The 57671-nt window shown below is 51.1% G+C and carries 51 protein-coding genes and 2 pseudogenes (2 of these 53 cut by a window edge); 25 read left to right on the top strand and 28 right to left on the bottom strand.

What is annotated here, in order from left to right:
* From ACVB80_RS07275 to ACVB80_RS07285, 3 genes and pseudogenes are all read right to left on the bottom strand, one after another.
* Positions 1-1333: pseudogene (locus ACVB80_RS07275) on the bottom strand (chitinase C-terminal domain-containing protein) (its annotated part extends 1544 nt beyond the left edge of the window); the annotation flags it as partial.
* Positions 1334-1423: 90 nt separating this feature from the next.
* Positions 1424-1897, bottom strand: a pseudogene (locus ACVB80_RS07280) (Ig-like domain-containing protein); the annotation flags it as partial.
* Positions 1898-2171: 274 nt separating this feature from the next.
* Complete coding sequence (locus ACVB80_RS07285; RefSeq protein ID WP_481080616.1) at positions 2172-2864, bottom strand: aspartate/glutamate racemase family protein; 693 nt, start codon at positions 2862-2864, stop codon at positions 2172-2174.
* A gap of 294 nt (positions 2865-3158) precedes the next feature.
* Here ACVB80_RS07285 and ACVB80_RS07290 point away from each other — a divergent pair, with 294 nt between their 5' ends.
* On the top strand, positions 3159-4022 hold the full coding sequence (locus tag ACVB80_RS07290) for a hypothetical protein (RefSeq protein ID WP_481080617.1): 864 nt from the start codon (positions 3159-3161) through the stop codon (positions 4020-4022).
* Positions 4023-4134: 112 nt separating this feature from the next.
* On the opposite strand, the gene ACVB80_RS07295 is transcribed toward ACVB80_RS07290, so the two are convergent.
* Both ACVB80_RS07295 and ACVB80_RS07300 read right to left on the bottom strand, forming a co-directional pair.
* The gene (locus ACVB80_RS07295; protein WP_481080618.1) at positions 4135-4707 is read right to left on the bottom strand and encodes an outer membrane beta-barrel protein; all 573 of its coding nucleotides are present in this window, start codon (positions 4705-4707) and stop codon (positions 4135-4137) included.
* A 363-nt stretch (positions 4708-5070) separates the two neighbouring features.
* Positions 5071-6942, bottom strand: coding sequence for a methyl-accepting chemotaxis protein (locus tag ACVB80_RS07300; protein ID WP_481080619.1), 1872 nt, complete (start codon positions 6940-6942; stop codon positions 5071-5073).
* 531 nt (positions 6943-7473) lie between these two features.
* On the opposite strand from ACVB80_RS07300, the gene ACVB80_RS07305 reads away from it, so the two are divergent.
* The 5 genes from ACVB80_RS07305 to ACVB80_RS07325 all read left to right on the top strand — a co-directional run bounded on the left by ACVB80_RS07305 (position 7474) and on the right by ACVB80_RS07325 (position 13640).
* On the top strand, positions 7474-8769 hold the full coding sequence (locus tag ACVB80_RS07305) for a rhodanese-like domain-containing protein (protein ID WP_481080620.1): 1296 nt from the start codon (positions 7474-7476) through the stop codon (positions 8767-8769).
* Between the two features lie 172 nt (positions 8770-8941).
* On the top strand, positions 8942-10444 hold the full coding sequence (gene zwf / locus ACVB80_RS07310; RefSeq protein WP_481080774.1) for a glucose-6-phosphate dehydrogenase: 1503 nt from the start codon (positions 8942-8944) through the stop codon (positions 10442-10444).
* Entirely contained in the window at positions 10441-11172 is a 732-nt protein-coding gene (gene pgl / locus ACVB80_RS07315; protein ID WP_481080621.1) for a 6-phosphogluconolactonase, read from the top strand. Before zwf ends, pgl begins: the two co-directional genes overlap by 4 nt.
* Positions 11173-11211: 39 nt before the next feature.
* Positions 11212-12660 carry a decarboxylating NADP(+)-dependent phosphogluconate dehydrogenase gene (gene gnd, locus ACVB80_RS07320; RefSeq protein WP_481080622.1) on the top strand — a complete coding sequence of 483 codons (1449 nt, stop codon included), beginning with the start codon at positions 11212-11214 and terminating at the stop codon, positions 12658-12660.
* 230 nt (positions 12661-12890) lie between these two features.
* On the top strand, positions 12891-13640 hold the full coding sequence (locus ACVB80_RS07325) for a DNA/RNA non-specific endonuclease (RefSeq protein WP_481080623.1): 750 nt from the start codon (positions 12891-12893) through the stop codon (positions 13638-13640).
* 72 nt (positions 13641-13712) lie between these two features.
* Here the strand turns inward: ACVB80_RS07325 and ACVB80_RS07330 are convergent, their stop codons facing one another.
* Positions 13713-14009 (bottom strand): Dabb family protein, encoded by a 297-nt coding sequence (locus ACVB80_RS07330; RefSeq protein WP_481080624.1) that lies wholly within the window; start codon positions 14007-14009, stop codon positions 13713-13715.
* 231 nt (positions 14010-14240) lie between these two features.
* On the opposite strand from ACVB80_RS07330, the gene pnuC reads away from it, so the two are divergent.
* The 3 genes from pnuC (at position 14241) to ACVB80_RS07345 (ending at position 16520) form a co-directional block, all read left to right on the top strand.
* Positions 14241-14972, top strand: a complete 732-nt coding sequence (gene pnuC / locus ACVB80_RS07335) for a nicotinamide riboside transporter PnuC (protein WP_481080625.1) — start codon at positions 14241-14243, stop codon at positions 14970-14972.
* 9 nt (positions 14973-14981) lie between these two features.
* Positions 14982-15713: a nucleoside phosphorylase gene (locus tag ACVB80_RS07340; RefSeq protein WP_481080626.1), complete on the top strand. Its 732-nt coding sequence runs from the start codon at positions 14982-14984 to the stop codon at positions 15711-15713.
* Between the two features lie 126 nt (positions 15714-15839).
* Positions 15840-16520, top strand: coding sequence for a Crp/Fnr family transcriptional regulator (locus tag ACVB80_RS07345; protein WP_481080627.1), 681 nt, complete (start codon positions 15840-15842; stop codon positions 16518-16520).
* Between the two features lie 319 nt (positions 16521-16839).
* On the opposite strand, the gene ACVB80_RS07350 is transcribed toward ACVB80_RS07345, so the two are convergent.
* The 5 genes from ACVB80_RS07350 to ACVB80_RS07370 all read right to left on the bottom strand — a co-directional run bounded on the left by ACVB80_RS07350 (position 16840) and on the right by ACVB80_RS07370 (position 22064).
* The gene (locus ACVB80_RS07350) at positions 16840-18396 is read right to left on the bottom strand and encodes a hypothetical protein (RefSeq protein WP_481080628.1); all 1557 of its coding nucleotides are present in this window, start codon (positions 18394-18396) and stop codon (positions 16840-16842) included.
* A 400-nt stretch (positions 18397-18796) separates the two neighbouring features.
* Entirely contained in the window at positions 18797-19075 is a 279-nt protein-coding gene (locus tag ACVB80_RS07355) for a type II toxin-antitoxin system RelE/ParE family toxin (RefSeq protein ID WP_481080629.1), read from the bottom strand.
* Positions 19075-19356 (bottom strand): type II toxin-antitoxin system RelB/DinJ family antitoxin, encoded by a 282-nt coding sequence (locus tag ACVB80_RS07360; protein ID WP_481080630.1) that lies wholly within the window; start codon positions 19354-19356, stop codon positions 19075-19077. Before ACVB80_RS07360 ends, ACVB80_RS07355 begins: the two co-directional genes overlap by 1 nt.
* A gap of 115 nt (positions 19357-19471) precedes the next feature.
* Positions 19472-20512: a GGDEF domain-containing protein gene (locus ACVB80_RS07365; RefSeq protein ID WP_481080631.1), complete on the bottom strand. Its 1041-nt coding sequence runs from the start codon at positions 20510-20512 to the stop codon at positions 19472-19474.
* 157 nt (positions 20513-20669) lie between these two features.
* Complete coding sequence (locus ACVB80_RS07370) at positions 20670-22064, bottom strand: glycoside hydrolase family 1 protein (protein WP_481080632.1); 1395 nt, start codon at positions 22062-22064, stop codon at positions 20670-20672.
* A gap of 183 nt (positions 22065-22247) precedes the next feature.
* Between ACVB80_RS07370 and ACVB80_RS07375 the strand changes: the two genes are divergently transcribed.
* A complete protein-coding gene (locus ACVB80_RS07375) occupies positions 22248-23975 on the top strand; it encodes an SgrR family transcriptional regulator (RefSeq protein ID WP_481080633.1) in 1728 nt (575 codons plus the stop codon).
* Between the two features lie 66 nt (positions 23976-24041).
* Here the strand turns inward: ACVB80_RS07375 and ACVB80_RS07380 are convergent, their stop codons facing one another.
* Complete coding sequence (locus ACVB80_RS07380; protein WP_481080634.1) at positions 24042-24674, bottom strand: class I SAM-dependent methyltransferase; 633 nt, start codon at positions 24672-24674, stop codon at positions 24042-24044.
* 299 nt (positions 24675-24973) lie between these two features.
* On the opposite strand from ACVB80_RS07380, the gene ACVB80_RS07385 reads away from it, so the two are divergent.
* From ACVB80_RS07385 to ACVB80_RS07395, 3 genes are all read left to right on the top strand, one after another.
* Positions 24974-26269: a peptidoglycan DD-metalloendopeptidase family protein gene (locus tag ACVB80_RS07385; protein WP_481080635.1), complete on the top strand. Its 1296-nt coding sequence runs from the start codon at positions 24974-24976 to the stop codon at positions 26267-26269.
* A 148-nt stretch (positions 26270-26417) separates the two neighbouring features.
* Positions 26418-26762, top strand: a complete 345-nt coding sequence (locus tag ACVB80_RS07390) for a rhodanese-like domain-containing protein (protein WP_481080636.1) — start codon at positions 26418-26420, stop codon at positions 26760-26762.
* Between the two features lie 167 nt (positions 26763-26929).
* Positions 26930-29077 (top strand): prolyl oligopeptidase family serine peptidase, encoded by a 2148-nt coding sequence (locus ACVB80_RS07395; protein ID WP_481080637.1) that lies wholly within the window; start codon positions 26930-26932, stop codon positions 29075-29077.
* 167 nt (positions 29078-29244) lie between these two features.
* Here the strand turns inward: ACVB80_RS07395 and ACVB80_RS07400 are convergent, their stop codons facing one another.
* Together ACVB80_RS07400 and ACVB80_RS07405 are read right to left on the bottom strand one after the other, a co-directional pair.
* Complete coding sequence (locus tag ACVB80_RS07400) at positions 29245-29634, bottom strand: VOC family protein (protein ID WP_481080638.1); 390 nt, start codon at positions 29632-29634, stop codon at positions 29245-29247.
* A 333-nt stretch (positions 29635-29967) separates the two neighbouring features.
* Positions 29968-31662: a phospho-sugar mutase gene (locus ACVB80_RS07405; RefSeq protein WP_481080639.1), complete on the bottom strand. Its 1695-nt coding sequence runs from the start codon at positions 31660-31662 to the stop codon at positions 29968-29970.
* A 360-nt stretch (positions 31663-32022) separates the two neighbouring features.
* Here ACVB80_RS07405 and ACVB80_RS07410 point away from each other — a divergent pair, with 360 nt between their 5' ends.
* Positions 32023-32382: a DsrE/DsrF/TusD sulfur relay family protein gene (locus ACVB80_RS07410; protein WP_481080640.1), complete on the top strand. Its 360-nt coding sequence runs from the start codon at positions 32023-32025 to the stop codon at positions 32380-32382.
* A gap of 98 nt (positions 32383-32480) precedes the next feature.
* Here the strand turns inward: ACVB80_RS07410 and ACVB80_RS07415 are convergent, their stop codons facing one another.
* From ACVB80_RS07415 to ACVB80_RS07425, 3 genes are all read right to left on the bottom strand, one after another.
* The gene (locus ACVB80_RS07415; protein WP_481080641.1) at positions 32481-34139 is read right to left on the bottom strand and encodes a putative transporter; all 1659 of its coding nucleotides are present in this window, start codon (positions 34137-34139) and stop codon (positions 32481-32483) included.
* A 392-nt stretch (positions 34140-34531) separates the two neighbouring features.
* A complete protein-coding gene (locus tag ACVB80_RS07420) occupies positions 34532-35026 on the bottom strand; it encodes a hypothetical protein (RefSeq protein WP_481080642.1) in 495 nt (164 codons plus the stop codon).
* Positions 35027-35417: 391 nt separating this feature from the next.
* Positions 35418-37013: a sulfatase-like hydrolase/transferase gene (locus ACVB80_RS07425; protein ID WP_481080643.1), complete on the bottom strand. Its 1596-nt coding sequence runs from the start codon at positions 37011-37013 to the stop codon at positions 35418-35420.
* Between the two features lie 446 nt (positions 37014-37459).
* Between ACVB80_RS07425 and ACVB80_RS07430 the strand changes: the two genes are divergently transcribed.
* The 5 genes from ACVB80_RS07430 to ACVB80_RS07450 all read left to right on the top strand — a co-directional run bounded on the left by ACVB80_RS07430 (position 37460) and on the right by ACVB80_RS07450 (position 42037).
* Positions 37460-37861 (top strand): hypothetical protein, encoded by a 402-nt coding sequence (locus tag ACVB80_RS07430; protein ID WP_481080644.1) that lies wholly within the window; start codon positions 37460-37462, stop codon positions 37859-37861.
* A gap of 54 nt (positions 37862-37915) precedes the next feature.
* Complete coding sequence (locus tag ACVB80_RS07435) at positions 37916-40027, top strand: protein-disulfide reductase DsbD family protein (protein ID WP_481080645.1); 2112 nt, start codon at positions 37916-37918, stop codon at positions 40025-40027.
* Positions 40027-40530 (top strand): protein disulfide oxidoreductase, encoded by a 504-nt coding sequence (locus tag ACVB80_RS07440; protein WP_481080646.1) that lies wholly within the window; start codon positions 40027-40029, stop codon positions 40528-40530. The genes ACVB80_RS07435 and ACVB80_RS07440 overlap by 1 nt, the downstream gene beginning before the upstream one ends.
* A 12-nt stretch (positions 40531-40542) precedes the next feature.
* Positions 40543-41244 (top strand): DsbA family protein, encoded by a 702-nt coding sequence (locus ACVB80_RS07445; RefSeq protein ID WP_481080647.1) that lies wholly within the window; start codon positions 40543-40545, stop codon positions 41242-41244.
* A 145-nt stretch (positions 41245-41389) separates the two neighbouring features.
* The gene (locus tag ACVB80_RS07450) at positions 41390-42037 is read left to right on the top strand and encodes a class I SAM-dependent methyltransferase (protein WP_481080648.1); all 648 of its coding nucleotides are present in this window, start codon (positions 41390-41392) and stop codon (positions 42035-42037) included.
* Between the two features lie 35 nt (positions 42038-42072).
* Here the strand turns inward: ACVB80_RS07450 and ACVB80_RS07455 are convergent, their stop codons facing one another.
* The 3 genes from ACVB80_RS07455 to ACVB80_RS07465 all read right to left on the bottom strand — a co-directional run bounded on the left by ACVB80_RS07455 (position 42073) and on the right by ACVB80_RS07465 (position 43188).
* Positions 42073-42729 carry a Qnr family pentapeptide repeat protein gene (locus ACVB80_RS07455; RefSeq protein ID WP_481080649.1) on the bottom strand — a complete coding sequence of 219 codons (657 nt, stop codon included), beginning with the start codon at positions 42727-42729 and terminating at the stop codon, positions 42073-42075.
* Positions 42730-42838: 109 nt separating this feature from the next.
* Positions 42839-43042 carry a hypothetical protein gene (locus tag ACVB80_RS07460; RefSeq protein WP_481080650.1) on the bottom strand — a complete coding sequence of 68 codons (204 nt, stop codon included), beginning with the start codon at positions 43040-43042 and terminating at the stop codon, positions 42839-42841.
* Entirely contained in the window at positions 43039-43188 is a 150-nt protein-coding gene (locus ACVB80_RS07465; protein WP_481080651.1) for a hypothetical protein, read from the bottom strand. Before ACVB80_RS07465 ends, ACVB80_RS07460 begins: the two co-directional genes overlap by 4 nt.
* A 200-nt stretch (positions 43189-43388) precedes the next feature.
* On the opposite strand from ACVB80_RS07465, the gene ACVB80_RS07470 reads away from it, so the two are divergent.
* A complete protein-coding gene (locus ACVB80_RS07470; RefSeq protein WP_481080652.1) occupies positions 43389-43925 on the top strand; it encodes an outer membrane beta-barrel protein in 537 nt (178 codons plus the stop codon).
* A gap of 92 nt (positions 43926-44017) precedes the next feature.
* Here the strand turns inward: ACVB80_RS07470 and ACVB80_RS07475 are convergent, their stop codons facing one another.
* From ACVB80_RS07475 to ACVB80_RS07495, 5 genes are all read right to left on the bottom strand, one after another.
* On the bottom strand, positions 44018-44605 hold the full coding sequence (locus tag ACVB80_RS07475) for an outer membrane protein (RefSeq protein WP_481080653.1): 588 nt from the start codon (positions 44603-44605) through the stop codon (positions 44018-44020).
* 91 nt (positions 44606-44696) lie between these two features.
* A complete protein-coding gene (locus ACVB80_RS07480; protein ID WP_481080654.1) occupies positions 44697-46979 on the bottom strand; it encodes a glycoside hydrolase in 2283 nt (760 codons plus the stop codon).
* A gap of 47 nt (positions 46980-47026) precedes the next feature.
* Positions 47027-47836 (bottom strand): DUF2861 family protein, encoded by an 810-nt coding sequence (locus ACVB80_RS07485; RefSeq protein ID WP_481080655.1) that lies wholly within the window; start codon positions 47834-47836, stop codon positions 47027-47029.
* On the bottom strand, positions 47833-48480 hold the full coding sequence (locus ACVB80_RS07490) for a response regulator transcription factor (protein WP_481080656.1): 648 nt from the start codon (positions 48478-48480) through the stop codon (positions 47833-47835). Before ACVB80_RS07490 ends, ACVB80_RS07485 begins: the two co-directional genes overlap by 4 nt.
* Positions 48477-49817, bottom strand: a complete 1341-nt coding sequence (locus tag ACVB80_RS07495; RefSeq protein WP_481080657.1) for an ATP-binding protein — start codon at positions 49815-49817, stop codon at positions 48477-48479. The genes ACVB80_RS07490 and ACVB80_RS07495 overlap by 4 nt, the downstream gene beginning before the upstream one ends.
* Before the next feature lie 334 nt (positions 49818-50151).
* Between ACVB80_RS07495 and ACVB80_RS07500 the strand changes: the two genes are divergently transcribed.
* From ACVB80_RS07500 to ACVB80_RS07510, 3 genes are read left to right on the top strand one after another with little or no spacing between them, the layout of a single operon-like run.
* Positions 50152-51129 (top strand): permease, encoded by a 978-nt coding sequence (locus tag ACVB80_RS07500; protein ID WP_481080658.1) that lies wholly within the window; start codon positions 50152-50154, stop codon positions 51127-51129.
* A gap of 14 nt (positions 51130-51143) precedes the next feature.
* Positions 51144-51380 carry a thioredoxin family protein gene (locus ACVB80_RS07505; protein ID WP_481080659.1) on the top strand — a complete coding sequence of 79 codons (237 nt, stop codon included), beginning with the start codon at positions 51144-51146 and terminating at the stop codon, positions 51378-51380.
* Positions 51380-51931, top strand: coding sequence for a sigma-70 family RNA polymerase sigma factor (locus ACVB80_RS07510; protein ID WP_481080660.1), 552 nt, complete (start codon positions 51380-51382; stop codon positions 51929-51931). Before ACVB80_RS07505 ends, ACVB80_RS07510 begins: the two co-directional genes overlap by 1 nt.
* Here the strand turns inward: ACVB80_RS07510 and ACVB80_RS07515 are convergent.
* Positions 51928-53670: a glycoside hydrolase family 36 protein gene (locus ACVB80_RS07515; RefSeq protein ID WP_481080661.1), complete on the bottom strand. Its 1743-nt coding sequence runs from the start codon at positions 53668-53670 to the stop codon at positions 51928-51930. The two genes, ACVB80_RS07510 and ACVB80_RS07515, sit on opposite strands and share 4 nt — an antisense overlap.
* Positions 53671-54158: 488 nt before the next feature.
* On the opposite strand from ACVB80_RS07515, the gene ACVB80_RS07520 reads away from it, so the two are divergent.
* Both ACVB80_RS07520 and ACVB80_RS07525 read left to right on the top strand, forming a co-directional pair.
* The gene (locus ACVB80_RS07520) at positions 54159-54296 is read left to right on the top strand and encodes a hypothetical protein (protein WP_481080662.1); all 138 of its coding nucleotides are present in this window, start codon (positions 54159-54161) and stop codon (positions 54294-54296) included.
* Between the two features lie 616 nt (positions 54297-54912).
* Positions 54913-55152, top strand: a complete 240-nt coding sequence (locus ACVB80_RS07525; protein WP_481080663.1) for a hypothetical protein — start codon at positions 54913-54915, stop codon at positions 55150-55152.
* Positions 55153-55157: 5 nt separating this feature from the next.
* Here ACVB80_RS07525 and ACVB80_RS07530 read toward each other — a convergent pair whose 3' ends face one another.
* Together ACVB80_RS07530 and ACVB80_RS07535 are read right to left on the bottom strand one after the other, a co-directional pair.
* Positions 55158-56732: an ABC transporter substrate-binding protein gene (locus ACVB80_RS07530; RefSeq protein ID WP_481080664.1), complete on the bottom strand. Its 1575-nt coding sequence runs from the start codon at positions 56730-56732 to the stop codon at positions 55158-55160.
* Between the two features lie 573 nt (positions 56733-57305).
* Positions 57306-57671 carry the 3' portion of a DUF445 domain-containing protein gene (locus ACVB80_RS07535; protein WP_481080665.1) on the bottom strand. The gene runs 339 nt beyond the window's last position, so the window shows 366 of its 705 coding nt (coding positions 340-705); its start codon lies beyond the right edge, outside the window — the gene reads right to left on this strand; its stop codon occupies positions 57306-57308.

The raw sequence follows: 57671 nt of genomic DNA on the forward strand, positions 1-57671 counted from the left end.
AGCCTGATGAAGGCGCAGCGATAGTCAGCATATAGTGATGACCATCCTGGGCACTGGCCGCATCGAGTTTCTCACGCAGTACGCGCATCAGCTCGTGGTAAGAGGCCATCAGGTAAGGGCGGCGCGGGTCAGAGAACGCCAGATCATCCGGGTGACCGGAACCGCTCATCGAGCTTGGGTACTCGTAGTCAATATCCAGGCCGTCAAACTGGTAGGTACGCATCATCTCAACTGCGGAGTTGGCAAAGGTTTCGATGCCCTGGTGGTTGATGCTGCCGTCTGCGTTGGTGGTCATGGTGTAGAAACCACCATCGGCAACACGGTCGCCGTTCTCATCAAAGTGACCGCCAGTTTCTGCCCAGCCGCCGATGGAGATCAGGGTCTTAACGTCGTGTTTTTTCTTCGCTGTTGCAAGTGCACCGAAGTGGCCTTTAAAGCCAAGCGCCGGGTCGACTTCTACCCCAGGCCAGGTTTTGCCGACCGCCGGGTTTTCAGGGTCGTTTACATTACCGATATTTACTTTGCCGTCAGAGCCGATACTGACAAAGGCATAGTTGATGTGGGTCAGCTGTTCCCATGGAATGTCTTTGACCAGGTAGGAAGCCTGAGGATCGTCCCCGGCGCGCCAGCTGGTGAAGTAACCGATCACCCGGCGTGGGTGGTCTGCGCCCATTTTCTCACGGCCGTCCTGGTCGTAGATGGTGCAGTAGGGTACATCGATACCTGAAGTCTGGTACAGGCCGTCCGGGCGACAGTTACTGGTAACCGGTTCGCCTTTGACTGTCAGGGTTTGTACGGTTGAATCACTGCTTCCGCCTTTGTTGTCGGTAGCTTTGGCATAAACAGCCAGGCTGCCGGTGCGGGTAGTGGTGTACTCAAGCTGATAAGGTTCGCTGGTTGCGGTGCCCACTTTGGTGCCTGCAACAAAGAACTCGACTTTGGCGATGGTACCATCGCTGTCTGATGCATTTGCGCTCAGGGTAACCGGTTTGCCCAGCTCCACTTCAGAGGCAGAAAGGGTCAGATCCACCGTTGGCAGCTCGTTATCCGGCTGTGATGCTTCAACGTTAATGGTCACGCTATCGATGGTGCTCGCTGCGTCCTTATCATCAATGGCTTTCACGCCGATGGTGTGAGAGCCCTGAGCAGCGGTCCAGTTATGCTGATACGGTTCGCTGGTGGCACTGCCAACCAGAACCTGATCCACGTAAAACTCAACCCTGGCGATGGTGCCATCACTGTCGCTGGCATTTGCAGATATGGTGACAGTGTCACCTTGCTTGAAAGTATCTGATGCCGAAGGGGAGGTCAGGTCCACCTGAGGTGCCTGGTTGTCTGGCTGCTGGGCATCAACGGTAATTGCTGCGGTTGCTTCCTGGCTTACCAGTCCCTTGTCATCGTACGCTTTGGTGCTGATGGTATGGCTGCCTTCAGCCGCAGTCCAGCTTGTGTTGTACGGTGCATTGGTGATGGTGGCGATAAGGCTGCCATCAACAAAGAACTCAACTTTGGCAATGCTGCCATCGCTGTCCGAAGCGCTGGCGGCGATCTGCACGCTGTCTCCGGCGGTAAAGGTGTCACCGGATGCCGGTGAAGTCAGTGAGACTGTCGGGGGCTGGTTGTCGTCTCCGCCATTCTGACAGGTGTCGAGTTTGGTCCACGGCTTGCCGTGCCATTGTCCTTCGCCGTAGTTTTGGTCCGGAGACTGGTTCTGTGTCCAGTGTGATGCCTCGTAAGCGACATTGCTCTGCTGCACCTGGTCGCCGCCGTTGTAAACTGCGTTGCTGTCCCACTCGTTCATGCCTGAACAATCGATGGCGGCATAGCTGTTAAACGCCATCATGCACGAAGCGCTGAGCAGACTGAGTGAAAATACACGTCTGGTCTTAGTGTCCATTTTGTGTTCCTTGTTTATCACTGCTTAATCTTATAAATCAATTGGTTTGGCCGGTTTGATGAAAATTCATCGGGCAAAATAAGAGTAAGAGAAAGGCGTTTTTTTTCAGCAGGCGCAAATGGAAAGTGGCATCTTTATTCCAGATTGGAGGCGGAATTTTGCATTTTAAGGAACCAGTCTCTGATTTTGGTATGGTGTGCGGAATCCTGTTTTGAGGCTGGAAATAAGACTGGATGGCAGGCCATTGAGAGCTGACCTGCCAGGATAGGTGGGGCTAAGCGCAGGCCAGTTCAACAGCAGCCATGGAATGGATGGCAGTGGTGTCATACAGCCGGACTTCTGTATCCTTCTGACCGACCAGCAGGGCGATTTCAGTGCAGCCCAGGATCACAGCCTGTGCGCCTTCTGCTGCGAGCTGGTCAATGATGGCGAGATACTGTTCCCGTGAGCTGTCACGGATCTGCCCGAGACAAAGCTCCTGATAAATCACATCATGAACGGTCTGGCGAGCGTTACTGTCAGGAACCACCACCTCAATACCAAATTTATCCGTCAGACGGTTTTTGTAGAACTCCTGCTCCATGGTAAAGCGGGTGCCGAGCAGGCCAACTTTACCAATGCCGTCTTTCACCAGCTGCTGCGCAGTGGCATCAGCAATGTGCAGCAGGGGAACGGAGATTTGCGCCTGAATTTGATCCGCGACCTTGTGCATGGTGTTGGTGCAAATCATCACAAAATCTGCGCCAGCGGCTTCAACGCCTTTGGCGGCGTTCGCCAGAATCTGCCCGGTTTTCTCCCACTCCTCCTGATGCTGCAGGGCTTCAATTTCGGCAAAATCGACGCTCCAGAGACAGATCTTTGCCGAGTGCAGGCCGCCCAGTTTCGCTTTGACACCTTCGTTCAGGGCCTGATAGTAGCTTTGTGTGGACTCCCAGCTCATCCCGCCGAGCATACCGATGGTTTTCATATTCGTTTCGCTCCTTTTTTGCTTCAGACTAAGCTGCCACAATAGCCATGGCTTGTACATTTTTGCGTTCAAAAGCTAAAAAAACAAAAAAAGCCCTACCAGGTGCAGTGAGTTTTATGCGGAGCTATGCTCTGTTGCATATCCCAATAACTTAATTAAAAACAAATGGTTAAATGTTTCGTTTTCCTGGTTTTGGATTTGTGTTTTTTTGTTTGTTGCTTAACTTCAGGCCGGACGGAAAACTTGGCCGCAGTATTTGCACGATGTTGTGCCAGATTTTGTATAGGAAAGCGAATGAAACGTTTAGCGGTATGTGGCCTGATTGGTCTTTCTCTGATTTTACAGGGGTGTTCAAGACACGTTATTAACCAGTCTGAGCTGGCTGAGGTGAAGCGAGTGGCCGTCGTCATGTATTCGGTGCCGGAAACCATCGTCCGGGACGTACGCGACCCTGAAGAGATTTCCGGAGACAAACAGTCCGGCACTTTCGACGCGTTTGCGATGGCGGGAGAGCTGCTTGACGGAACGGCGAAGAAAGCGGTCAACATGTTTGATTCTACATCGCATATTCAGAAGGAAATCAATGGTACCGAGGCTGCGAACATTTCGCTGGCCGCCATGATCAATGAGATGAGCTCAGAGACTGGCTGGGACTTTGCTACTCCGGATGAGGTGGCCTCTAATGAGCGTTACCAGACACTCAGCTCTAAGCTGGCTCATTCAAAAGAAATGAAGATGGAACTGGCCGTCCGTCGTTCAGCGGGCGTACCGACCGGATACATCAACCTTGGCCTGCCACATGGTCATGGTGAAGTAATTGGCTACCAGGAGAGCACTGAGTTTAAAACCTGGGCAAGTAAAGTAGCGCGGGCTCTGAATGTTGACGCGGTTATCGTTGCCAGTGATACCGGCTATGCGACAGACGGCAAGTCACTAATCCGTGGCGGTGGCTGTATTACCAAATCAGCAATGCACTTTGCGATGTTCAACGTAAACGGTGAACAGATTGCAGATACCCGTGTCAGCTTTGATGAAGCGCCTCAAATTGAGCAGTCAGGCTGTGTAAGTGGCAGCTTCTACAAAACAGATTACAAAGGTGCTCTGGTTGAACATGGCCGTGAACAGGCAAAACAGATTGTTGCTCAGCTGAACAAGTAACGGCTGTAATACAAAAAATTGGGAACAGACAAAAAGCGATGACTCTCAGGTCATCGCTTTTTTTTTTGAAATGCTGTTGTTTGCGGAGGACGTTTAACCTGCCCCCCCGAATCTAAAACCGGTACCCAACCATCCCGCTGATATTGGTCTCAGTGACTTCATTGCTCAGTTCGGACGCTTCCAGGTTAGCCTGAGTCCATCGTACTCCCAGCATGTAATCAGATACCATCAGGTCTGCACCGGCGCCCCATTTCATGCCGTAGGCTTTGATGTGGTCAGTGTCGCCTGGTAGCTGTGCTTTCAGTGCCAGGTGGCTGTATCCGCCGATGGCATACGCGCTGACGGACATGCTGTCGCCCAGATCAAAACGCTTACCACCCAGCAGGTAGCCGTTGATGGTGTGGCTCTCATCTACGGTTATAAGGGTACTTTGCTGATACTGGCCGGTAACGCTGTTGTTGATCAGGCCGTATTCAAACTCACCACCAACAAACCAGTTTTTTTCACTGTAATTGCGCCCGCCGAACAGCAGCGAGTATTGTGAACCTTTGTCACCTTCCAGCTCATGATAAGTGTACCCGGCACTGATATAGATATCCTGGCCACCGTAATAGCCGTCTTTGTGCTCATTTGCCATGACACTCAGGGAAACCACTGCAAGTAATGCGATAGGATTTATTTTCATAGTCTTGTCTCCGTCGCTGATAAATTAACCATAGGACAGGATCCGGGTCTTCTCCAACGGCAGAGTCCGGGGGACAGGCGGGTGAAATCTTGTTTAACGGATGAACAAGGCAGTAGTGAACCGGGTGCCGGATCCGGGTGGGATCCGCATCAGACGGACGATCGCAGGCCTGGCCGCCTGAGTATGCAGTAGGTATGGAAGTTATTGATATTTCGATCGGATTTTTGAGAAACTCAATGCAAGTCAGAAGATTACATAAACAAACATTCACAGCTTGATGGGCTTCAAAGATTGGAATATTGATGGATTTAAGATCTTTACAGCCCGCAAGGAAGATCTTTGCGGGCTGTTGATCGGGTCAGGTTAAACGATGAAGCGGCTGAGGATGCCGTCGTGTTGCCTGATTTGCTCCTGCTGCTGCTCTACTGTGCTTAAAGACTCATTGGCCAGGGTAGAAACCTCGGTTGAGAGATCTTTGATCTGCAGCGTGCTGGTATTGATTTCATCAGCGACGTGGCTTTGTTCCTGAGCGGCGGTGGCGATCTGCATGTTCATTTCATTGATCACGCTGATGCTCTCTTTAATCCGTGCCAGCGCTTCACTTGCCTGTGAAGAATCGGCGACGGCCACAGAAGCCATGCTCGCGCTTTCCTGCATCACTTTGGTCACGCTTTCGGCACCAGCCTGAAGCTGAGCGATCATTTCCTGGATCTCTTCGGTCGATTGCTGAGTCCGGCTGGCCAGGTTGCGAACCTCATCTGCCACAACTGCAAACCCACGGCCGCTTTCACCGGCGCGGGCAGCTTCAATCGCAGCGTTAAGTGCCAGCAGGTTGGTTTGTTCGGCAATGCCGCTGATAACCTGCAGGATGTTTTCGATGTTGTTGCTCGCGGCTTCCAGCGCGTTTACTTCTTCCACTGCATCTGAAATTCGTTCCGCCAGCTGGTTGATGGAATGCTGGGTGTTGGTCACCACAGTGTTACCTTCTTCAGTTGCGGTGTCGGCAACGTTGGCAGAGTCAGAGGCTGACTGGGCACTGTTGGCCACATCAGAAGCGGTCACAGACATCTCATGCATCGCAGTGGCCAGCATTTCAAGCTGCTCCATCTGCTTATTCATCGCCTGAGCGGACTGACCGGCACCATTGGACATTTGCTCGTTGTTGGCTTTGATATCGGTTCCGATCTCCTGCAGCTGTTTGATCATGCTCTGCAGCGAAGAGGTAAAGTGGTTAAAGCCGCCCGCAAGCTCGGCAAACTCCTGGTCAGAGTCGGTAGACAGACGCTGGGTCAGGTCGCCTTCACCGCTGGCTACGTCATTGATCGCCTGGTTTAGGTCATTAAGCGGTCTGAGCAGACGGATGGTCACCATGGTCACAATAACAAAGCTGAGGATCACAGCCAGCAGCCCGACAAAGATACTGGCGTTTTTAATCGACGTCAGTTCGGCGTAAGCGACTTCCTCATCGATCACAACACCAACGCTCCAGCCCTGTTTTCCGGCTTTAGCTATTTCGATGATGTGTGGCTGGCCGTTGATGTCCAGTACCTGTCTGGCAGCGTTCTGGGCAATACCCGGGAAGGCTTCGCTCAGCTTCTTGCCATTGAGCTCAGCGTTCGGGTGTGCAACGATGGTGCCGTCACCACTGAAGACCACGCCGTAGCCATTGCCGACCAGTTTGATTTCATTCACTTCGTCCGCAAGGCCTTTCAGGCTCACGTCCGCAAACAGGCTACCGACAAAACTGCCGCTCTCTTTGACCGGAGCGGTAACAGAGACCACCATTTCTTTGGTGAAGTCATCAAAATAAGGTTCGGTAACGCCGTACTGTCCGCTGTCCCTGGCGGAGGTAAACCATGGGCGCGTGCGGGAATCGTAATCAGACTCGGGTACCCAGCCCGGATCGTTCTCTACCAGCGAGCCATCCGACTGATAGCCCATACCGACTACGATGAACTCGCTCTGGATGGTTTTGGTGTTCAGTACCTTGCTGACATGGTCCTGGTCTGTGGGAGCAACTTCAACGATATCGGTGATGGTTTTCATCAGTGATTCGTTTTTCTCCAGCTCAGATTCTACTGCCAGCCGGGATTCATCGAGTGCAAGCTTTAGGTTCTCCTCAATGCTCTTTTGAGCGTAATCGGAGATGGACAAATACTGGTAAACAGACAGGCACCCAACCGCACCGATAAGGCACAGGGATGAGGCGAGTACCACTTTGCTTCTGAATTTCATGTGAACTCCGCAATTTTTGTTATACAGGCGGGCGAGGGGTATGAGCACTTTGGAATATCTGTAAATACGCCCTTGTTTTACAGAGCATTTATTAAGCAGAACATACTGGTTTAAAGATAAATATCAACATCATGTCTGTATGAAGCATAAGGCATCAGCCCGAATTAAATTGCAAGCTCAGTCGCACTTTCCGTGCGCAGCGCCACGCTTTGCCGCTAAACATGCATGTAATTTGTAAAGATATCCAATTTTCCGATATGTCGGTTCTTTGTACAAAGTCACAAATGGCCTTGTCATATAAGGGCTGAGTCGATTCCCCTGGCCGAAAGCGAAATGTCATCCTTATTCACTATTGAGAACTAAAATAATGCAGGTAATGCCATTTGGTTATAAAACACCGTGTTTTGATATGGTACCTGTCCAGAATGGTTCCGGGAGACTATAATCGGCGTCCGGTTCAGCACGCATATCACACAGTACCTTCTTGTGAGCATTATTAGCTGACCCGGATTTAATCAAAAGGAACCGAAAGTGAGAAACACCTTAACCGCCGCTGCAGCTATTGTGGCAAGCCTGTTTGCGTCTGCCTCAGCAGGAGCCGTGACATTTGAAGACCTTAAACAGTCCGGTGATGCAGCAGTGCAGGTCATAGACTGCCGTGACAGCAATTATTTTAATGGCTGGCCCGAACCCGGGGAGAAAGAGGGCGGTCACCTGCCTGGTGCGCTGAACTTCTCTGCCCGCTGGCTTGATGCTATGGAAGCAGGAGAGTTGAGCCGGTGGGTTGAAAAACAGTCACTTTCACATGCCAGGTCTGTGTGGTTGTATGGCAGCGAAGCAGAAACACAGAGAGTGAAACAGTCACTTTCCGGGCTTGGTTTTACGGATGTTCAGGTCATTGATGCGCCGCTGAGCGAATACACCGGTGAGCTTTCATATCTGGCCAATTACTCAAAGCTGGTTTCGGCAGAGTGGCTGAACCGTCTTCAGAAAGGCGAGCAGGTCAGCCAGGCTCCACAGGCGCAATATCGGGTGGTGGAAGTCGCCTATGGTCCTCCGGTGAAATACCTGATCGGTCACATTCCCGGTGCGTTGTATCTCAATACCAATGACCTGGAGTCTGAGCCGCACTGGAACCGGGTTTCTCCAGAGCGTCTTGAGCAGACCTTTCTTGGCCTGGGCATCACCACAGAGACGCCGGTGATCCTTTACGGGCGAGATACCATGGCGGCAGCGCGTGCTGCAAATCTGATGATGTACGCAGGGGTGAAAGATGTACGCCTGCTCAATGGTGGCTATGGTGAATGGCAGGCAAGGGGCTACCCGACAGAAGTATTGCTGAACACCGCCGCTCCGGAAAAACACTTTGGTACGCAGCTGCCTGCAAAGCCTGAGCTGGTAATGGATGTTCCGGGTGCCAAAGCGCTGCTGGCCGATCCACAGGGCAGTTCGCTGGTAAGCATCCGAAGCTGGGCAGAGTACACGGGTGAAACCAGTGGCTACGGCTACATCAAACCCAAAGGCCGCATTGCCGGAGCCCGCTGGGGCCACGGCGGCAGTGATTCATACAGCATGCAGGATTTCCAGAATCCGGACGGCACTATGGTGAGCGCCCAAACCATCACGGATTTCTGGGCAGACTGGAACATCACCAGGGATCAAAACGTTTCATTCTACTGCGGTACTGGCTGGCGCGCGTCAGAAGCGTTTTTCTACGCCTACGTGATGGGCTGGCCGAAGATCAGCGTGTTTGATGGCGGCTGGTATGAATGGAGTAAGGATCCTGTGAACCCGGTGGCGAGCGGTGAGATTGCTGCACCGATGTAATGAGTTTCAGGGGGCTGTTGAACAGCCCCTTTTTGTTACTTGTTTTTTCCTGTCTGATAGGCCCCGTCTATCAACATAATAGGTACTGCCAGTTTTCTATTCCTGCGCCCGGTTGATAGTGTGGTCCGGCAAAGGGGCAGATGATAAGCCCCTCCTTTCAAAGGAAAAGATGATGGTAATACCAGATAACAGCAGCATCGTGATTTTTGGTGCTTCCGGTGATCTTACCTGCCGTAAGCTGATGCCTGCCCTGTACCAGTTGTATGTGAATAAACAGCTGCCGGAGCGCTTTGCCATTTTGGGTGTCAGCCGCACCGCTCATACTGACCTGTCATACCGTGAGAAGCTGAGTGAATGGCTTGCTCAGGAGCAGGGAGGAGACCCGGACTCGCTCAGCGCATTTCTCTCAAATGTTCACTATCAGCCGGTGGATACCTCAGACAGCCAGGACTACAGCAGGCTTGCTGCCCGTCTGGATCAGCTGGCCGGGCAGTACCATTTCGAGCGTCGCGACACGCTTTTCTACCTCGCCACACCACCAAGCCTGTATGGCGTGATCCCGGCAAGCCTGGCTGCGCACGGTCTCAGCAGTGAAGAAGATGGCTGGAAACGACTGATCATTGAAAAACCGTTTGGCTATGATCTGGCATCCGCTCAGGCGCTGGATAAAGAGATCCACGAACACTTCGATGAGCATCAGATCTATCGTATCGACCACTATCTGGGTAAAGAAACCGTCCAGAACCTGCTGGTGCTTCGTTTCTCCAATGCCATGTTTGAGCCGCTGTGGAACCGCAACTTCATCGACTATGTAGAGATCACCGGTGCAGAGTTTCTGGGTGTGGAAGAGCGGGGCGGTTATTACGATGGCTCCGGCGCGGTGCGGGATATGTTTCAGAATCACCTGCTCCAGGTTCTGGCGATGGTGGCGATGGAGCCGCCGGGTCAGATTAATGCTGACGCTATCCGTGATGAAGTGGTCAAGGTGCTCGAATGTCTCAAGCCGCTTGATGAAAACGCGCTGCGCAACGACCTGGTGCTGGGCCAGTACACCGCTTCCTGTGTTCGTGGTGACTGTCTGCCCGGTTACCGGGAAGAGAAAGGCGTGGCGGAAAATTCACGTACTGAGACCTATATCGGCCTGAAAGCCGGGATCAATAACTGGCGCTGGAATGGGGTACCGTTCTACATCCGCACCGGTAAACGTCTTCCAACCCGGGTGACCGAAGTGGTCATTCACTTTAAGCAGACGCCGCATCCGGTATTTGGCCAGAACGCGCCGGAGAACAAACTCATCATCCGTATTCAGCCGGATGAAGGTATCCAGATGAGCTTTGGTCTCAAAGAGCCGGGCGCAGGTTTTAACGCCAAGGAAGTGAAGATGAACTTCCACTACGCCGACCTGAAAGAAACGCAGATGCTCACGGCTTACGAGCGCCTGCTGCTCGATGCGCTGTACGGTGACGCAACCCTGTTTGCCCGAAGCGATGCGGTGGAAGCCTGCTGGAAGTACGTTCAGCCGATCCTGGATTTCAAGCAGGATCCACAGGCCCTGTTCGGTTACGCCTGCGGCACCTGGGGGCCCAAAGAGTCGGACGATCTGCTGGAGCGCGATAGCCGCGCGTGGCGATTCCCGTGTAAGAACCTGACCGATACGGACTACTGCGAACTATGATCAATCACAAAATATACAACACGCCCGAGCAGGTAGTCGAAAGCCTGGCGGGTGACATCAAATTGCTCAGTGAATCAGGCCAGCCGGTTCATATCTCCCTGTCCGGGGGCAGCACGCCCAAAATGTTGTTTAAGCTGCTGGCAGAAGATGAGTGGGCCACCACAATCCGGTGGCAGAACCTGCACTTCTGGTGGGGGGATGAGCGCTGTGTCGCGCCGGATGACGCCCAAAGTAACTTCGGTGAAGCGAATACGCTGCTGTTCCGCCAGCTGCGTGATAAAGGGATAACTCTGCCTGCTGAGAACATTCACCGCATCCGGGGGGAAGCAGAACCTGAGGCCGAAGCAGAGCGCTTTGCCAAAGAGATGCTGATGCAAATCCCGGCCGAAAACGGCGTGCCGGTGTTTGACTGGATTCTGCTGGGTGTTGGACCAGACGGGCACACGGCTTCGCTCTTTCCGGGGCAGACCGATTACAGCGATACCTCCCTGTCGGTGGTCGCCGCACATCCTGAATCCGGTCAGCTGCGGGTATCCAAAACGGCGCGGGTACTGGAAGCGGCAAAACGCATCACGTACCTGGTCCTTGGAGCTGGAAAGGCAGAGATCGTAGAAGAGATAAGCCAAACGCCTGTCAGTGAGCTCCCATATCCGGCAGCCAGAATTGCCTCAAAAACCGGCACTACCGAGTGGTATTTAGATTCAGACGCGGCGGCGAAAATCGCGTAACGCGGCCGCCCGTCAAAAGAGATTATTTGGAGAAGAACAATGAAAGGTGATATCGGTGTAATCGGCCTTGCCGTTATGGGCCAGAACCTTATCCTCAACATGAATGACCACGGTTTTAAAGTGGTCGCGCACAACCGCACCGCTGCCAAAGTGGACGAGTTCCTGCAGGGGCCGGCCAAAGGCACCAACATCGTTGGCGCTTACAGCCTTGAAGAGCTGGTGGAGAAGCTGGAAACTCCGCGCAAAATCATGCTGATGGTGCGTGCCGGTGAGGTGGTCGATAAGTTTATCGATGCCCTGGTGCCGCTGCTGGATAAAGGCGATATCATTATCGACGGTGGTAACACCAACTACCCGGATACCAACCGCCGCGTGGCTGCGCTGCGTGAGCTGGGCATTCACTTTATTGGCAGTGGTGTTTCCGGCGGTGAAGAGGGTGCGCGTTTTGGCCCGTCTATCATGCCGGGTGGCTCGGCTGAGACCTGGGAAGCGGTGAAGCCGATTTTCCAGGGCATCTCTGCCAAAACCGAAGCGGGCGAACCGTGTTGTGACTGGGTAGGTAATGACGGTTCAGGCCACTTTGTGAAAATGGTGCACAACGGCATCGAATATGGCGACATGCAGCTTATAACTGAAGCCTATCAGTTTATGAAAGATGGCCTTGGCATGTCTGCCGATGAGATGCAGCAGGTGTTTGCGCAGTGGAATGAAACTGAGCTCAACAGTTATCTGGTGGAGATCACCGCCGATATTCTTGGCTACAAAGACGAAGACGGCGAGCCGCTGGTGGAGAAAATCCTCGATACCGCAGGCCAGAAAGGTACCGGCAAATGGACCGGCATTAACGCGCTGGATCTCGGCATTCCGCTGACGCTTATCTCAGAATCTGTTTTCTCCCGCTGCCTCTCTGCACTTAAAGAGCAGCGTGTGGAAGCGGAAAAGCTGTTTGGCAAAACCATCACCCCGGTTGAGGGCGACAAACAGGAGTGGGTCGATGCCCTGCGTCAGGCGCTGCTGGCGGCCAAAATTATCTCGTATGCTCAGGGCTTTATGCTGATGCGCGAAGCTTCAGAGCAGAACGGCTGGGATCTGAACTATGGCAACGTGGCCCTGATGTGGCGCGGCGGCTGCATTATCCGCAGCGCGTTTCTGAGCAATATCCGTGATGCGTTTGAGAACAATCCTGAGCTGGCGTTCCTCGGCTCGGATGATTACTTCAAAGGCATACTGCAAAACAGCCTGGCGGCGTGGCGTAAGGTTGCGGCTAAATCGCTGGAATCCGGCATCCCGATGCCTGGCACCATTTCGGCCCTGACTTTCCTGGATGGCTATACCACAGCCCGCCTTCCTGCGAACCTGCTGCAGGCCCAGCGTGACTACTTTGGCGCGCATACTTACGAGCGTATAGACCGCGAGCGGGGCGAGTTCTTCCACACCAACTGGACCGGTACAGGCGGGAATACGGCGTCAACGACTTATGATGTGTAAGACACCTGCACAATGAAACAAACGGGGCGCCCAATGGCACCCCGTTTTCCTTCCCGGTAATTAAGCGTTCAATTGTTTATCTCTTATGTTGCGTTTTCGCTACCGTTCTCAGGGTGAAGAATATTTACTCTAATACCTTATGCCATACTGATTATCCTGTGACTGCTCTCACGTCACTGTTGATATAAATGTTTATTTTCATTGCTTTACCCAACCAACGAGAAACAGCAATGAAAAAAACACTCTTACTTACCCTTGGTTTGCTTGCTTCCGTTTCTGTCTACGCTCAGACGTGTGGACAGCATCTGGAGAAAGGCCTTCCTTCCTACAACAGCGATCAGGTTCTGTGCCGTGACGGCTATGCGGTGGGCTATAACTACGAGAAGAAAAACGCCGACTGGGTGGCTTATCACCTGACCAAAGAGAGCGTGAACGCGTACTACAAACGCAGCAACAGCTTTAAAGCCGATGCCGAGCTGCCGGCTTACGCTCAGTCCACCCTGGAAGATTACAGCAACTCAGGTTACGACCGTGGGCACCTGGCACCATCAGCGGCGATGGATTTCACCAAAGAGTCTATGCAGCAGAGCTTCCTTTTAAGCAACATGTCTCCTCAGCTGCCTGGCTTTAACCGCAATGGCTGGCGTCTGCTGGAAGAGCACGTACGTGATCTCGCGAACACCTACAACGAGCTGTATGTGGTAACCGGCCCAATCTACACAGGTAATGAAGGCGTGATTGGCAACAATGTAGTGATCCCGTCTGCGTTCTACAAAGTGATTATGGATCCGGCTTACGATGAAGCGATCGCGTTTATCGTGCCGCACCGCGACGTATCCGGCAGTGAACTGGCGGGCTTTGTAACCACGATTGATGAAGTAGAGCGCCAGACCGGACTGGACTTCTTTGACCTGATTTCTGACTCCACCGAGAGCAGCATGGAATCGCAGCTGTGGGAAATGTGGCCGGTGAATGAATAACCGGGACTGAACGCTTTCGGATTTGAATTAACAGGGTGCCCATGGTGGCACCCTTGTTCGTTTGCAGTTTGGTTACAGCGTGTAATCAAACACAATAATGTCTTCCAGCAGCGGCCTGAACACCTGCTTCAGGGCATCGTGCTCAGGGTGGGGAAGATAGTTCTGACGGCCCGCCTCATCTTCAAACGTCATCAGTACGCAGTGGGTATAATCTTTATTCTTCCCTTCAGGGCTGTCATTGAGCCCCCATTCAACCGAGACTACCCCTTCAACTTTCTCCGGCATCGCTTCAAACAGGCTTCGGAGCTTATTGATTTCTGGCTGCGGGGCAGAGTCTTTGAACTTGATGAGTAAGATATGTCTGATCATGGTTTCTTCCGGGTTGAAAACGGCATCCACTCAGGTTGGTTGCCTGAGTCAAAGAGGCCCATTGAAGCAAAAATACCAGAGATTGGAAATCATCAGTTTGTACTTGTTTGGTCAGGTATTGATCTGATTTATGATCGGGTACATTCGAAGGGGGACAAATGTCCTCCTTAAGTATTGCTGTCACGTCCTAAGATGAGCGCATTCAAAACATAATTAATAAAGGACACATTTATGGACCTCTTTGCCCTGCTTGATATAAACAATACCCTGGTGAACATCCCGATTGGGGATGGCTACGCGATGAGCTGGATTGAAGCATTTGGTACAGTGTTTGGCCTGCTTTGTATCTGGTTTGCCAGCCAGGAAAAAACCATTAACTACCTGTTCGGATTACTGAATGTCACCCTGTTTGCCGTCATCTTTTTCCAGATTCAGTTATACGGACTGCTGCTTCTTCAGCTGTTTTTCTTCTGTGCCAACATCTACGGCTGGTACGCGTGGACAAGGCCAAACGCCGAGGGTGAAACCCTGGAAGTCCGCTGGCTGAACAAACAGAAACTGGTTCTGACCGGCTCTGTAAGCCTGGTGGCAATTGCGCTTCTGACCATGTATATCGACCCGTTCTTCCTGGCGCTGGCGAACATCGCAGTGGATACGATGAACGTGTTTGGCGCAGGCCTGGCTGAACCTGTACTGGAACCCGATGCGTTCCCGTTCTGGGATGCCACTATGACGGTACTGTCCGTTGTTGCCCAAATCCTGATGACCCGTAAGTACGTGGAAAACTGGATCCTGTGGGTAGTGATTAACGTTATCAGTGTGGGCATTTACGCCACTCAGGGCGTGTACGCGATGTCGGTTCAGTACGCCATCCTGATGTTCATTGCTGCCAACGGTACCCGTGAATGGGCCCGCACCGCGAAACGCAACGGTGGCCAGCCACTTGCAGAAGCAACAGCGTAAGGGACACTCATGGCTAAGCAACCACATATTGGCGTTGATGAAACCCAGATCGCTTCATTGGTTATTGTGTGCGGGGAGCCTGACCGCGCCAATCGTATCGCAAACCTGTTTGATGAGTCCGAACTGGTCTCGGAAAACCGTGAATACCGGGTCTTCACCGGACGCTATAACGGCCGGGCAGTCTCAGTATGCAGCACCGGGATCGGCGCGCCCTCGATGATTATCGCGGTGGAAGAGCTGAAACAGTGCGGCGTTACCCATATTGTACGTGTCGGCTCAGCCGGGGCGATGCAGGCAGGGATTGGCCTTGGCGAGCTGATTGTGGCAGAAGGCGCAGTCCGGGATGAAGGCGGCTCCAAAGCGTACGTCGAGCCTTCTTATCCGGCTTATGCGAGCTTTTCACTGCTCAAAGCGCTGGATGAGTATCTGTCTGGCCAGTCTGCTCCTTATCATTCCGGTGTTGTGCGTTCTCATGACAGCTTTTATACCGATGATGAAGACGCGATTTGCCGCTACTGGAACAGCAAAGGCATACTCGGCGCGGATATGGAAACCTCAGCCCTGCTGGCCGTGGGCAGACTCCGTGGCGTGGAAGTGGCTTCTGTTCTCAACAACGTCGTGCTCTATCAGCAGGACGTAAAAGAGGGCGTAGGCCAGTATGTGGATGAAGCCCAGGCAATGATGGCGGGCGAGAAGCTGGCCTCACTCGCGGCGCTGGAGGCTCTGACAGCGCAGGCATAGTGAATTGCCAGCATTGGGAACAGTGACAAAAGCGGCAGGAAACTGTCGCTTTTTTTGTTGGGTTTTCACCCAGGCGGGCAGGGGGTACAATCAGCCCGGAAGAACAGGCACAGTGGAGAATGGCTTATGAGGATCAGTCCTTACCCGGGCGGACGTTTTAAAACGCAACTTGAGCAGAAAAGCGTTGAGTTTCGTGAGCTTATCTATCAGTGCCAGGTGCATACCCGCTACTTTGACAAAAATGAAGTCATCCTGCGCCAGGGCGAGCAACTGCAATACATCTATGTGGTGCCGGTAGGCCGGGTTTCCATGAGCATTCTGGCCGCCAATGGCCGCCGCTTTCAGCTCGGTGAAGCCAACTGTGACTACCATATCTACGGTGAAATGGAGTTCTTCACCCAAACCCCATGCCAGTGGAATGTGGTCGCAGACGAACACATGCAGGTAGACGTCATCTGCATCCAGAAACTCACCGAAGCCCTGCTGCACAAACCTGAAATGATGCTCTTTTTCGCCTCAGGCCTGGCAGAAGACTACCAGGACTCCATGGACATCTATACCAACCGCCTGCTTCACCCCATCACCTACAACATCGCCTGGGACCTGCTGGTCCAGAAGCAAACCAACACCCTGCTGGGTGGATTCGATAAAGTAAACCAGGAAGCAGAACGCTTCGGCACATCCGGCCGGGTATACCGCCGTGCGGTCAAAGAACTGATGGACAAAGGCCTGATCCGCAAAGGAGAACAGGGGCTGGAGATAGTGGATGAGCAGGCGTTGCGGGCGTTTGTTGAGGGATATGAGTAAGGGGGAGCGCTTAAGCTGCTTTTGCCTCAAAGTTCACCAAATCCTTGTTCCCACGCTCCAGCGTGGGAATACATACCGGACACAAAGCACGCACTGTGGCTCGAAGAAAATGGGGGAAGTTTGGAAATGTACACAGGAGCAGTTCCTCCCCTTGGCAAGGGGAGGTTAGGAGGGGTTCCGCAGCGATCTTTTATCGATGTGGGTGCTTTTGATGTGAGTGAAAGATGACTTATATCAATCAGTTATCTGGGTGGCAAAAGTAAAGACCTGACCCTCATCGACTTGGTGTTCTTAGCTACTGAAGCTGCTCTCCAATGTTTTAGTTTTGGTTAGCTGGCTCTGGCTTGCTTTGTTCTTTCTTCGTTTCATTGGGAGTGAGAACAGCATTGATCTTTTTATCTTCAGATTCAAGGATAGCTTTCGCCTTGTTATCTAAGTGTGTTGCCAGCGCCGAAAAGCCTGGGACGCGCGACAACTTAGTAACTGAGTCGGCTAGTTTGCTGCTCTTATCAAGCGCATCCATAAGCGGGTGATCGCTTTTATTGTAATCAGAAATGAGTTTTCCAGGGTTTTCTGAATTGACATCGACCAAGTTATATAGAAGTTTGGTTCGTAGCTCTTTTGTTATTTCTTGATTTGGCGTGTCTTCTATTTGCTTTGACAGTCCCTCAAACGTCTTACTCAAAACACCCTTGTGTGTGTACTCCTCGATTAATCGTTTTGATAGTTTGTATTTTTTGTTTGCAGAATATGCCAGCCAAAGTACAGGAGCGTACAAGGGAAGCATGTATGGCGTAAGTGATTTAATTCTTTCAACAATCTCGGCAAATTCAATAGTAGCAGATCCTGAGCCTTGGTAAAAATATGTAATAAAGATAGGCAGTAATGAAACCGTAATCAGCATAAAAATAGCATTTTTGAAGCTTCTGTCATGTCGCTCCAGTTCAGCGCTTTCAGCATGGACTTTCTTGTCGTAAGCAGTTGCTAGGCCAGCCGTTAATGCAGCGGGAAGTAACTTATTGATCCGTTCTAAAGCATCGTCATGTTGCTCTCGACAAGAGTCTATGTATCCTTCAAACTTTGAAGTACAGTCTTGCTCGATTCTTTCTACATTTTGAGCTAGTTCGTCGGCAAGTTTTGTATTCGTTTCGTAGTAACGCTTTAGTTCACCCTCGATCTTTTTATAGCTTTCATCCAGTGTTTCGACTTTTCCTTTTACCCTAATTGGCTCATCATCTTCATCTAAATCATCAGTGTCATATCCGAATATTTCATCATAAGCAGTTCGTATTTCATTGCGATCTTTGACTGCTGAAGCTCGAAGATTTTTTAAAGTACCAAGGAGCTGCTGCGACTCGTCATTGCTTTCGGAAATTGACTGAATGTCGGCTTCTAATGCTTCTTTGCGAGATAGTAGCTCATCAAGTTCATTGATGTGACTGTCTGCAGACTCAATTCGTTGCGTTACTGAATCATTGTGCGCAAGAATGGCGTTGTTTAAATCTGCTAGTGTGGTTGAGTAGTCTTGGACTTGACTTTGCAACTCGTCGGCAGACTCAGAGATGCTACGTATTGAGCCAATATCTTTTTTTGCTTCTTCTAGGTAGCTCTTCAGTTCATTTGTTCGAGTCTTAATGCGGGTTTTTAAAGTTGTAACGGCTCGTGATGTGTTTTCGAGCTCTTTATAGTGTTCGGGCGCGGATTTTCGTAGGCTGTTAATCTTAGACTGTAGCTTTTTGTACTCATCTGCTAAGGCTATGTTCTCTTTAGCTTGAGATTCAAGCTTACTTTGAAGGTCTCTTACTCCTTCCCATAGGAATTCTTTTTCTCGATGTAACTCTTTCATCACATCATTTTTAACACCGAATATATCCATAGTATTTATGTGCCTTTTGTTCACCTAACCCAAATCTACACTGATGATTCATCCAGTACAAGGGCCGTAATTAAAATGCACTAGAATGCTTATTGTCAAGATAGTATAACTTCATGGTATTGTGTCATGTGATGTGGTTATTTATGTATTATTAATTCATTGTATTTAGTTTCTACAAAAAGGTTTGAATTCTTAGTACCAACCCCTCCCAACCTCCCCTTGGCGGATAATCCAGAGTCTAAAAAACACTTTGGGATCAGGTCTTGAGTCTTGCCAGCAAGAAACAAGATCTGTCCTTAGTTGTACCCTCTATTTGTTTTCCAAGTTACATCATGGGCTTAAGGTTGCTGATGAGCTGGCGTTGCGGGCGATAGTTAATGGGTATGAGCAGGGAGGAAGGTCAATCCACCGGAAATCTCTGCTTCTGGTGCAGTACGCGCATGATGCGAATGATGTCGCCTTCTGCCCAGTAGGACACAATCATTGAGATCTCAGGAATAATGAGCAGTCGCCCCCGGATTCCGTCTCTTTTCACTCCCATCAGTGGCTGTTCTGACAGATTTTCAACTTTCGCTTCGATGATTTCATCAGTTTTATCTGCAACATCTGGGTTGAAGTCGTACAGAAACTCATAAATCTTTTCGCGATCGTTTAGAGATTCCTCTTCCCATAAAATCATTACTTTCCCCGATTCCGGATTCTGGCTTTGCGTTCTTCCATGCGTGATTTGGCAGATTCATGGTCAACAAAAACGGCTTTTCCTGAGTCAAATTTCTCAAAAGCCTGGTTTACCTGTTCAGTCAGCCACGTATCGTGAGACAGTGCCTTTCTTTGTTGTTCTGCCAGTTGCTCAGTCAGTTCACGGCAGGCATCACTTAACGTTCTGCCCTGGCTCTCTGCCATTTGTTGAGCCAGTCGTTTCGTCTCTTCATCAACACGAAACTGAATTCTGGTGTCCATGATGTGCTCCATATCTTGCGTGTGTACAAATGTTAGCACGGGGTTGGAAGTTGGGCAATTAACAGGCGATTATGGATTCAGGTAATGTGCTCCCGCGATTTCCGAACAAGTCCACCTAAGACGCCGCTTCACCTAACTCCTGACACACGTTCGTTTGCCCCTTGCACTGCTTAGAAGCCCGCTTCACCGCATACATATCATTATCAGCCTGTTGCAGCAGTGCATCCGGTGAGAGATAGCTTGCTGGGCCCGTTTGTGCATAGCCAATACTCAAAGAAAGGGTGCTTTCTCTTTTGCGCAGTTCACTTGCCAGGCGTTGTTCACAAATGCTTCGGGCCTGCTGCCTGGTGCAGTTTGGAAAAATCATCACAAACTCGTCGCCACCGTAACGGAAAATGTGATCTTTTTGCCGGGTCGCGTACTTAATCGCTTTTGCCACGGTAATGAGGATCTCATTACCACGCTGGTGGCCATGAGTGTCGTTGATGACTTTAAAATCGTTCACATCAATATAGATAACCGTCAATGGTTCTGAGCGTTGTTTGGCCTGTTCCAGTGCGTCGCTGAGGGTGTCGAACAAGGTTCGGACATTCAGCAGCCCGGTTAACGGATCTCTGGTGGCCATGTTGTGCAGGCGGCGAACGACAGACTCACGTTTACGTTCGTAAGCATGGGCCATTGCCCAGATAACCGCCGTACAGGCGCCATAGTTTGTCAGCGCGACCCAACTAATATTGGGGTCCTGTTGCCAGATCCGCCAGGCTAAAGCGCCAAGGCCGCTCAGGCTGCAGATAAAGGAGACCGCCATACCGGGTTTTCGGCCGAGCAAAAGGTAGGAAAGAACAGGAAAGACAAATATCCAGGAAAATAACCCGACGCGAAAATCAGTGATAAGAAACGGATAAAAAACCAGACCAAATGAGGAGAGTAAATAACACAGTGACCAGAGTTGTAGTTTAGGCGTTTTCTTAACCACTCTCAGTATGTAAACCCATAGCAGGACGGACGCGGCCTGCACCAGGCCATAGCCTGGCCACAGTACTAGGTTGAGCAGGCTAAAGCCGGTTGTCGCAACAATGGTGACAATCAGTACGACGTACAGTACTGAGCGGCGGGATTCAATCTCATCTGGCAGCGGCGTTGAATGCTCTTTCACTTTGTTACTCCATCTGTCAGTGAACATGTCATTGGGATGACTTTGTAAAACATCAATTTAAACATGGTAGTTTATAAAAAGATCATCCCGAAAAACGACAAAGTGAAATGTAATCCAGATCAATAATCGGCAGAGTTTTTGGCGCCTGGTGATCCGGTTAACGCACCGTCAGCGAATTACCCTGCGTTCTTATCACTTCCTGATACCAGCTAAAGCTCTTTTTACGTTTGCGCTCTAAGGTGCCTGTCCCGTCATCATGACGGTCTACATAGATGAATCCATAGCGCTTGCTCAGTTCCGCAGTGGAGTTCGCCACCAGGTCGATTGGCCCCCAACTGGTGAAACCCATCAGCTCGACTCCATCAGCCAGCGCTTCTCTGGCCTGAACCAGGTGGTCGTTAAGATAAGCGATACGGTAGTCATCCTGTATCTCACCGTTCTCGTCGATTTCGTCTCTTGCTCCCAGCCCGTTTTCAACAATAAACAGCGGCTTTTGGTAGCGGTCATACAGGAAGTTCAGCAGGATGCGCAGCCCCTTAGGGTCGATCAGCCAGCCCCACTGACTCTTTTCCAGATAAGGGTTTGGCACACTGTCTACGATATTGCCAACCTCTTTCTGCTTTGGATCGGCACTTGCGCAGCCGCTGGCGTAGTAGCTGAATGAGATAAAATCGACGGACGCGCCTGCGATACACTCAAGATCGCCAGGTTCCATTTTGATCTGTATGTCATTCTCGCGGAAGTAGCGCAGCATATAGCCCGGGTATTTACCACGGGTCTGGACATCGCCAAAGAACAGCCACTTATTGTTTTCCTGCATTGCAGCGATAACGTCATCAGGGTTGCAAGTGAGCGGATAGTTGATAGCGCCAAGCAGCATATTACCGATCTTTCCATCCGGAACAGTGCGCTGACAGATCTTAACGGCTTTGGCGTTTGCTACTAACTGGTGATGGATTGCCTGATAAATTTCCTGCTCAGTGGCATCCTCCTGCAGCCCCACACCTGTGAAGGGAGCGTGCAGAGACATATTGATCTCGTTAAAGGTCAGCCACATCTTCACTTTGTCTTTGTAGCGCTCACATACGGTTGTGACATAACGTTCGAAAAACTCAATGAGTCTTCTGTCACCCCAGCCACCATAGTTTTCTGTCAGAGCGTAAGGCATTTCGTAGTGAGACAAGGTTACGAATGGCTGGATATCATGTTTCGCCAGCTCATCAAAAATCCTGTCGTAGTATGCCAGGCCTGCTTCGTTTGGCTCCGGTTCATCACCGTTCGGGAAGATGCGGGTCCATGCCAGTGAAAGGCGTAAACAGTTAAACCCCATCTCTTTAAACAGAGCAATATCTTCCGGATACCGGTTGTAAAAGTCGATGGCCAAATCCTTAATACCCGGCGTTCGTTCATCGCGGGTTTGATGAGGGCTAAGGATGCCTGAAGGAAGCATATCAGAGGTCGAAAGCCCCTTACCATCCAGGTCATAAGAACCTTCAACCTGATTGGCAGCGATAGCACCGCCCCACATAAAATCATCCGGAAACTGAATCATGGAAACCTCTGTCTGGTCACTGTTGGCTAATACAGGACTAATTATCAGCCAATAAAGGGAAGTGAAACAGAGCGTATTTACATCAGGTTTTCTTCCTGTTTTGGGTGTAAGGGGAGCAAAATTGCTTTAATCCGGGGCCGGAGACTAAAATAAGGAAGTTTCCAGCGCATCCGGAGCCCTGTTTTGAAAGATGAAAGAGCTTTTCAGTATTACTCCCGTTTAATGTCACTCGGTATTAAGCAGGATTTATTAATTTCACTGAAAGAGGTTGCCGATCTGCTTTGTACGACTCCCCGTCACTGCAGGACATTATTACAATCCATGCAGCAACGTGGTTGGCTGAGCTGGACGCCAAAAGCCGGCCGTAACCAACGTTCTACTTTACATCTCTGTTTTTCACTTAATGAAATACAGGCTTCTAGAGCACGGCTTTTAATTGAAAAGGGACACTACGAGAGTGCTCTGGAACTGTTAGAGGGAGATCAGCACCAGTTCAGTACTTTACTCCAGCAAACCTCAGGCGCTTTGATCCGGGAAGGGCAGCTGCACATTCAGCTAACCTATAAGCGCATCTTCAGCAAGTTATTGCCTCATAAACCACTGCGCAACAGTGAACGCTTTCTGGTAAGGCAGCTATATGCGTGTTTAACCGCCTGCGATAAAAATGGTCTCGTTAAGCCTCAGTTAGCACACCACTGGAAACAAAGTGATGACGCGACGGTATGGCGCTTCTATATTCGCCCTCAGTTGAGATTCCATTCAAACTCCCTGATAGATGCTGAGTTGATCTCTGATTTGTTCAGCAAACTGCGTGTGTTGCCTGAATACGAAAAGGAACTTGCCCACGTAAGAAAGATCTCAGCGTCTCATCAGTGTGTAACATTTGAGCTGAGTACGCCGGATAAGGGTTTTGCTGCTTTATTGTCTGATCTGCGTTATTCGATTCAGCCGGTTACACAGTTAGGTCATGCGTCAAACCGCAACGTAGACGGATGCGGGCCGTTCAGGATGGTTGAGCAGTCTGACAAAAGACTGCGCCTTCAGGCCTTTGATCATTACTTTTCTGTAAGATCACTGACAGACAGCGTCACTATCTGGCAGTTTGAGCACACCCCCAGCGAGCGGATTCAGTTTGGCCGCACCAATGAAGATAATCCTCACCAGTTAACAGAAGCTATTTCGTCAGACCCTGCCAGCACACAAACCCGGATAGAAAACGGATGTATATATCTGGTATTCAATATGGGGAATGGGCCAACAGTACTTACTCATGCGCAACGAAAGTTCCTGAGTAAAACCCTGTCGCCGGAACTTGTTTTACAGGAAAAGGAGTTGTCTGGGTTGCTGCGTTCATCCATTCCTGCCCATAGCCTGCTCCCGGACTGGACCAAAGTCCGGCCACAATCCGCCGACGAAACTCTGCTGCCCGCCCGGCTTGATATCGCGGTATATGACCACCTGGTTATCCTTGATTGCGCCAGGGTACTGAGCAAAAAACTGAATCAGATGGGAATCGAAAGCCGGGTAAATGTTTACTCTTTGTCAGAGCTGCATGAACGGGCACAGCGGAATGAGCTGACAGAAGCTCTCATCATTGCCAGCCTTATTACCGATGATAATCTGCCGGTTTCAATGTTCCGCTGGTTCTGTTCAAACCCGGTTTTACATCAGGCTTTACCCACTGAAGCAAAGCAGTGGCTTGAGGAGGAGCTGGCCCGGCTGCGTGAGCAACATGGGGCAGGCGATTATCTGCAAATACTTGAGTCGCTGGCGACCACCATGCTGTATGAAAACTGGTTAACACCTCTGTTTCATCACCGGCAAACGCTCGAATGGCTCGGTGTCCTGCAGGGGGTATCGATGACAGACTGGTCATGGCCTGACTTTAAGAACGTATGGGCGGATGAATGATGATGCTCATCTGTTTTGCACCTGACACCACATCGACTGGCCTGAGCACTCTGCTCAGGCCAGCATTCAGCCACCAACTTTCCTCCCAATCATAAACACAGCCACTCCCTGCGCCCCATGCCGCCACTGGCTCTCTATCTCAAATCCGGCCTCACGCAGTTCATCCGCCAGTTCCTGTTCCTTCATCACATACACATCCGGCATCATCCCGAACAGCTTGCCCAATGGCTCCACCAGTTTGATGAATCTAAGGTAAGAGTTTCCCAGGCACGCGGTGCTGGTGACGAAGCGTCCGCCGGGTTTGAGGATGCGGGCGGCTTCGGTGAGGGTTGCCTGGCGGTTGGGGAGCAGGTGGAGGACGTTCAGGCCCAGTACCATGTCCAGACTTTCGCTTTCAGCGTGGAATTCTTCGAGCGTGCCCTGGTGGAAGGTGATGTTGTCGATGCCGGCTTTTTGGGCTTTTTCACGGCCGATGTCGATCATGTTTTCTGATATATCAATCGCATCGATATGGGCGACGTGCGGGGCGTGGGTGATGGCGGTGGAGCCTGTGCCGCAACCGAACTCTAAAATGCGCATCTCCGGGGTGAAGAAGGCCTGGGTTTCGGCCAGTTTTTTCTGATAGCTGGCTTCATCACTGACGGGGGTTCTGGCGTACTTTTCTGCGATTTTGTCCCAGAATTTGGCGGATTGAGTCATGGTCACTTCCTTGTGCTGGTTTTCTCAAGCTTTATGCATCTGTATGACAAAAGATAGCTCAGACCAGAGTTTTAGTCGTGAGGTCCTGGAATCGGGACACTTATTATCCACTTTTCGCCGCTGTTATGGGGTAACTGGCAAGTTTTGAGGAATTTTAGCGTTACTCTGACTCATCCGGGCTTGAGTCAGAAGCGGATTTCTATATTCTGGTTCCCATTGCCGTATGTATGACGATTAACTTCTTCTTTCAGTACTAATCTGACGCATTAAAGAAAACCGAATAATCGAGAGCATTCCCCGTGTACAAAAAAATATCAGCCTCCGTTCAGACCATGATTTCAAAACCTCTGTACGGAGTTATCGGTGTAACCACGCTGACAGCGATAGCGCTCGCTATGTACAGCTCTGAGCCCGCTAAGCAAATCCCCCTGAACCTGCCGGAAAGTCCGCTTCCGGAGCTGCTTGAAGAGTTGCAGCCAGAGGTGGTTGAACTGCCGTCCTTTGAATATCAAATCCGCCCGGATGATACCCTGAGCGGGATCTTCTCTACACTTGGCCTGAGCTATTCCGACCTGCTTCCGGTCATGGAAGCCGATGTGGACTTTCTTCATCTCGCTTCCATTCAGCCTGGCGACACCTTGCGTATCTGGCAGGACAAAACCGGTCAGCTGAACAAGCTTGAGCTGGAAAAGAACATCGCCGAGAAAATGGTTTACCAGAGAATGGGCGAGAAAGGTTTCGAGGTAAATGAAATCAGCATTCCAGGTGAGTGGGAAGAGACCGTTCTGGCTGGCAGTGTTGTGGGCAGCTTTTCCATCTCTGCCAAGAAAGCAGGACTGACTTATAACGAGATCGATGAAATCACCCGTCTTCTCAGGGATAAACTCAACTTCTCCCGTGACTTACGCGCTGGTGACAAGTTTGAAGTTGTGCGCTCTGCACAGTTTGTCGAAGGAGAGCCGAGTGGTAAGCGTGCGCTTAAGGCATTCCGGATGGAGCACAATGGAAACCTGATTGCTGCTTATCTGCATGATGATGGTAACTTCTACGATGCTAATGGCGAGAGTCTGCAGCGTGCCTTCACGCGCTACCCGACTGCCAAACGCTGGCGGATCAGCTCCGGATTCAATCCAAACCGCCTTCATCCGGTCACCAAACGCCGTTCTCCTCATAAAGGAACGGACTTTGCAGCCCCAACCGGTACGCCGGTACTGGCGACCAGTGATGGTGTAGTGGCGATGACCGCCAACCACCCTTATGCCGGGCGCTACATCGTGATCCGTCATAATCAGACTTACAGCACCCGCTACCTTCATAACAGCAAGATCCTGGTCCGGAAAGGGCAGGAAGTGAAACGCGGCCAGAAAATTGCGCTTTCCGGCGCGACCGGCCGGGTGGCCGGGGCACATATTCACTATGAGCTGCTGATTAACGGACGTGCGGTTGATGCGATGAAGGCCAAAATTCCAATGGCGAAGTCGATTCCTGCGGCAGAAAAGAAGGCCTTTATGGCTAATGTCGCCAAATACGATGCTGAGATGGATGGTGCGTCTTTAGCCCGGGCCGGAAGTGGTGAGGAGCCTTCTTCGGTCTGAGATTTATTGTGATCTCCCGGTGTGGCGGGCAGAAAGTCGCTGTTACAGGCAGCGGCTCCGGGCTTTTTTCTTTGCCTGTGTGAGCCATATCCCGGCACTCTGCCGTAAACTCATTATTCTGGCGTAACGGATTTACAGGGAAAATGACATGAAAAAATCAATCGCGCTGCTTGTCGCTTCGCTGGTTTTAGGTGCCCCAAACGTACTGGCCTCTGAGCGGGCTGAAACAGGCTGGCAATGGATTGAGCAGGGCGCAATGGTCGTGGATGTCCGGACTCCGGAAGAGTTCGCCGAAGGGCATCTGGATGACGCCCTCAACTATCCACTTTCCGACATCGAAAAGCACTTTGCAGATATCGATAAAGACACCCCAATTGTCCTCTATTGCCGCAGTGGAAACCGCTCCGGCATGGCCTATCAGTATCTGAAGTCCAAAGGTTTCACCCGTCTGCATAATGCAGGTGGCCTGGCTGAAATGCAGCAGGCGAAATAAGCATTTCTGTCTGCGGTCTGAGTCTTTCTGAAACGTTACCGGCTGTTTTTCAGCTGGTTTTTCGTCTTTATTCACAGAGTCCGTATAAGTACATCGCAGAACCAGGTTTTGAGTTTTGGAATGTAGTAGAGTCTTGTTTTATTTATAAATTCCAACAAGGAAAGGCTATGCGGCTGAAAGCTCTGGTTCTGGCGTTCTCTGTATCTGTGGCGGGAGGGCTGCCGGCCGCTCTTGCAGATGAATCCCCACAACAACAGGAACAGTCAATGACAATCAAATATCCCAATACCAAAACCGTTGATGTGGTGGATGAGTACTTTGGCACATCGGTAAAAGATCCTTACCGCTGGCTGGAAGATGACCGCAGCAATGAAACAGCTGGCTGGGTTGAGGCCCAGAACAAAGTCACTTTCGGTTACCTGGACCAGATCCCGTACCGCGACAAGATAGAAGAGCGCCTTACCCGGCTGATGGATTACGAGAAAGTCGGCAGTCCATTTAAAGAAGGCAGGTATACCTATTTCTACAAGAATAATGGTCTGCAAAACCAGGACGTTCTTTATCGTCAGCTGGATGATGGTGAGCCGGAAGTTTTCCTGGACCCGAATACATTCAGCGAAGAGGGCACCACGTCACTTGGCGGGATCAGTTTTTCTAAAGATGGCTCTCTGTTCGCTTACAGCATTTCTGAAGGGGGCAGTGACTGGCGCAAGGTGATCGTTCTGGATGCGGAAACCAGGAAGCCAATCGGTGACACGCTGGTGGATGTGAAATTCAGTGGCATCAGCTGGCGAAATAACGAAGGTTTTTACTACTCAAGCTACGACAAGCCAAAAGGCAGCGAGCTTTCTGCGAAAACGGATCAGCACAAGCTCTATTTCCATAAGCTGGGAACCAAACAGAGCGAAGATCAGGTGATTTTTGGTGGTGCGGAGGCAGAGAAGCACCGTTACGTTTCAGGTTACACCACGGAAGACGGCCGGTTCCTGGTTATTGGAGCGATGGAGTCAACATCAGGTAACAAGCTTTACGTTAAGGATCTTTCAAAGCCTGACAGTCAGCTGGTGACTGTGCTGGATAATACCGATTCAGACAGTTGGGTTATCGACACGGCGGGTACCACTCTTTACCTTGAGACTGACCTGAACGCGCCAAACAAGCGCGTGGTTATGGCTGATATAACTAAGCCACAACCAGAGCACTGGAAAGACGTGATTGCTGAAACGGGCAATGTGCTGAGTGTTTCGACTGCCGGTGGCACTATGTTTGCCCGTTATATGGTCGATGCCCTCTCAAAGGTGAAGCAGTACGATATGCAGGGCAAACTCATTCGTGAGATTAAACTGCCGGATATCGGCAGCGCGCATGGCTTTGGTGGTAAAAAAGAAGACGAAGACGTCTATTACACCTTTACCAACTACAAAACGCCGGGGACGACATACAAGCTGGATATTAAGTCCGGTGAGAGCTCTGTCTACTTCAAATCTGCGGCCCCTTTTGACTCTGAGCAGTTTGAGTCCAGGCAGGTTTTCTATCCATCCGCAGACGGCACTAAAGTACCGATGATCATCACTTACAAAAAGGGCACTCCGCTAAATGGCAAAACGCCAACGATTCTGTATGGCTATGGTGGCTTTAACGTAAGCCTGACTCCGGGCTTCAGTGCGAGCCGGGCAGCCTGGCTGGAGCTTGGCGGTATCTATGCGGTGGCGAACCTGCGTGGTGGTGGTGAGTACGGGAAAGAGTGGCACAACGCTGGTACTCAAATGCAAAAACAGAACGTGTTTGATGACTTTATTGCTGCGGCAGAGTACCTGATTGATCAGGGTTACACCTCGTCAGATAAGCTGGCAATCAACGGCGGTTCGAACGGTGGTTTGCTGGTGGGCGCTGCAATGACACAGCGGCCGGACCTGTTCAAAGTCGCACTGCCGGCGGTGGGCGTACTCGATATGCTGCGCTATCACACTTTCACTGCCGGGGCAGGCTGGGCGTACGACTATGGTACAGCTGAGCAGAGTAAGGAGATGTTTGAGTATCTGAAAAACTATTCTCCGGTCCATAACGTGAAGCCGGGGGTAGAGTACCCGGCAACGATGATTACTACCGGCGATCATGATGATCGTGTGGTGCCGGCGCACTCTTATAAGTTTGCTGCCGAGCTTCAGGCCAAACAGGCCGGAAGTCAGCCAACCCTGATCCGTATTGAAACTGACGCCGGTCACGGCGCGGGTACGCCAACTCATAAGATCATCGATCTTTACACGGATATGTACAGCTTTGCCCTGTTTAACATGGGTGTGGAGAAGATCTGACGATTCGTTATTGTCGCTGACTCAGGGCAGGCTTTGCTGTTTGCTGATGCAAAAGAAAGTCTGCCCGGATACGGGGCAAGCGAACTGAGGGCTGTACATCTGCCGGCTTTTCTGAAAAGAACCCGTTACGCCGGGCAAGGACAGCTCATTTTCCATGCCAGAGCCACCTAACTGCTCTCCTCCACAACTTCAACCTGATTATTATCAGGGGCCTGGCAGAAGAAATAGCGAAACCCTCCCAGCCGGGCTTCATAAACAGAAGTCACTTCAGTTACATCAGAGAGCCTGCGGTGATAGTCATCGAGGTCCCGGACAGACAGAGCAAAATGCGTTATTCCGGCTCTTTTGAGTGAGATTAACTTGTGGTCAGAGCCCGGTTCGATATCTGAATTGAAATGAAAGAGTTCGATTCTGGAACGGCTGTTGTGCAGCATGACAATATGCAGCTCTGCGTCTTTGTATTCAGATAGCGTGCGATAACCAAACAGGCCATAAAACTGACTACTGGCCTCCAGGTCGGTGACGGTTAACGAAACGTGATGAAGCTGTCCTGGCATACTGTTGTCACTCCTGAGTTAACTAATTGATTGAAAAGCAGGATAAGGCTGGTTTTCACAGCCAGCTCTCATTTGCCTGTACTGGTTCTTCCTGCTGCTGTGAGAGCACTGCAGCCAAAGGAGCATCACTCTACCATACGCACTCTGTTTTACTTTGGAAAAACCTGCTTAAGAGTGCGAGCTCTTCTTCAATTATGGTTGGTGCAGGGTGAAAGCAGGGATTACAGGAAGAGGGCGGGACAGATCTTTGTAATGGCTGTGCACAATAAAGACCTGTCCCGGTTTTGTTAAAAGGGGGCGTCTTCAGCCCCACATATCTTATGATGGCCTGAATTACAGACTCTGCTGATGCGCTTCAATCAGCGCGTTCATCTTCGCTTCCGCAGCCTGGTTTGCCTGTACGTAGGTCATGTCAGCAGGGAAGTCGCTGATCACTTCGTAGTAGCACTTCAGCTTAGGCTCAGTACCGGAAGGGCGGACGATGACGCGTGATTTGTCTTCCAGATGGTAAATCAGTACGTCACTTGCCGGCAGGTTGATGGCCTCTGTCGGGCCGTCAGTCACAAAGCGAAGTGATGATTTAAGATCTTCAGTTACCTCAACCCGCTTACCGGCAATCTCTTTCGGCGGATTGGCCCGCAGCTTATCACCAATTGGTGGTGATTTTGGATCCAGCGCAATGCTGCGTTGTGCATTGAAGTAGAAACCGTGCTGGCGGTACAGCTCTTCCAACTTATCCCACAGCGTTTTGCCCTGTGCTTTCAGCTTACCGGTCAGTTGAGAGAACGCGACCAGTGCAGAGAGACCATCTTTATCCCATACCCTGCTGCCGACGGTGTAACCAAGCGCTTCTTCGTAAGCGAACAGAAACGGACTGGATTCTGTTTCCTGGCTCATCGCTACGTTGGTCAGCCATTTAAAACCGGTCAGTGTCTGGAAGTACTCAGCGCCGTGCGCTTTCGCAATGCTGCTCAGCAGGCGGGAAGATACAATCGTATTGCCTACCAGCGCGTTCGGCTGGCTTTCAAGCAGGTAATCACCAAACAGTGCGCCCACCTGGTCACCGGTCAGCATTTGGTATTCACCGTCAGGGCGTTTTACCGCAACGGCAAAGCGGTCGGCATCCGGGTCATTCGCACAGGCGATATCCGCGTCTGCGGACTTGCCCAGCGCCATCACCATATCCATTGCGCCTGCTTCTTCCGGGTTAGGGAAGTTAACGGTCGGGAAGGTGCCGTCTGGTTCGCGCTGCTCTGCAACACTGGCCACTTTCTTAAAGCCGGCATCAGCCAGAAGCGTTTCTGCCATATCTGCGCCCACGCCGTGCATTGCGGTGTAAACAATGGATATGTCGGTACTGTTATCGGGAGCCAGCAGCGCGTTCCCGTTCATCGCTTTACGGTAGCTCTGGTAATACTCCTCTTCGAGCCAGACGAGCAGGCCTTTTTGCTTTGCTTCTTCCAGTGACATAAGAGGAAGCGGTTTTGTGGTCGCCTCATCAATCTTCGCCGCGATGCCGGAATCATGTGGCGGGATGATCTGCGCGCCGTTCTCCCAGTACACCTTAAAACCGTTGTACTCCGGGGGATTGTGACTGGCGGTGACCACTACTGCGGCAGCAGCATTCAGCTCGCGGACGCCAAAGGCTGCGATGGGGGTCGCCGCTGTTTTGTATGTAAGATAAACCTTAATACCCAGCGCGGTCAGTACCGAAGCTGTATCGTGCGCAAACTGCTTCGAATCCGTACGACCATCATAACCAATCACCACACCACGGGATGAGGCATCTTGCACCTGTTCAGTCAGGTAATGACCCAGACCTGCGGCCGTTTCATGGATAACCAGGCGGTTCATGCGGTTAGGGCCCGCGCCGACTTTACCACGCAGACCAGCGGTACCAAACGCCAGACGTGAGCTGAACCGGTCTGTCAGTTCCTGTTCGTTATTGGTATCGACCAGGTGCTGTAACTCTTCACGGGTTTTGGGATCGGGGTCCCGTGCCAGCCATTGAGTGATTTGTGCAGTCATATTCGTTGTTCCTTAGCAGGGGAGCCTGCTTACTTAGATACTTTTTTCAGGGAAAGTATCCCTGTGTTCTGTTCTTTTAATGTAAATCGTTCTCAATTGCATTTCAAAGAGGGCAATCGATAAAGTGAATTTCTTTTTGTGTATGGAGATTTCCTCCTATGCAGAAGCTAAGTAACAGAGCGCGGGAAGGAAGTTGGTTCCGGATTTAGCCATAGGCAAATGTTTTCTTAGCAAATGCTTTTCATGATCGTCAGCAATACCGGTTTTTTCAGCTGTGTTAACTTCAGTTCTCTGTTCATTTTTGCTGACGCCTGCCAGTGCGGGCGACAGGCATATTTCACTTCTCAACAGGATTAAAAGATGCAAAAAATCGTCATGACACTTTCAGGCAGCCCTTATGGTACCGAGCACATGTTTAACGCTTTGCGTATGGCGCTGGCGCTGAAAGATCAGGAGCAGGAAGAGGTTGAGCTGAAGCTGTTTCTGATGTCTGACAGTGTGTATGGCGCGGTGAAAGGTCAGAATACGCCGGATTTCAGTTATAACATCGCCCAGATGCTGGAGATCCTGGTTGAACAGCAGGCAGATATTAAGCTGTGTAAAACCTGCATCGCCGCGCGCGGACTGAATGAAGAAATGTTTGTGGAGGGTGCAGAGATTGGCACTATGCCAGAGCTGACAAGCTGGGTGTTGTGGGCGGATAAGGTGATTGCGGTATAGATAAGGGGTCGCGGTCCTGGGTCCTGGGTTTTATGCTCTTTCCCAGTACCCAGTACCCAGTACCCAGTACCCAGTACCCAGTACCCGCGTTCTCCCGTCTACAGCGTCCAGAGAATCAACGCCAGTATCTGCGGTGACAGTATTCTCAAACACATCACCAGCGGGTAAACCGTGGCGTAAGCCAGTGCGGAAGCGCCGCTTTCTTCGTGCAGGCCGTTGGCAAAAGCCAGGGCGGGTGGATCGGTCATTGAGCCGGCCAGCATGCCGCAGATGGTCAGATAGTTGATGTGGCCAAGGATGCGGGCAAGAATGCCGACCGTGATCAGCGGGATTGCGGTGATCAGCGCGCCGTAACCCATCCAGCTCAGGCCATCCCCCTCAATCAGGGTTTCGACAAATCCACCACCGGATTTGAGCCCGACTACTGCCAGAAACAGCACGATGCCGATCTCCCTCAGCGCCAGGTTGGCACTTGGGGGCATAAACCAGTACATCTTACCTATGCTGCCTATCCGCGCCAGAATAAGCGCCACGATCAGCGGGCCGCCGGCAAGACCAAGTTTAATCGCAGCGGGGAAGCCGGGCAGATAGAACGGAATGGAACCAAGCAACACGCCAAGACCAATACCGACAAACACCGGCAGCATCTGTACCTGTTGCAGTTTCTGGTGGGCGTTGCCGACCATGCCGCTGACCGCTTCGATGGCGTCCTGACGGCCAACCAGGTTGAGGATGTCACCAAACTGGAGGGTAGAGTGGCTGGTGGGAACCAGTTCGACACCGGCCCGGTTAAGGCGCGATACCACCACGTCATACTTCTCTTTCAGATCCAGATCGCGCAGTTTTTTACCCAGTACGATCTCGTTGGTGACCACCAGACGCTGCACTCTCAGCTCGGTGCCGCGGGTGGAGAGTGAGGCGTCCACCTCTTCACCGATCACCAGCCGTGCTTTTTCCAGCGCCTGCTTGTCGCCGACCAGGTGCAGAAGATCATTGACCTCAATACGGGAAGTGGGTTTGGGGATTTTCAGCGAGTCGCCCCGTTTCAGGCGTGAGCAGATAATATCGCCCTCATTGAGCGCGGGAACGCTCTGCAGCGCCAGACCATTCAGGTTAGGGTTCTTCACTGCCACGTTGATGGTATGCAGGCTCTCTTTTTTGTGGCCGTTGGTGACTTCAAACTCGTCTGCTTCATTATCCACGTTGACTTTGAACACCAGACGCAGCAACCACATGGTGAGCAGAATTCCGCAGATCCCGAATGGATAGGCGATGGCATAACCCATACCGGTCATATCGAGCATGGCTTCTTTGGCGCCGAGTTCGGTCAGGATTTGCTGTCCGGCACCGAGGGATGGGGTATTGGTTACCGCACCGGAGAAGACGCCAAGAATCACAGGAAGGGGAACATCGAAAAGGTAGTAGAGGGCAACGGTCACCACACAGCCCAGCAGGACAATGAGGGCAGCAAAGCCGTTGAGTTTAAGCCCTGAACTTCTCAGTGAGGAGAAGAAACCCGGGCCGACCTGTATCCCTATGGTGTAAACAAACAGGATAAGGCCAAATTCCTGAATAAAGTGCAGGGTTTCTGAATCGAGCTGGATGCCCCAGGTGCCGGTAAAGTGACCAACCAGAATGCCGCCAAACAGCACTCCGCCAATCCCTAAACCAACGCCACAGACGCGCCAGTTACCGATCCAGAGACCAAGCACCGCTACCAGCGCAAGAATGCTGATAGAAAGCGCAATGTCACTCATGGTGAGTCTCCTGATCAATTAATAATCCGGTGACAGGCAACGAAGGCTTGAACAGCAAGGGGCAGGCGTAAGAACTGTAGAAGTGGTCAGGTCTGCAGCTGGGGTTCAAATACTGCATGGGGAGTCCACCCTGGAAGTTGACAGAATAAAGCCGGGAACTACTAAAACCAGACTTTACCCTGTCAGCAAATGAACTCTCGATGTAGCTTTGCGGTGTTGCCGTTGTCTAGTCTTTATTATTAACTGGCCTGGTTGGCTATGTTAATAGCTGGTATGCAAAAGTGTGCACTTGGCCGGTAAGAAAAGTTGTTTGATAACAGGGTGTTAAATTCGGGTGAGTAGTTGGTGTGTTTGACCGCCCTGAACTGTGAGGGCGGTCTGTTTCGGCGGGGTTACTTAAGTTTATTCAAAAAGGTCGAGAAAAGGGTGTCTAGCAGGTTATCGACACTTTTCTGGCTCGCGGAGTCAAGGTGAGCCACGTTAAGGTGGCTGAGCAGGCCTGGTTCATTAGCCATGTACTCCACAACAGGTTTCAGATCCGTAATCTGCTTCTGAAATGCCGGGTCCTCATTACCAAGGACGTTTGATGCCACGATCATTGCCGGGTAGTTGGATACGTGGGCAACACTGAAGATCCATCCATCCGGATTAGATTTGCTTTCAGAAGTTTGCACGGCGTAGATGATAAGCTTTGACCAGTAAACCTTTTCAGAGATCTCCAGCGTCTCGTTTGCTGCAAAGCGTTCATTCAGCCCTTTATCCAGCATCTGTTTTAGTGCGTCATTGTCCGTTACGACCTGGAAAGCAACTTTGGTTGGCTCAGCAGCCGTGTCTGCCGCAAATCCCGGCAGGGCAACAAGCAGTAAAAGCGCGAAAAGTTTCTTCATGGTTTGTCCTTTTTGGGTATTTTCTCACTGATTATAGAGACTGTATTTTACCGAACCCTCGACTGCTCGCCAAAAGAACAAATGCTATTTCGTTTTTCACACATTGAATGGTTTGAACTGTCTTCAGGTGTCAGGTAAAAATGAAGTTTTACAGAGTTGCAGAGGAAGAGGAAGGTTGCCATGTGATTAGTTTGAGTTTGATCAATTGATGAACTGCAGCTCTAGCAGCGCTAAAAATCTGATGTAGACTGGCAGCGGTACCTCTGACTCCTACTACTGCCAGTCCAATGTTGTTTGGTGAGGATTGTAGCGATATTCACTTCAACTACAGCCTCGACATTTGCTCCTTAAGAGAAACGAATATTCTGTAAATAAAATCGTTGAATGTTAATTACGATTTATTTTTTACTTTTCTAACACTTGACCAAATGTCTCCAGCTAGAAAATAATCATATTTAATTGGTGAGTTGGAGTAAATGGTGCTGTTCATTTCGACATCATACCCCATTCTGTATAAAATAGAGTCAATTATATTGAAGTGACTGTAAAGCCCATCACCGTTGACAACTACAGCATCCTCATCATTAAAAACTAATAGTGGCACTTCTCCTTGAGAGAACGGGATTTTTCCGCTAGCTGTACAGTGAGTTGAAATTACTCCATCCTCGAGGATGCTCTGCCCATGGTCGGATGTGTAAAATACTATTGGCTCAGATTTATCGATAGCAGGCAAAAACTTTGATAAAAAGAGATCTACAGAATAATAAATACCATTATTGTAGTTGTTAATTAAGTCCTTCCTGCTCTTATATTGTAATTTCACATCGGATTTGGATGGGAATGGAACTTTGCTTTCATCATAGTTGCTATCCCCCCATGGGAAGTGATTACCTCTTTTTACAATGTAAGTGAAAGTTTTGTCATTGCTTTTGATAAATTCACTGGCAGGCTTGATAATATTAAAGTCGCTTCTATAAGTAGCCTCAGAGTCAGCAACTCCAATAAAAGAGTCTATATCCCGGAGGTCATACTCAGACATGTTGTTCTGAAAGTTAAATCCAGGCTTGCTTTGAGCTGAAATATACTGGGTTTTATACCCGGCTTTTTTAGCAAGTGTAAAAATACTAGGTTTTGATAATGAGTGCTTACCCCTATGATCTGGGAAATCGTCAGCTTTAGAGGCTGAAGTGAAGATAATATTACTAGAGCCTGAACAGTTTGTACTTGATAATGCCCGTCCATAGTTTCTGTATTTGTTTTTTATGGAGTTTAAAAACGGAGTTGTGTTGAACTCATAACCATTGATACCTAAATGAGAGGGTACAATACTTTCATCAACGATAAGTACAATATTTTTCTTTTGTCCATTTTCATGTAGAGTTGTGTTGACTTGGTCACTCCTTTCGGTGTGTATAATAGAGTTGTTTTTATAATAGGCAATGTTGGAAAAGAAACTAAATGGTTGAACTGGACTACTTGATGAGTTGGCAGTTCTTATCATTATTCCGTAAGATATAGAGCAACCTATTGCAAAAAATAACATTGCAATCTTGCGGCTAATAAATGAGGTTCCCTTGATTTTCTTTGTTAAATAGTAGCTGCCTAATAAGGCAATCAGGAAGTAAACAATGAATCTAGAAATGTCATATGCCTTAATGAAACTATCTGTATTGGCGTATTCAGTGAAAATTAATCTAATTACATCTTGGTTTATAAAGTCGCCGGTTAAACTTAGGCTAACGTAATCAGATATAAGTAGTAAGACATAGATTGATGTGAAGGCAAAGGATGAGAGCATGCATGCTGTAAGACAAAAGAGTAAGGATGCGTCAATAAGAAGCATAATTAAAGCAATGTCTAATCTTCCATTTTCAATTCTGACTAAAATGGAGTTGAAATGATCAGTGTAAATAATAACGCTAATGGTAATTAGTAGGGCGAAAATTGAGGCGAATTTTGCCAATAAATATTTGTTTGGAGTAGGCATAGTAAGCTATAAACTGGAAACGATATGATTACAATACCATTATCGCTGGGCTAGGTCGAGAGTTTGGATGTAGTCTTCCCGGAGATTGAAAACTCAACAGAAGCTCGGAAGATTGTTGGTTGCCTCAGATAAATCAAGACAAATGATGTTGTTTTATTTAACAAGTTAGTGCCTGATGATTTACTATGAACATATCAGTTCGACAAATCACATCGACGTGTGAGTTTAAGAAAATAACTCGTAGTCATGTGCAAAATCGAGTAGTAGATCTCTGTCAGACATGAGGTTTTTCCTTCTGAGTGCTTTTTCACACTGCCACTGAACAAATAATTAATGATAGTGGCTCAGGATATCTGTGCTAAATGTGAGGTTTTTACAGTAAGCTAACACTATACTGACCAGCAATGTACTATTGTGGCCCGCTGAACTGATTACCCGGATACTGAATGAATCGTCCTTTTTTGCGTCCTGTTACTGCCAGAATTGCTCTGCTGCTTGTCGGCTGGGTGGTTGCAGTGTGTCTGGCGCAAAACTCCGGATTCTTTTCCGTTTGCCAGGCAAAAGAACAACTGAGTTATGTCAATGCCGGCCCTGGCAGTAATATCCCGGAGAGCCATGTGCTCGATGGTACTCACCATAAAAGTGAACTGAGCAAGCAATGTGATCTCTCTGAGAAGATGCTCTCTGTATCCAAAATTCAGCTGGATAATGTGGCGTTGCCGATGTTTATCCTGGCCCTGGCGATCGTTGCCTGGCTGGGTACGCTGCGTTCTCCTGCCCCCTGCTTTACCGAACCGATTCCCCCGAAAAGGCGGGTTCACCTTACCCTGTGTGTGTTCCGGGAATAACCAAGGCTTTCAGTAACAAAACAACACTGAAACTGGTTATTTACGGAACTATCTATGAAATCAAAATTACATCCGCGCAGTCTGTTTCTTCAACTGGCTGCGATTCTTCTCCTGACCCTGGGCAGCTTTGCGGCCAGGGCGGATGAGGCCGTTTCGACAGGCTGGCTGAGCAGCCCGCATCATCCACCGGTGACTGCACGAATTGCCCTGACCGGTCAGACAGAGCCACAAACCAATACCCTGCACGCTTATCTGGATATCGTGCTTAAAGATGGCTGGAAAACCTACTGGCGCTCTCCGGGTGAGGGTGGCGTTGCGCCTGGCATCGACTGGAGCGGTTCATCGAACGTAAAGAACGTCAGCTGGCACTGGCCTTACCCGCAGCGTTTTGACCTGCTGGGGCTTAAGACATTTGGCTATCATGATGAAGTGGTGATCCCGCTTTCAATCGAGGCGGAAGATCTCACTAAGCCGGTACATTTGAAAGGAACCCTGACGGTCTCTTCCTGTACGACCGTGTGCGTGCTGACCGATTACCCGTTTGAACTGAGCGTTAATCCCTCAGAACTGACCGTATCGCCGGAGGCGATGTTTGTCCGCGCTCAGACGATGAGTAAAGTTCCGGCCGCGCAGCCGCAGGTTGAGGTTGTTCAGGCAAACTGGGACAGCACTAAGCAGACCCTGGCTGTCAGCCTTGAAAACAGCCGCGGCTGGAGTAATCCGGAGCTTATTATCGACAGCAGCGACGAAGCGCTCAGCGAGTACAGCTTTAAGCCTGCGAAGCAAAAGAGCGACGGAAACAGGCTGACCGCCAGCTATAAGGTGTCGACCTGGCTGGGGGATCCCGAGCTTGACGGTAAGAGCATTAATATCACTGTCAGGGATGGCGATATGCTCGCGGAGCGGGCTACTGAGGTCCAGGCCGGATCCGCGCCTGTATCTGATGAGCCGCCGCTTCCCCTGCTTACGGTACTTGGCTTTGCGCTTATCGGTGGCCTGATCCTGAACATAATGCCATGCGTATTGCCTGTGCTTGGCATGAAACTGAGTGGCGTGATCAGCGCTCAGGGGCTGGCAAGGCGTCAGATCCGTTTGCAGTTTATTGCTTCGTCACTCGGTATCCTGGCGTCTTTCTGGCTGATTGCCGGATTTCTGCTGGTACTCAAGTTCTCGGGTCAGGCGGTTGGCTGGGGGATTCAGTTCCAGAGCGGCTGGTTTATCGGCTTTATGGTGCTGGTTACCGCGTTGTTCGGTGCCAACATGCTGGGGCTTTTTGAACTGCGACTGTCTTCATCTGCGAATACGTGGATGGCGTCGAAAGGGGATAACTCTTACGCAGGTCATTTTGTACAGGGCATGTTTGCGACTCTGCTGGCAACGCCGTGCTCTGCGCCGTTTTTAGGCACAGCGGTGGCCTTTGCTCTGGCGGCTGGCAGCATTGAGCTGATGCTGATCTTTACTGCGCTGGCGATAGGTATGGCGCTGCCGTGGTTGCTGGTCGCACTGTTCCCGTCACTTGCCCGTATGCTGCCAAAACCGGGCGCCTGGATGAACCGGGTTAAGTTGTTGTTCGGCGCGATGATGCTGCTTACCAGCATCTGGCTGCTGAGTCTGCTGGCCAATCATCTGCCATGGATGTGGCTGGTGGTTGCCGGTCTTGTTGCGGTTATTGTCATGCTGTGGCGCACAAGAAAGGTATACGGTGACAGGGCGTTTGCCATCGGCGGTGGAGTGGTTCTGCTTTCTCTTGTGGCGGGTCTTGCCGCAGGCAGCCTGACCAGTGAGCACTGGGCTAAGCCGGTAAATGCCGACCACAACTGGCAGCCGCTGGACAATGCTGCGATTCCGCTGGCCGTTTCCGACGGAAAGACGGTGTTTGTCGATGTAACTGCGGACTGGTGCGTCACCTGTAAAGCCAACAAGATAGGTGTGTTGCTTCAGGACCCGGTCTATTCAGCACTGGGTCAGCAGAACATCGTCCGCCTGAAAGGGGACTGGACCAGGCCGAGTGAGAAGATCACTTCGTATCTGCAGGAAAACGGCCGCTACGGCGTGCCATTTAATATCGTCTATGGTCCTGCCGCGCTACAGGGGATCCCGCTGCCTGTCATCCTGAGCAGTGAAGTCGTGCTGGATGCGCTGCGCCAGGCTTCGGGGGAGCAGTGATGAAGAAAAAATCGCTGTTTTACTGGCTGAAAGAGCTGGTTGTGCTGCTGCTAATTGGCAGTGTCGTTGCCTGGGCGGTGGACTGGTATCGCAGCCAGGATATGCCGGCTGGTGAGGCACCGCCTCTGACCGGTATCACCGTGGATGGCGAGCCGGTGAATCTCGCGCAGCTCAGCCAGGATAAGCCTGTGGTGCTCTATTTCTGGGCGACATGGTGCCCGGCGTGTAAGTTCGTCAGCCCGGGCCTTAGCTGGCTCAGCGACGACTATACTGTGGTCGCGGTTTCCGGCTCATCCGGGCCGGATAAAAGAGTGAATGCCTACCTCCAGGCGCACGACTATCAGTTTCTTAATATCAACGATGAGCGCGGCGAGATTTTTCGCGACTGGAACATTTCAGTTACGCCCGCCATCTTCATTATCAAAGACGGCCAAATCCGTACGGTCACTACCGGGATCACCACCCCCCCGGGCGTGATGGCGCGTGTCTGGCTGAATCAGTAATCAGGAAATCTTATGTTTAAAAAACTACTTGTTGTACTTACCACCTGTATCACTCTGGTAACAGGTAATGTCTGGGCTGCGGCGGATCAGGGTAAGATCGATGACATCGTTGCAATGCTGAAAAACAACCCTCAGCTGGTCGATGATCTTCACCAGAGCCTGCAGTTATACCTGCAACAAAAACAGAAGTTCAGTCAGCTGCTTGAAGCAAGCCAGGATTACATCAATGATCCGCGTCATACCACCATGGGTGCAGAAAAGGCGGAACTGACTCTGATCAATATGACCGACTACAGCTGCCCATACTGTAAGAAACTCGACGGCGAACTGGAGAAGCTGGTGAAAGCTTACCCTCAGATCAAGGTGGTGAATCTCTATCTGCCGCTGAAAGAGCACGGGCAGGAAGTGAATTCGGCGTCGTACGCGCTGAATGTATGGCAGCACGATAAGAAAGACTACGCTCAAGTGCACGATCTGCTGGTGAAAAAGCCAGGCGCGCACAATACCGCGTCTCTGGAAAAGATCGCTGAAGTAACTGGTACAAAGGAGTACCTGAAAGCGGATAAGGAAGTGCAGGGCCTTATCAGCAATAACTACAGTCTGTTCACCAACCTTGGCCTGCGTGGCACGCCAGCACTTATCATTGGCGAGGAAGTGATCCCGGGTTACGTGCCGTTTGAGCAACTGGAGCAGGTGGTGAAAGCTCAGCTGTAACTGTTTGTTTTAAGATGAAAAAGCCTCCTTTGCAGGAGGCTTTTTAGTATGCGCTCCAATAGCTTGTTCTAATAATCTGGTAAGATTTGTTGCCATTTCCTTCTGCATTAGACTGCGCGGTTTCCTCTGTTTATGAAGTACAGATATGAGTGATGCTGCTGCCGGTCAGGCTGTTTATACCAAAAAAGTTCTTTCCATCTACGACCTTTGGGTTCTGGGTTTTTCAAACCGTTATCTGTGGAAGTGCCCGACGCCGCTTATCGGCCAGCGCTTTGAGCGTCATGCCACTGATAATCACCTCGACGTGGGCGTGGGTACCGGTTACTACCTGAGAAATCACCTCTCTCCGGGCTGCAAGCGCCTTGGTCTGGTTGACCTGAACCAGAACAGTCTGGATGTGGCGTCTGCTGCGGTGGGAGGTATTACCCCACAGGCATATCAGCGCAATGTTCTGGAGCCTCTGAAGCTTGGCGGGCAAAAATACGATTCGATCAGCGTTAATTACCTTCTCCACTGTCTGCCTGGCAATATTGCGGATAAAGAGGTGGTGTTTGCCAACCTGAAAGAAGAGCTTGCCGAGGGCGGAATCCTGTTTGGCAGTACGATTTTGGGTAAGGGCACAAAACGTAACGGTTTTGCTGACAAGCTGATGCGTCTGTACAACAAGAAAGGCATTTTCTCAAACCTGGACGATGACCTGGCCGCGCTGGAAAGCGCATTGAAAAAACATTTCAGCCAGGTATCGGTAGAGATGTATGGATGCGTGGCGCTGTTTAGCGCGGTGAAGGCGTGATGTGGGCCGCTGCAGTTAAACTGCAGCGGCTGTTTTTATCCAGGCAGTACGATAAGGCCGAGTTTTTCCAGCAATACCGATTGCTGCCAGTCGCATATTTTTACCCCGGTCAGATCCACCCGGCGCGGGTCCAGCCCTTCCAGTTCCGCATTACACAGGTCGCACTCCTGAAAGCTGAACTGACTCCAGCAGTCTGGTGAGAATACGCCCCGGCTCAAATCTGAGCCGCGCAGCGAGGCGCCCTGCAGGTTAGCGCCTATCCAGCGGTTTTCAAACAGGTCGCATTTTTCAAGTGACTGACGCTCAAAGTTTGCGTATGAAAGGTTGCAGCCGGTAATGTAAGCCGAGCAGAAAAAAGTGCGGTGATTGATCCTATTGGAGAAGCTGGCCATGACAAAGCTGGCGCCTTTCAGATCGCATCCGCGCATCTCAATCCCAAAGCAATTTGCGCCTTTGAAATTAGCCATCGACATCTGACACTCCTGGAAACTCGCGTCACGGAGATCGGTATATTCAAAGTGGCAGCCTTCCACTTCGCCGGGTTCGATAAATACACACTGCTCGAAACGGGCATCGCGCAGATCGGCGCGACTGAAGTCACACTGGTAAAACTTACATCGGACAAAGCGATGTTCACTCAGATCGTGATGGGTGAAATCGTGGTGATCATAGATTTTTTCTTCAAAATACACAGGCTTACTCCATTTCGTTACTCGGCAAAGGCTATCACCGGGACCAGAGCAATGCCAGAAAAATAACCTTAAAGAAAACAGTAATTTAAAATGCGCCTAAATCGCCAATTTAAGCCGTCAAAATGGCGCTCTGAGGTGGTTGTTTTTGAAATTTCGCAGAAGCGTAGCCGGAAAAAAGTTTGTCCGCTCTGCGTGGCTTGGCGTGGCTCTCGGCTTTTTTTATCTGGCGCGTCTTTTTTGCCACAGTCAGCATGCTGTTCATCGCGCTGGCTTTTGCTGCAGCCAGCACGATCTTCTTCCGTATTGTTTTCACCACCACTCCTGGAGCAGAAGGGCAATAACCAGCACAAACAGCAGAAGCTGAATGATTTCAAACTGAGGATTCCAGAGCAGGTTCTTTACTTGTTTATCGGTCAGGCTCATGTCTACAGGCTCAATGATTTTGTTGATTTCATCCATAACAGCTTCCGGTATCAGATAGGGCAGGAGGAGCATAACCTTGTGATCAGGTTAAAAAAATTCAAACTTATTGAATGCCGGGTTCAGCATAAGTGAATGGCCTGACATACAGCGACAATAGCATGACAAATAAGTGATGTTTTGCCCCTGACGGGTTCAGTAACCTTGCCCGGTTTATATCAAGTAAAGTCAGGAAAATAATGAAAAAAACAATCATATTTGCAGCAGCATTGCTGGTAAGTTCAGGTGTAATGGCTCAGCAGAATGCAATCGGTATTTCATTGGGGTACGGTGCTCAGTCAATCGAAGTGGAAGGTGAAAATGTCAGCGCCGGAGATTTGATGAGTTTTGGTGCTTATTACCGCCGGATGGTGAATGACCAGATTGGCGTGGAAGGCGGTTGGTATGGTGCGACCGAGGGGATTGTGACCACAGTGGTCAATGGTGTCACTGAAACTGTTAAAGAAGCGGGCTTCTCTGGCCCGCGGGCAGTGTTTTATGGTGAGCTTCCATTGAATGATTACGTAACGCTTTATGGCAAAGCGGGCGCGAACTATTACACCCTGAGTTATAAAATCGACGGGCAGGAACACAGAAAAGGCGCGCTGGGCGGTGAGGCGGCAATAGGCTCAGCGATACGCGTGGGCATGCTCGATTTGCACTGGGAGTACACTTACCTGGCTAACCGTTATATCGGTTCTGGTGTGGTGTCTCTTGGGGCTACTGTTCATTTTTAATTTGCGTTTTTCCGGTTTCGCAAAGCCCTCAGCCTGCACGAATATGTGCTTTAAATGAAAATCAGGCCACCCGTACAGGTGGCCTGATTTGATCAGAACTGGTAACCGGCAGTCAGGAACACGGTGTTACCGCGCAGGCTGTATTCAAAGCCGTTTTGCTCTTCGTAGTATGGGCGGTTCAGGCGGTACTCAGCACCGAACGTCAGATGATCGGTTACGCGAACATTCGCACCGCCGCCCAGGGTGTAGCCAAAACCATTGGCGCTGGCAGATTCCACTTCCATTTGGTCGGTGTGTTTTGTATCGGTGATGCTGTAGATAACGCCCGCTTTGGCATACAGGTTAACCCGATTGCCAAGCTCCAGGTTCATCACACCACCGGCGTTCAGGTTGAGGTTATAAACCGTAAACTTAGTGCCGGTTGGGGCTTTCTTGTCATTCAGTTCATCGTAAGAAAGCCCGCCAAATACACCCAGTTTCAGGGCATCGAAAGCCGTGCTGTCTTCGTAGAGGCGGTTGCCCTCAATAGCAATGCTGGTGCCTTTAACTTCGTTGCTCTGATGGCCGTTGGCAATGGCGCGGGTAGTGGTGGAGCCAACTTTCAGGTCAATATGGCTGATGTCGCCCGGCTGGGCAAAAGCAAGCGCTGGAACGGCCAGCAATAAACAGGCGTATTTCATACTTATCCCGGGAAATGTAAAAAAAACGGCAAGATGTTAGCATGTCAAACAATTGACGAATAATGCCGTTTTTTAATTAACCGGATGAGTTTTATTGACCGCTGTGTTGGCTCACTGCGCGGCTTTGCCAAAGGATAAGCTCTCCGGTGCTGAGTATGCCCATTATCGACCCGGGTTTTATGGTGGCACCATTTGGCAGCTTTTGCGCTTTGGAAGAGAAGTTCGCAATGACCCGGCTGCCGTCACTGAACGTGGTCTGCTGAAGCCAGCCTTCCTTATCCAGCCATTTAAAGCCGGTCAGTGACTTGTCCCACAATTGGCGGTGCAGTGGCATAAATCCATCCTGATAGTGCCGCAGGGCCCTGAGTCTGGGCGCATCGGGTGTTGTTGCTTCATCCCGGCTCAGGTGCACCATGGCCGGAGTGTTATAGAGCATGGCTGTCAGGTCCCGCTCTGTCTGAACATTGCTGAACTTTAAGCTGTCACTGTGCCAGTGGTGGCTGTTGATCACTTCGTCGTGAAATACCGCCTGATAAAGCGGAACACGGAACTGCGGCGAAAACAGCAGCGTTTTATACGGCTCTTTAACCTGTGCGGTTTTAAAGAAGAAATCTGGCTTGTGATCCGGGTACCAGCGTCCGAGAAAATAGGGCGAGCTCCGGTCAGTTTTCATCTCTTTGTCCGTCCAGCCAAAACCGATGCTTTCCATGCCGTGGGCGAATGCAATTCCGCGGGTGGCCAGGGCGTTGCCGTCTTCAGAACCCAGCAGGGTGTGCTTGCTGATGGCATCCATTCTGCGGATAAATGCCCTCAGCATGTCGGACTCAGTCGTGCCGTTACGGTAGTCTTCTCTTGCCATGGCTGTGGCGTCGACATCCAGAAACAGGCTGTTAAAGCGGCCGTACTTCAGAATGTCGTCCACCCGCCGGGTGACATATTCCAGTTCACATGCTGGGTTGAGGTAGAACCCCTTGCCCCGGAAACCGGCTTTCAGGGTGCTGTCTGCTTTGACGATGGCACAGCCTTTACGCATTGGTTCGGGCAGGTGGGCGGTCAGCCAGCTGTCGTTCACACCGGGGGCGATGGCGGTGTTGTAAGAATCGTAGGTACCCACCAGATAACCCTGCGCTTTGGCTTTGTCGACGGCATCTGGCTGATAGAAAGCGGGCATCCAGTTATCCATGCCGAGCCAGAGTTTTGTCAGTCCGGCTTTTTGCATATTGCTGAGCATATCAGGGGTGAGAGCCTGCCCCCACAGCTCTGATGGGATCAGGTATCTCCCGGCGTGTTTCTCAAGCCAGGCTTTTTGTTGCCGGGCAGAATGGTACTGGTCCCGGATGGTGTTGTTGGTCATAGTTGGAGGGGGCACCGGGAACTTACGTTTCAGCTCTGTATTGAGAAGGCTGATAAGCAGTTGTTTATGATACCGGCTGAACCAGTCCTGGCCTTTTTTCAGCTTCGCCAGTTCACGGGCCTCAGCGTCCTGAGGTGAGAAGCGGGTCTGAAACCAGTCTGCCAGCCCCCACCAGTCGCGTACATCCTCTGCAGCGATAACACCGGTTCCAAACAGGTAGACATGGCTGGCACCGATGAGCTTGTTCAGACCCGGATAGGGAGCTTTGTTCAGTGGAGTGGCCAGTCCGTTATCGATTCGCCACTGGCGGAAAGCGTGCGCGCCGGAGAGCGGGGTATCGCCCTGCGAGATCCGGACTTTAAACAGCTGCACTGAGCTGAGGGTTGTGAACTGATACTGAGCAACCATATCTGTTCTGGGTTTGTCAGCAGAAAACATAAGCCGGTTGTTGGTCGCGGTGATGAGCTGGTAGCTGATATAGCGGCCGTTTTGCTCTGTGGTCCAGAACGGTATTTTCAGATCCTGGGTGGTGTTGCTGCCGGAATACTCTTCAGTAAGGTATTTCTTCCATACCGGGTGGTTAGTCGGCACACGCATACCCTCACTGAAAGGCAGGTAAAGGGTTTGGGTCTGTTGCTGTGGCAGGTGAAACCAGTTCAGCGTGACTGGTTTATCCCGTTCCGGTGATGGCCCCTCAGAGGTAAATGTCAGCTCCAGGGCTCCGTCAAAATGGGCCTGCACCCGGATGTTGGAGGGAGAGAGCAGCCAGCGCGCGTTTTGGTCGTTTGGCTGTGTAATCTGTGTGGCCTGCTGAGCTTTGCCTGCAACAGTGAGCTCACCCTGGTTTATCTGCAGGAGCTGCTGGCCGTTTTGCCAGTTTATCTCCATTGACTCTGGGGCCAGCGTGATTTCATCTCCCTGATAAGAGAGAGTGACAGAGGCTGATGCCGGCAGGCTGAGCATCAGCAAAAGCAGTGCGGTTGAGTGCTGTGAGGTTTTGTGCCGTTTAGTTAAGTACATAGTGTTCTCCTTTTGCGCCATTACAAATCAACGGCGCAAAGGAAATGTCACCGGGATGTCTTCGTTAGCGGCACGGCCCTGATTAATGGTGTGGTCAGGCGCTGCTGATATTCGATACGGATCCCTGACTGGTATTCTGCCTGTTCAACGACGGCGCTGAGGCGTTTGGCTTCAGGCGGTGAAATGGGAAACTGCGGACCGGTGATGGGCACTGCAGTGCCGACCATGTGATAGTCCTCATCGAACCACTGCCAGTGAGCGGTGGCTTCTGCGCAGCCCGGGTTGGCCGGCGGGACGTTGAGCCGGATGGTTTGCCTGTCACCAAAGGAGAGCCAGCTGTGCTGATCAAAGCTGCTAATCAGCAGAGGATAGCTGGCCTCACCGGTTTGCAGGGTGTAGAGGCCAGGTTCCGGGGGCGTAAGCAGTTCGCGGCTTTCAAACTCATGCCAGTTGTCATTGCTGACTTTGCCTTCAATCAGGGTGTCGCCCTCATGGTTTTTAAGGCGGACAGAAAGAGGTATTTGTGCCATATCCACCGAGACCCGGATCTGAAATTCCTGACGGGTTGGTGAGGTTTTGCGCATCAGTGTGACCCGGATTTCGGCGGGTTGCTCTTCAGGGGCCAGATGACAGTTTGCGTTTTCAAGCAGCACTTTTTTAACCGGCAGCCACAAAGACTCATCGGGTGTGTGCGTACCCAGCGACTGTACCAGCTCCTGCCATGCCAGTTCATCATGGCCCTCCATCAGCGCGGAGTAACTCGCCTGAAGAGGGGTATGTGTGAACCAGCTTTCAGCACTGGAATGGAATGAGACTGCAGACAGGGCTGCAAGCAGCAGAGCGTGAGTTTTCATCATAGCGGCTCCACCAGACGATATCCGACACCGCGCAGGGTTTCGATATTGAGCGTCGGCAGTTTCTGCCGGAGTTTGAGCACGTGGTTATCTATGGTGCGGGTGGTCGGAAACGACTGATACCCCCAGACCCGGTTCAGCAGTTCATCGCGGTGGAACACCCGTCCCTGGTTTTGCACTAGCAGCTGCAACAGCTGAAACTCTTTGGGTTTGAGTTCTACGGATTCTCCATCCAGGCTCGCCTGGCGCTGTGCAAGGCTGATGGTGATACCACCATAATGAAGCTGGCTCTCTCCAAGGGGACGTAACTGGGCCACGATACGTGCCAGAAGCTCCTGATGAGAGAATGGCTTGGTGACATAATCTTTGGCTCCGGCCATCAGGCCTTCTACCCGTTGTTCTACTTCTACTTTGGCGGTCAGCACTATGACCGGAACGGCCTTGAGCATCAGCCACTCCGGCAGTTTTCTCAGGCTGTCTCCATCGGCGAGCTGGCGGTCGAGGATCACCAGATCTGCGCTGTACCAGTGTTTTTCCACCGGGCCGGTCTCTTTCAGCCAGTGGCACGAGTAGCCGCTTTTATGCAGAAACTGCTGCAGTCCTTCGCCCAGCAGGGCATCGTCTTCAATCAATAAAATCTTGTTCATAACGGTAACTCCAGGATGCAGCGGGTAGGGTGACGTTCAATAATCAGTCTGCCACCCATCTGGTGCATCAGGCGGCTGACAATGTCCAGTCCGACACCCATGTTGGTACTGGTTTGATTTTTTCTCAGCCCTCTCAGCAGGCGTTTAAGCGGAGAGGGAAACTCGCCGGCATCGGTCACTTCGATTCGAAGGGATTGCCCGGTACTGACCCGGACTCTGACCGGTTGCCTGCCATGTTGCAGGGCGTTTTTGACCAGATTACTGAGACAGATCCCCAGCCAGTACCAGGGCAGTTCCAGCTCTTTGTCTTCGTCCAGTTCGTATTCCAGCTGGAACTTCTCCAGCGTGTGGTCGAGAAAATCAGCAATGGCGGCTTCACTGCTCCCGAGACTCTGCTGCTGGCTCAGGTAACCTTTGCTGGTTTCGGTAAGCTGAGCCAGGCGTTGGTGGTCTGCAATCAGCCGCCACAGCGCCTGCTGCCCGTTACCGGACAGGACATCAAACTCATCGCGCAGGGATTCAACACTGAAGCCGAGGCTGGTGACAGGGGTGCGCAGCTCGTGGGTCAGCAGTTCGAGAATATACCGGCGCTCGCGTCCTTCAAGGCGTTTTTGCCATGCCAGCCTTACCAGCAGCCCGGCGATGGTGAGGCCGGCGATAAACAGTGCCAGCCGCAGCCACAGGCTGGTTGAAGGGGCGGCGTTAATGCAGAGATTACTGTAGCGCAGCGAACAGCCCTGATCCTGATTACTGATTTCAAGTTTCAGCATTTGTGCCTGTGGCAACCATTGCGCTTTTGGCAGTTTGTGCCAGCCGGTTTTGCTGCTGAGCCACAGCGTCAGGTCATCGGTGAGATAAGCCCGGTAACCGGAAAGCAGGGCATCGGCGCCTTCCGGGGTTATCTCTGCCAGCAGAAAGTGCAGCGGATGTGATGGCTCAGCCAGAGTAAGCTGGCGGGCCATTGAAGGTGAAAGAACCGCCCCGGGATGAGCGCTGAGATAACGCCACAGATAGCTGCCCCCGGCAGGATGAAGTGCCGGGTGGGTTTGAAACCATTTATCTGACAGTAGCTGCTTTTGGCATAGTGCCAGCTCAAACTCAATGGCGGTCGCGAGACGTGGCTCCGTATCTGATGGGGTAATACACTCCTGACGGGTCTGCCACAGCAGCTGAAGATCCTGCCAGCTGTAGCGGCTGAAATCGGGGTACTGAGCCTGACTTAACAGCCGCTCTTTGGGAAAACGGTCCAGCAGATCCTGCTCTGCGACCGGAGCCGGAGAGCGCGCCAGCGCCCCGTCATACAGGGTTTGCCAGCTCTGGCTCAGTTCCGATGCCACAAGTGGCGCAGAGCATAAGCACAGAAGTGCGGCCGGGATAATTTGTACTGGAAGTCGTCGCATGGCAGTCGCAGGCAAGGCTAAAACCATGAGTTTAGCAGCCCGCGACAGCTGATTGTAATCTGAAGGTAAACAAAATAACCGCCCCTGACTATGCTTCGCTTCTGCGTGGATACTGCTTTTTAAAGCTGTATTCCTCACGCTGAAACAGTGCCAGGTGCCGGGCGGGTCTTATTATTTGCCTTGTTAAGGACCCGAATCAAAAAAACAGAAAAAATGCATCCTTTTGAAACCTGTTGCGTGTTAAGAGTAGAACGACGATTTCGGAGCCTCTATGTTGCAAGTCTTTACCTGGTTGGCGGACTGGCTGACCTACTCGGTTTTTTCCCTTCAGCCCGGCAGTGCGCTGGCGGGCGGGGTGCATTTCTTTATTGAAGATACCAGCAAGATCCTGGTGCTGCTGCTGGTGCTTATTTACATCATCAGTTTTATCCGCGCTGCACTGAACGCTGAACGGGTTCGCGATTATCTGGCGGGACGCCACCGGGGTATTGGCTACTTAATGGGTTCCGTTTTTGGCGCGGTGACGCCGTTTTGTTCGTGCAGCTCTATTCCATTGTTTATGGGGTTTGTCTCGGCCCGGATCCCGGTGGGGATCACCATGTCTTTTCTGATCACCTCACCGCTGATTAACGAAGTGGTGATCATCATGCTCGGCGGTATGCTGGGGCTGAAATTCACCCTCATGTATCTGCTGTGCGGCATTTTACTGGGTGTGCTGGCAGGCGTGGTGATTGATCTGCTGAAAGCTGAGCGCTGGCTGCAGCCGTTTCTGGCCAAAGCTTATCAGGAAGGCCCGGCCATGCAGAGTGCACCAGCTCAGCATCCGTCGCTTGGGTTTGAAGGCCGCCACCAGTTTGCCCGCGATGAAACCCTGGGGATTTTTCGCCGTATCTGGAAATGGGTGCTGATTGGCGTAGGGATTGGCGCTTTTATCCACGGTTATCTGCCGGAAGGCTGGGTGGATCAGAATTTGTCTGCCGGTCAGTGGTGGTCGGTGCCGGTAGCGGCAGCGGCGGCTATTCCCATGTATGTGAACGCCTCCGGGGTGGTTCCGGTGATGGCATCACTGATTGCCAAAGGTGTGCCGCTTGGCACCACGCTGGCGTTTTGTATGGCGGCCGTGGCGGTCAGTCTGCCGGAGTTTATGATGCTTAAGCAGGTGATGCGCCTGCGGTTGCTGGTGCTGGTGGCCGGGTATGTATTTGTCTCAATAACCGTGATCGGTTGGATTTTTAATTGGTTGTTTTAGGAGAAGTTTTGATTATGAAACAGGTTAAGGTATTTGGTTCAGGCTGCGCAAACTGCACAAAAACCGCAGAGATTCTGGTGGATGCGGCAAAGCAACTGGGTGAAGAGGTGGAGCTGATTAAGGTCTCTGAAGCAGAGCAAATCATGCTTGCCGGAATTATGCGCACTCCGGGTGTCGCGGTAGACGGGGTTGTAAAGCACAGTGGTTCGGTTCCTTCACTGGATCAGGCGATAGAGATGTTAAAAGCCTGATGAAGTGTCTGATGGAGGCCTGGCAGCAGCATGAGGCTGCCATTGGCCACTGGCTGATAAAGCAGTGCGGCAGTCGCCAGGAAGCGGAAGATATGATGCAGGAGGTGTTTCTTAAAGCGATGAGAAACAGCCAGCGTTTTTGCTCCCTTGATGACAGTAAGTCATGGCTGTTTAAGATGGTGAAAAACCACTATATCGACACCATTCGCAGACGGGTTGAACTGATGCCGATTGATGACGTGCCTTTGGGCAGGGATGAGTATCAGGAGGAGGGGCGGTATGAGCCGCTGGTCCAGATGCAGCGCTGCCTGCCCAAAATACTGCCCCTGCTGGATACGGCGGAGCGGGAGATCATTGAGCAGTGTGATTTGAATGGTGTGCGCCAGGCGGACTATGCCTGTGCACATGGCATGACTCTGCCCGCGGCCAAATCGCGCCTGCAACGGGCGCGTAAACGGTTAAAGGCCCTGCTGATCAGCCAGTGTCAGGTTGAAATCAGTCAGGGCCGGGTGTGTTGTTTCCGTTCGTCGGATCAGTCTGGCACGCCTTAGCGGTCTGCGGTCAGAATCGCTCTTGCCTGCAGGCCGTCTGGCAGGGTGATCCGCAGGATCTGCATCGGTTCGTCACACAGGCATTTACCACTCCAGAAGTCATACCAAAATACCGGATGGTCTGAGGTCAGGGTATGTTCCTGCTGTGGTTGCCTGTAGTTAAACAGACAGTGCAGATCATTGTGCCCGGTCAGCTTAAGAAACGCATGGTTCAGCGACAGCGAGGTGAATTTTGCCGTACTCTGGTTGTGTTTGTGCCGGGTCAGCAGCTTGCTGAAGCTGGATTTGGCAAAATCGGTGATCTCCGGCAACGGGTCTCCCGACAGCAGCAGGCCGCCACAGGCCAGCAGTGCGGTTCGGTGGAAGTGATAGGCCGGGCGCTCTGTGCCCTGATTGGGCAGTGAAGTGAGCGTGACGCAATCGGGATCGATTTGCCATAGCCCGCGGTGTTGCCAGGCGCGGTAAAATGTTTCTTTGGCGATCTGCTCGAAGCGGTGTGGATTACGTTCCACATCATCAGAAACCCGCATTGCATCCACCAACCCCAGCGACGGCCACATTGGCGCATTACAGCCCAGCAGCCAGGCATCTCCGGCACCTGCAGCAATCGCTTCCATCCCCATCCGGTAGGCCTGTACGCCGGTCACGCCACCTTGGTAACGCACGCCTTTGAGTGTGCCCCAGTAGTTGGCATCCAGCTTAAACAGCTCCACCCCCCACTCTTCACGCATCACCCTGACTGTTTCAGTCAGGTGCGCCTGCACCTCCGGGTGTGAGGTATCCAGAATATACCAGGGCGTACAGCGCCATCCGCCATAGGTGATGTCTTCAGCTTTCAGCAGGGAGCCATCCTGATGGCGGACAAACCAGTCCGGGTGTTGCTGAAAGAGCTGTGACTCCTTCTGCGCGATAAAAGGCGCCATCCAGATAGCGGGCTTTTTGCCTTTGGCTTTAATTGACTGAATCAGCTCTTTAACGCCGCCGGAGAACTTATCGGACGGGGTTAACCAGTCACCCATAAACGCCTGATAGCCATCATCAAGCAGTACCCATTCGAGCGCCTCCATGTCATCCTGCATAGCGGCGACGTTGGCCTGAATGTTCTCTTCGTTTACGTCGGCATAATAGGCATACCAGGAGCACCAGCCCACTGGCGCATCCGCGAGAACACCAGCACGGGGCGGGTGAGAACGGGCGATAATTGCGGTGTACTCTTTATACAGGGCTGAGAGTGAATCTCCACTGAGGACGCAGAAGCTTTCCAGCTCAGGGCTCTCCCACTCCTGCGGCAGGCTGTTTTCGCCATCCAGGTGAATGTGAATGTCGTAACCCAGTGGTGTAGGCGCCAGTTCAAAGTAACCGGCAAAGCGGTGACAGGAAGTAAAACCGAACAGGGTATAGCCGTCGGATTGCTCCAGTACCAGGTAGTTGTAAAAGCGTTTTGGTGCGTCAGTGGCGTAGATACGATAACTGGCATCGTTGTCCGGGCAGCGGCCAATATCGGTCAGGTTTTCCGGCGTACCGGCGGTCTGACACAGCATCTGAAAGCCATCGCCAATGAGGCGGGCGTCATGCTCTGTATCAAAAGGGATTCGGGCGACCAGCGCAGAGTCGCTCAGCGGCTCGTTATGGATTCCCTGAAAGGCCAGTTTGATTTGCCTGTCTTCAAGGTTTGCAGTGATGTCAGGTGAGAGCAGCTCTACCTGCATTTCGTTATCCAGCTGCAGCATCATAATCATTACTCACGGTTATTGTTGTTTTTTTGAATTACAGCACGCTGATAATCCGGTGTCTATTGCGGCGATTGGGCGGGGATCACAGAGCTGAGTTTCCTTTTATCTCTGTCTCGCCGGGGAGGAGCCGGAGTAATCCGGGGGCGCAGAGTTCAGCCCAAAATGGCGCAGAAATGTACGCACCTGTGTACAGAAAGGAAGGGGCGTAGAGAGTTTTGCGTGCTATATCACTTCATGCTGTAATGATAAATCCATGAAAAATAAATGGTTTATTTGCGTTAACAATTGGCTGATATTCCCGCCTAAAATGTGAACTGATTCCACAAATTCAACCTGTCTTTCTAAATGCAACCGGTGTCTTATTGATAATCACCTGCTTAAGGAGTAATCTACGCCCCGTACCTACGCCGATAAAAATATTATTATGGAGGATGATCTCTGTTGAAATAAGGGAGATGATTGCGGCGTCAATTAAACAACCTTGAGGTTCTGTGATGACTATTAATAAATACTATGTATTCGTTCCATCTGTAACTGAAACTGACATCGATCAGGAAAGCCAGATGCAATCAGAAGTAGAAGCTCAACGTCAGGCATTAGTAAAACAAGCCCAGCAACAGGGTGAAGTTTAATACCGGCTCAGCTATTTCGCTGATTTTGGTATATTCAAGGCATAGAAAAAGCACCTTTCAGGGTGCTTTTTTGTTATCTGTTCATCATGTATTAATAAGCTGTAACTAATTTATATATTTCTTATTAGTTAATTGCCGGACAGTGCTTGCGGATGAATTCAATTATATCAGCCTCACTTTGGTTATGGATGAAATGCCCTGTTGGGCAATCAATAGGCTTATTTTGATGTGCGTAAACGTTTGCGTCGGGCTTTTTATAACTTAGGGACGGTTCATGGTGATGGCCTGACATCATCCCAGCCGCCGGAGGTGAGCAGTACTGCGGCAATCATATTCGCCATAATCCGGTGGCCTGAAAGAAGTTACTCACCCTGACACGAAAGAGATTAAACGGATGCTTGTGCTGAACGAAATGCGCTTGTTTACCGGAGCTGAAGGACAACAAGTGGTACTAATTGTTTGATCTGTAGCAAATTCTGTAGGGCCTGCAGCCCTTATCTGACGTGGTTTTGTTAACTGGCGCACATTTTTTACACACGAAATTAATTCCATTGAACGAGTAAGGAATAATTGTGTCAATACAGTGACATTCACTCAAAGTTCAAAGGAAGGGGCTATGCCAAAGGTATATTGTGAAGCGTGTGAGAAGAAGACAGACCACAAAGTGATCATGCGAAAATCGAGACAGCAATGTACGACCCTTCTTGAGAAGATCCAAAATGCCAATCAGCTTATCTTTCAGTTCCTGAGCGGTGAGCATTACTACAAGCTTGAGCGTCAGATGTATTGCCGCGTATGCAACCATCAACACGTGGTTGCAGCACCGCTGGTTTCAGAAGAGCTGCAAAGCGTCTAAAGCATTTATATTGCTGAGGCCTGTTCTGCCGTATTACCTGTGATAAGGGTGTGCGACCAGGCCCGGATACAGTCCCGTCCCGAACGTTTGGCCAGGTAGAGCGCCTGATCGGCCTGGTTGATCACGCTGTCCAGCGAATCAGAGTGATCCCATTCTGCCACACCGTAAGAGGCGGTGATCTGAAAAGTCTGCCCTTTCTTTGAATCAAATGTCATGGCGTTAATATTGTCCCGCAGACGCTGGGCATAGCTGAGCGCCTGAGAAGCAGAAGCCTCAGGAAGCAGGATGATGAACTCCTCTCCGCCAAAACGGGCGCAGATATCGATTTCCCTGGAGTTATCCAGCAGCTGTCTGGCGACCTGCTTAATCACTTTATCCCCGGAGCTGTGGCCGAACTGATCGTTAATGGTCTTAAACAGGTCGATATCGAGCAACACAATGCTGTAGCTGCTTTTTGTTCGTCTGGCGCGGCTCTCTTCCTTGTGGGCGTCCGCACCGAAGCTGCGCCGGTTCAGCAGCCCGGTAAGCGGGTCCAGTGAGGCCAGTATCCGCAGTTGGGCCTCGACCTCTTTACGTCTTTTTACTTCGCGGTGCAGCTTTCGCGTTACCGCCAGCAATATAAGGCAAAGCCCGGCCATAGTGGCGATAGCCAGGCTGAGGAACACGATCCTGTGCCGGGCAATGGCGATTTCCTGCTGCGCTTCATGGTAAACAAATCCGTCGAGGTTGTTGATATCCCTGGCCAGGCCATGGTCGATAAAGATCCGGGCGATGTTTTCTATCCGCTCTTCATTGATATAGCCAATTTCAACCAGTTCAGGACGGATAAGGTTAGTCAGTGACAGCGCTTCGTAACGCAGCTCGTTCAGGGTACGGGTTGAACCCCACTTGTTCCTGATGCTGTTGACCATTTTCTCCGGATTTGCCAGCGCGTAGCGCCAGCCTTTAAGGGTTGCACGGCGAAAAGCCCTGATCAGCCCGGGATTCTTGTCGGCCAGCGCCTGACTGGTAAACAGAAAGTCACTGTAGAAATCAACGTTACCATTAGCCGGGAGCAGACTGTTGAACTTGATACCCTGCGTGGAGAGCAGATAAGGCTCAGTTGACAGGTAGCCACTGAATGCGTCGATATCACCGTTGATCAGAGCCTGAAGCCGATAGTTTTGCGGTATCAGCGTCACGTCATCCTGAGATAAACCGGCATTGTCCAGCAGAGTCAGCAGTTCCGGGGAAGCGCGGCCACCGATTGTCATGATCCGTTTTCCCGCGAGTTCTTTCGCGCTGTCTATACCGGAGGAGGCGAGGGTAAAAATCGCGGAAGGGGAGTATTGCATCATGGCCCCCAATGCCACGACCGGGCGGCCCTGCAGACGGGCCAGGATCAGTTCTCCGTTAGCGATGGCAAAGTCGTAGTCGCCCCGGATGACCTCTTCAACCGGATCGCTCTGAGCGGCGCCGGGAATAAGTTCCACGTTCAAGCCTTCCAGGGCGTAATAGCCCTGATCAACCGCGGCGTAGTACCCGGCGAACTGGAACTGATTCAGCCAGCGCAGGCCGACTTTTACGGTCTGCTGTGCCATAAGTTGGGGGCTGAACAGAAATAAACCGCCGAGGAGCAGACGGGTAACGAGGGAGCAGCAGTTCATGTTGAGCAGTAAGGCCTGTTATTGTGATCTTGGTTCCTTTCCGGTGTATTTTAATCTCCAACCAGTTTATGCGCCATAGTGAATAAGTAAACAGGTCTGATATGCATGCAATTTGCTGCATTATTTGGATTAACTGTGAGCTTTATCACTAAATGGGTGGGTTTGTTGCCGCAGGCAGTCAGGCGATTTTTTAACCTGGTCCGTTTTTTGGTTGTATATTTCGCAAATTGCATTTTCATTCTTCGCATTTTGCAATCAATCAGGTTCATAATGATGAAATAGTAAACGGAAGTGACTGATTTTCGAGTTGAAAAAGTTGGCATGGTGGTTGCATTAATACGAATGACCCTTTTTAAGCCGAGGGTCACCTAGCCAACTGACGTTGTTAGTGAATATTTTGTTCACACTCTTTATCGCCAATCGCGTAATGCGGTTGGCTTTTTTTTGCTTCAAATACAGTAATGCCGGGCACGGGGCCCGGCATTTGTGGGTGTGTTCTGAAATGTATCAGGCGATAAACGAAGAAATCACACCGATAAGACCACCAAAGACACCGCCCCAGACAACCAGCCAGCCCAGATGCGTTTTGATCATGTCCTGAACCATGGTTTTCACCAGTTGTGGCGTCAGCTCGTTTAATCGCTGGTCGATGATGTTCTCAATGTTGTTTTCGATTTCGCTCAGCATGGATGGTTGTTCCAGCTCGTTTTTCAGGGCATCACGTACCGTATCGCTCTGGCTGATTTCAATCACTGACTGCTGCATCTTCTCTACGAATGGTGTTTTAAGCGGCTCCAGGGCTGCGGTACCACCAAACATGGCCAGCATTCCGCCAAACTGAGAGTTGGCGATCACTTCTACCAGGGAGTTAAA

This window comes from Vibrio sp. 9-16B-A1, assembly GCF_056726165.1.

What these genes read in the sequence shown, in the direction of transcription:
- ACVB80_RS07480 (WP_481080654.1), bottom strand. Translation starts at nt 46,979, where the DNA reads ATGTACTTAACTAAACGGCACAAAACCTCACAGCACTCAACCGCACTG.
- ACVB80_RS07380 (WP_481080634.1), bottom strand. Translation starts at nt 24,674, where the DNA reads ATGACTCAATCCGCCAAATTCTGGGACAAAATCGCAGAAAAGTACGCC.
- ACVB80_RS07325 (WP_481080623.1), top strand. Translation starts at nt 12,891, where the DNA reads ATGAAAAAAACACTCTTACTTACCCTTGGTTTGCTTGCTTCCGTTTCT.
- ACVB80_RS07340 (WP_481080626.1), top strand. Translation starts at nt 14,982, where the DNA reads ATGGCTAAGCAACCACATATTGGCGTTGATGAAACCCAGATCGCTTCA.
- ACVB80_RS07440 (WP_481080646.1), top strand. Translation starts at nt 40,027, where the DNA reads ATGAAGAAAAAATCGCTGTTTTACTGGCTGAAAGAGCTGGTTGTGCTG.
- ACVB80_RS07470 (WP_481080652.1), top strand. Translation starts at nt 43,389, where the DNA reads ATGAAAAAAACAATCATATTTGCAGCAGCATTGCTGGTAAGTTCAGGT.
- ACVB80_RS07415 (WP_481080641.1), bottom strand. Translation starts at nt 34,139, where the DNA reads ATGAGTGACATTGCGCTTTCTATCAGCATTCTTGCGCTGGTAGCGGTG.
- ACVB80_RS07530 (WP_481080664.1), bottom strand. Translation starts at nt 56,732, where the DNA reads ATGGCACAGCAGACCGTAAAAGTCGGCCTGCGCTGGCTGAATCAGTTC.
- ACVB80_RS07395 (WP_481080637.1), top strand. Translation starts at nt 26,930, where the DNA reads ATGCGGCTGAAAGCTCTGGTTCTGGCGTTCTCTGTATCTGTGGCGGGA.
- ACVB80_RS07450 (WP_481080648.1), top strand. Translation starts at nt 41,390, where the DNA reads ATGAGTGATGCTGCTGCCGGTCAGGCTGTTTATACCAAAAAAGTTCTT.
- ACVB80_RS07400 (WP_481080638.1), bottom strand. Translation starts at nt 29,634, where the DNA reads ATGCCAGGACAGCTTCATCACGTTTCGTTAACCGTCACCGACCTGGAG.
- ACVB80_RS07465 (WP_481080651.1), bottom strand. Translation starts at nt 43,188, where the DNA reads ATGGATGAAATCAACAAAATCATTGAGCCTGTAGACATGAGCCTGACC.
- ACVB80_RS07370 (WP_481080632.1), bottom strand. Translation starts at nt 22,064, where the DNA reads ATGATTCAGTTTCCGGATGATTTTATGTGGGGCGGTGCTATCGCTGCC.
- ACVB80_RS07355 (WP_481080629.1), bottom strand. Translation starts at nt 19,075, where the DNA reads ATGATTTTATGGGAAGAGGAATCTCTAAACGATCGCGAAAAGATTTAT.
- ACVB80_RS07525 (WP_481080663.1), top strand. Translation starts at nt 54,913, where the DNA reads ATGCCAAAGGTATATTGTGAAGCGTGTGAGAAGAAGACAGACCACAAA.
- ACVB80_RS07515 (WP_481080661.1), bottom strand. Translation starts at nt 53,670, where the DNA reads ATGATTATGATGCTGCAGCTGGATAACGAAATGCAGGTAGAGCTGCTC.
- ACVB80_RS07430 (WP_481080644.1), top strand. Translation starts at nt 37,460, where the DNA reads ATGAATCGTCCTTTTTTGCGTCCTGTTACTGCCAGAATTGCTCTGCTG.
- ACVB80_RS07405 (WP_481080639.1), bottom strand. Translation starts at nt 31,662, where the DNA reads ATGACTGCACAAATCACTCAATGGCTGGCACGGGACCCCGATCCCAAA.
- ACVB80_RS07490 (WP_481080656.1), bottom strand. Translation starts at nt 48,480, where the DNA reads ATGAACAAGATTTTATTGATTGAAGACGATGCCCTGCTGGGCGAAGGA.
- ACVB80_RS07360 (WP_481080630.1), bottom strand. Translation starts at nt 19,356, where the DNA reads ATGGACACCAGAATTCAGTTTCGTGTTGATGAAGAGACGAAACGACTG.
- ACVB80_RS07290 (WP_481080617.1), top strand. Translation starts at nt 3,159, where the DNA reads ATGAAACGTTTAGCGGTATGTGGCCTGATTGGTCTTTCTCTGATTTTA.
- ACVB80_RS07390 (WP_481080636.1), top strand. Translation starts at nt 26,418, where the DNA reads ATGAAAAAATCAATCGCGCTGCTTGTCGCTTCGCTGGTTTTAGGTGCC.
- ACVB80_RS07345 (WP_481080627.1), top strand. Translation starts at nt 15,840, where the DNA reads ATGAGGATCAGTCCTTACCCGGGCGGACGTTTTAAAACGCAACTTGAG.
- ACVB80_RS07285 (WP_481080616.1), bottom strand. Translation starts at nt 2,864, where the DNA reads ATGAAAACCATCGGTATGCTCGGCGGGATGAGCTGGGAGTCCACACAA.
- ACVB80_RS07300 (WP_481080619.1), bottom strand. Translation starts at nt 6,942, where the DNA reads ATGAAATTCAGAAGCAAAGTGGTACTCGCCTCATCCCTGTGCCTTATC.
- pgl (WP_481080621.1), top strand. Translation starts at nt 10,441, where the DNA reads ATGATCAATCACAAAATATACAACACGCCCGAGCAGGTAGTCGAAAGC.
- ACVB80_RS07425 (WP_481080643.1), bottom strand. Translation starts at nt 37,013, where the DNA reads ATGCCTACTCCAAACAAATATTTATTGGCAAAATTCGCCTCAATTTTC.
- ACVB80_RS07350 (WP_481080628.1), bottom strand. Translation starts at nt 18,396, where the DNA reads ATGGATATATTCGGTGTTAAAAATGATGTGATGAAAGAGTTACATCGA.
- ACVB80_RS07435 (WP_481080645.1), top strand. Translation starts at nt 37,916, where the DNA reads ATGAAATCAAAATTACATCCGCGCAGTCTGTTTCTTCAACTGGCTGCG.
- gnd (WP_481080622.1), top strand. Translation starts at nt 11,212, where the DNA reads ATGAAAGGTGATATCGGTGTAATCGGCCTTGCCGTTATGGGCCAGAAC.
- zwf (WP_481080774.1), top strand. Translation starts at nt 8,942, where the DNA reads ATGGTAATACCAGATAACAGCAGCATCGTGATTTTTGGTGCTTCCGGT.
- ACVB80_RS07475 (WP_481080653.1), bottom strand. Translation starts at nt 44,605, where the DNA reads ATGAAATACGCCTGTTTATTGCTGGCCGTTCCAGCGCTTGCTTTTGCC.
- ACVB80_RS07505 (WP_481080659.1), top strand. Translation starts at nt 51,144, where the DNA reads ATGAAACAGGTTAAGGTATTTGGTTCAGGCTGCGCAAACTGCACAAAA.
- ACVB80_RS07295 (WP_481080618.1), bottom strand. Translation starts at nt 4,707, where the DNA reads ATGAAAATAAATCCTATCGCATTACTTGCAGTGGTTTCCCTGAGTGTC.
- ACVB80_RS07410 (WP_481080640.1), top strand. Translation starts at nt 32,023, where the DNA reads ATGCAAAAAATCGTCATGACACTTTCAGGCAGCCCTTATGGTACCGAG.
- ACVB80_RS07485 (WP_481080655.1), bottom strand. Translation starts at nt 47,836, where the DNA reads ATGATGAAAACTCACGCTCTGCTGCTTGCAGCCCTGTCTGCAGTCTCA.
- ACVB80_RS07330 (WP_481080624.1), bottom strand. Translation starts at nt 14,009, where the DNA reads ATGATCAGACATATCTTACTCATCAAGTTCAAAGACTCTGCCCCGCAG.
- ACVB80_RS07420 (WP_481080642.1), bottom strand. Translation starts at nt 35,026, where the DNA reads ATGAAGAAACTTTTCGCGCTTTTACTGCTTGTTGCCCTGCCGGGATTT.
- pnuC (WP_481080625.1), top strand. Translation starts at nt 14,241, where the DNA reads ATGGACCTCTTTGCCCTGCTTGATATAAACAATACCCTGGTGAACATC.
- ACVB80_RS07445 (WP_481080647.1), top strand. Translation starts at nt 40,543, where the DNA reads ATGTTTAAAAAACTACTTGTTGTACTTACCACCTGTATCACTCTGGTA.
- ACVB80_RS07500 (WP_481080658.1), top strand. Translation starts at nt 50,152, where the DNA reads ATGTTGCAAGTCTTTACCTGGTTGGCGGACTGGCTGACCTACTCGGTT.
- ACVB80_RS07510 (WP_481080660.1), top strand. Translation starts at nt 51,380, where the DNA reads ATGAAGTGTCTGATGGAGGCCTGGCAGCAGCATGAGGCTGCCATTGGC.
- ACVB80_RS07520 (WP_481080662.1), top strand. Translation starts at nt 54,159, where the DNA reads ATGACTATTAATAAATACTATGTATTCGTTCCATCTGTAACTGAAACT.